Source organism: Actinomycetospora sp. CA-084318, assembly GCF_050955885.1.
In the GTDB taxonomy this organism is placed as follows: domain Bacteria; phylum Actinomycetota; class Actinomycetes; order Mycobacteriales; family Pseudonocardiaceae; genus Actinomycetospora.
The window spans coordinates 1,516,397-1,572,910 of record NZ_CP192098.1 but is presented as its reverse complement, the minus strand read 5'-3'; the positions used below and the strand labels follow the sequence as shown (position 1 = coordinate 1,572,910).

General features: G+C 74.1%; 51 protein-coding genes, 4 tRNA genes and 1 rRNA gene (2 of these 56 only partly in view). 33 read left to right on the top strand and 23 right to left on the bottom strand.

Annotated elements, in window-relative coordinates; genetic code table 11:
• Positions 1-1,336: ribosomal RNA gene (locus ACQPYX_RS07780) — 16S ribosomal RNA — on the bottom strand; it reaches 193 nt to the left of the window's first position.
• A 419-nt stretch (positions 1,337-1,755) separates the two neighbouring features.
• Positions 1,756-3,666: a cytochrome c oxidase assembly protein gene (locus ACQPYX_RS07775; RefSeq protein ID WP_433802325.1), complete on the bottom strand. Its 1,911-nt coding sequence runs from the start codon at positions 3,664-3,666 to the stop codon at positions 1,756-1,758.
• A gap of 72 nt (positions 3,667-3,738) precedes the next feature.
• Between ACQPYX_RS07775 and ACQPYX_RS07770 the strand changes: the two genes are divergently transcribed.
• Positions 3,739-3,815: transfer RNA gene (locus tag ACQPYX_RS07770), tRNA-Arg, on the top strand.
• A 109-nt stretch (positions 3,816-3,924) separates the two neighbouring features.
• Here the strand turns inward: ACQPYX_RS07770 and ACQPYX_RS07765 are convergent.
• Positions 3,925-4,332 carry a MarR family winged helix-turn-helix transcriptional regulator gene (locus ACQPYX_RS07765; protein ID WP_433802324.1) on the bottom strand — a complete coding sequence of 136 codons (408 nt, stop codon included), beginning with the start codon at positions 4,330-4,332 and terminating at the stop codon, positions 3,925-3,927.
• Between the two features lie 70 nt (positions 4,333-4,402).
• On the opposite strand from ACQPYX_RS07765, the gene ACQPYX_RS07760 reads away from it, so the two are divergent.
• Positions 4,403-5,338, top strand: a complete 936-nt coding sequence (locus tag ACQPYX_RS07760; RefSeq protein ID WP_433802323.1) for an alpha/beta hydrolase — start codon at positions 4,403-4,405, stop codon at positions 5,336-5,338.
• On the opposite strand, the gene ACQPYX_RS07755 is transcribed toward ACQPYX_RS07760, so the two are convergent.
• Entirely contained in the window at positions 5,299-6,141 is an 843-nt protein-coding gene (locus ACQPYX_RS07755) for an NAD-dependent epimerase/dehydratase family protein (protein WP_433802322.1), read from the bottom strand. The genes ACQPYX_RS07760 and ACQPYX_RS07755 overlap by 40 nt on opposite strands.
• A gap of 53 nt (positions 6,142-6,194) precedes the next feature.
• Here ACQPYX_RS07755 and ACQPYX_RS07750 point away from each other — a divergent pair, with 53 nt between their 5' ends.
• Complete coding sequence (locus ACQPYX_RS07750) at positions 6,195-6,632, top strand: nucleoside 2-deoxyribosyltransferase (protein ID WP_433802321.1); 438 nt, start codon at positions 6,195-6,197, stop codon at positions 6,630-6,632.
• Positions 6,633-6,729: 97 nt separating this feature from the next.
• Positions 6,730-8,160, top strand: a complete 1,431-nt coding sequence (locus ACQPYX_RS07745) for a WS/DGAT/MGAT family O-acyltransferase (RefSeq protein ID WP_433802320.1) — start codon at positions 6,730-6,732, stop codon at positions 8,158-8,160.
• 5 nt (positions 8,161-8,165) lie between these two features.
• Here the strand turns inward: ACQPYX_RS07745 and ACQPYX_RS07740 are convergent, their stop codons facing one another.
• Positions 8,166-9,674, bottom strand: a complete 1,509-nt coding sequence (locus ACQPYX_RS07740) for a gluconokinase (protein ID WP_433802319.1) — start codon at positions 9,672-9,674, stop codon at positions 8,166-8,168.
• 91 nt (positions 9,675-9,765) lie between these two features.
• Here ACQPYX_RS07740 and ACQPYX_RS07735 point away from each other — a divergent pair.
• From ACQPYX_RS07735 to selB, 7 genes are all read left to right on the top strand, one after another.
• Positions 9,766-9,861, top strand: a tRNA-Sec gene (locus ACQPYX_RS07735).
• 59 nt (positions 9,862-9,920) lie between these two features.
• Positions 9,921-13,157 (top strand): formate dehydrogenase, encoded by a 3,237-nt coding sequence (gene fdh, locus ACQPYX_RS07730; protein ID WP_433802318.1) that lies wholly within the window; start codon positions 9,921-9,923, stop codon positions 13,155-13,157.
• Positions 13,157-14,251: a 4Fe-4S dicluster domain-containing protein gene (locus ACQPYX_RS07725; RefSeq protein ID WP_433802317.1), complete on the top strand. Its 1,095-nt coding sequence runs from the start codon at positions 13,157-13,159 to the stop codon at positions 14,249-14,251. The genes fdh and ACQPYX_RS07725 overlap by 1 nt, the downstream gene beginning before the upstream one ends.
• Positions 14,248-15,339, top strand: coding sequence for an NrfD/PsrC family molybdoenzyme membrane anchor subunit (nrfD, locus tag ACQPYX_RS07720; RefSeq protein ID WP_433802316.1), 1,092 nt, complete (start codon positions 14,248-14,250; stop codon positions 15,337-15,339). Before ACQPYX_RS07725 ends, nrfD begins: the two co-directional genes overlap by 4 nt.
• Before the next feature lie 102 nt (positions 15,340-15,441).
• The gene (locus ACQPYX_RS07715) at positions 15,442-16,485 is read left to right on the top strand and encodes a permease (RefSeq protein ID WP_433802315.1); all 1,044 of its coding nucleotides are present in this window, start codon (positions 15,442-15,444) and stop codon (positions 16,483-16,485) included.
• Positions 16,482-17,849 (top strand): L-seryl-tRNA(Sec) selenium transferase, encoded by a 1,368-nt coding sequence (gene selA, locus ACQPYX_RS07710; protein ID WP_433802314.1) that lies wholly within the window; start codon positions 16,482-16,484, stop codon positions 17,847-17,849. Before ACQPYX_RS07715 ends, selA begins: the two co-directional genes overlap by 4 nt.
• Positions 17,846-19,660, top strand: a complete 1,815-nt coding sequence (selB, locus tag ACQPYX_RS07705; RefSeq protein ID WP_433802313.1) for a selenocysteine-specific translation elongation factor — start codon at positions 17,846-17,848, stop codon at positions 19,658-19,660. Before selA ends, selB begins: the two co-directional genes overlap by 4 nt.
• Here the strand turns inward: selB and ACQPYX_RS07700 are convergent.
• The 3 genes from ACQPYX_RS07700 to ACQPYX_RS07690 form a co-directional block, all read right to left on the bottom strand.
• Positions 19,636-20,424: an RNA polymerase sigma factor SigF gene (locus ACQPYX_RS07700; protein ID WP_433802312.1), complete on the bottom strand. Its 789-nt coding sequence runs from the start codon at positions 20,422-20,424 to the stop codon at positions 19,636-19,638. The two genes, selB and ACQPYX_RS07700, sit on opposite strands and share 25 nt — an antisense overlap.
• The gene (locus tag ACQPYX_RS07695) at positions 20,421-20,888 is read right to left on the bottom strand and encodes an ATP-binding protein (RefSeq protein WP_433803690.1); all 468 of its coding nucleotides are present in this window, start codon (positions 20,886-20,888) and stop codon (positions 20,421-20,423) included. Before ACQPYX_RS07695 ends, ACQPYX_RS07700 begins: the two co-directional genes overlap by 4 nt.
• Positions 20,889-21,074: 186 nt before the next feature.
• Positions 21,075-21,476, bottom strand: coding sequence for an STAS domain-containing protein (locus tag ACQPYX_RS07690; protein WP_230759769.1), 402 nt, complete (start codon positions 21,474-21,476; stop codon positions 21,075-21,077).
• A 285-nt stretch (positions 21,477-21,761) separates the two neighbouring features.
• Between ACQPYX_RS07690 and ACQPYX_RS07685 the strand changes: the two genes are divergently transcribed.
• On the top strand, positions 21,762-22,064 hold the full coding sequence (locus ACQPYX_RS07685) for a WhiB family transcriptional regulator (protein WP_433802311.1): 303 nt from the start codon (positions 21,762-21,764) through the stop codon (positions 22,062-22,064).
• 13 nt (positions 22,065-22,077) lie between these two features.
• Here ACQPYX_RS07685 and ACQPYX_RS07680 read toward each other — a convergent pair whose 3' ends face one another.
• A complete protein-coding gene (locus tag ACQPYX_RS07680; RefSeq protein ID WP_433803689.1) occupies positions 22,078-22,626 on the bottom strand; it encodes a proteasome activator in 549 nt (182 codons plus the stop codon).
• A 120-nt stretch (positions 22,627-22,746) separates the two neighbouring features.
• Between ACQPYX_RS07680 and ACQPYX_RS07675 the strand changes: the two genes are divergently transcribed.
• Positions 22,747-23,511 carry an ATP-binding protein gene (locus ACQPYX_RS07675; RefSeq protein WP_433802310.1) on the top strand — a complete coding sequence of 255 codons (765 nt, stop codon included), beginning with the start codon at positions 22,747-22,749 and terminating at the stop codon, positions 23,509-23,511.
• Between the two features lie 9 nt (positions 23,512-23,520).
• Here ACQPYX_RS07675 and ACQPYX_RS07670 read toward each other — a convergent pair whose 3' ends face one another.
• Positions 23,521-24,570 (bottom strand): DNA topoisomerase IB, encoded by a 1,050-nt coding sequence (locus ACQPYX_RS07670; RefSeq protein WP_433802309.1) that lies wholly within the window; start codon positions 24,568-24,570, stop codon positions 23,521-23,523.
• 75 nt (positions 24,571-24,645) lie between these two features.
• Between ACQPYX_RS07670 and ACQPYX_RS07665 the strand changes: the two genes are divergently transcribed.
• The 3 genes from ACQPYX_RS07665 (at position 24,646) to malQ (ending at position 29,043) form a co-directional block, all read left to right on the top strand.
• The gene (locus ACQPYX_RS07665; RefSeq protein WP_433802308.1) at positions 24,646-26,325 is read left to right on the top strand and encodes a RecQ family ATP-dependent DNA helicase; all 1,680 of its coding nucleotides are present in this window, start codon (positions 24,646-24,648) and stop codon (positions 26,323-26,325) included.
• 78 nt (positions 26,326-26,403) lie between these two features.
• Entirely contained in the window at positions 26,404-26,778 is a 375-nt protein-coding gene (locus ACQPYX_RS07660) for a hypothetical protein (protein WP_433802307.1), read from the top strand.
• 219 nt (positions 26,779-26,997) lie between these two features.
• A complete protein-coding gene (malQ, locus tag ACQPYX_RS07655; protein ID WP_433802306.1) occupies positions 26,998-29,043 on the top strand; it encodes a 4-alpha-glucanotransferase in 2,046 nt (681 codons plus the stop codon).
• A 79-nt stretch (positions 29,044-29,122) separates the two neighbouring features.
• Here malQ and ACQPYX_RS07650 read toward each other — a convergent pair whose 3' ends face one another.
• Complete coding sequence (locus tag ACQPYX_RS07650; protein ID WP_433802305.1) at positions 29,123-29,947, bottom strand: glycosyltransferase family 2 protein; 825 nt, start codon at positions 29,945-29,947, stop codon at positions 29,123-29,125.
• Positions 29,940-31,412: a D-glycero-beta-D-manno-heptose 1-phosphate adenylyltransferase gene (gene rfaE2 / locus ACQPYX_RS07645; RefSeq protein ID WP_433802304.1), complete on the bottom strand. Its 1,473-nt coding sequence runs from the start codon at positions 31,410-31,412 to the stop codon at positions 29,940-29,942. Before rfaE2 (ACQPYX_RS07645) ends, ACQPYX_RS07650 begins: the two co-directional genes overlap by 8 nt.
• 182 nt (positions 31,413-31,594) lie before the next feature.
• Here rfaE2 (ACQPYX_RS07645) and ACQPYX_RS07640 point away from each other — a divergent pair, with 182 nt between their 5' ends.
• A complete protein-coding gene (locus ACQPYX_RS07640; RefSeq protein ID WP_433802303.1) occupies positions 31,595-31,966 on the top strand; it encodes an STAS domain-containing protein in 372 nt (123 codons plus the stop codon).
• Here the strand turns inward: ACQPYX_RS07640 and ACQPYX_RS07635 are convergent.
• From ACQPYX_RS07635 to ACQPYX_RS07605, 7 genes are all read right to left on the bottom strand, one after another.
• Positions 31,957-32,643, bottom strand: coding sequence for an SDR family oxidoreductase (locus ACQPYX_RS07635; protein ID WP_433802302.1), 687 nt, complete (start codon positions 32,641-32,643; stop codon positions 31,957-31,959). The genes ACQPYX_RS07640 and ACQPYX_RS07635 overlap by 10 nt on opposite strands.
• The gene (gene rfaE2 / locus ACQPYX_RS07630) at positions 32,640-34,208 is read right to left on the bottom strand and encodes a D-glycero-beta-D-manno-heptose 1-phosphate adenylyltransferase (protein ID WP_433802301.1); all 1,569 of its coding nucleotides are present in this window, start codon (positions 34,206-34,208) and stop codon (positions 32,640-32,642) included. Before rfaE2 (ACQPYX_RS07630) ends, ACQPYX_RS07635 begins: the two co-directional genes overlap by 4 nt.
• Positions 34,205-34,828, bottom strand: coding sequence for a D-sedoheptulose-7-phosphate isomerase (locus ACQPYX_RS07625; RefSeq protein ID WP_433802300.1), 624 nt, complete (start codon positions 34,826-34,828; stop codon positions 34,205-34,207). Before ACQPYX_RS07625 ends, rfaE2 (ACQPYX_RS07630) begins: the two co-directional genes overlap by 4 nt.
• Positions 34,825-36,087: a glycosyltransferase gene (locus ACQPYX_RS07620; protein ID WP_433802299.1), complete on the bottom strand. Its 1,263-nt coding sequence runs from the start codon at positions 36,085-36,087 to the stop codon at positions 34,825-34,827. Before ACQPYX_RS07620 ends, ACQPYX_RS07625 begins: the two co-directional genes overlap by 4 nt.
• Before the next feature lie 179 nt (positions 36,088-36,266).
• On the bottom strand, positions 36,267-37,280 hold the full coding sequence (locus ACQPYX_RS07615) for a glycosyltransferase (RefSeq protein WP_433803688.1): 1,014 nt from the start codon (positions 37,278-37,280) through the stop codon (positions 36,267-36,269).
• A 90-nt stretch (positions 37,281-37,370) separates the two neighbouring features.
• Positions 37,371-38,420 (bottom strand): glycosyltransferase family 9 protein, encoded by a 1,050-nt coding sequence (locus tag ACQPYX_RS07610; protein ID WP_433802298.1) that lies wholly within the window; start codon positions 38,418-38,420, stop codon positions 37,371-37,373.
• A complete protein-coding gene (locus ACQPYX_RS07605; RefSeq protein ID WP_433802297.1) occupies positions 38,417-38,935 on the bottom strand; it encodes a D-glycero-alpha-D-manno-heptose-1,7-bisphosphate 7-phosphatase in 519 nt (172 codons plus the stop codon). Before ACQPYX_RS07605 ends, ACQPYX_RS07610 begins: the two co-directional genes overlap by 4 nt.
• A gap of 180 nt (positions 38,936-39,115) precedes the next feature.
• On the opposite strand from ACQPYX_RS07605, the gene ACQPYX_RS07600 reads away from it, so the two are divergent.
• The 4 genes from ACQPYX_RS07600 (at position 39,116) to ACQPYX_RS07585 (ending at position 42,316) form a co-directional block, all read left to right on the top strand.
• On the top strand, positions 39,116-39,562 hold the full coding sequence (locus ACQPYX_RS07600; protein ID WP_433802296.1) for an ATP-binding protein: 447 nt from the start codon (positions 39,116-39,118) through the stop codon (positions 39,560-39,562).
• Positions 39,559-40,404: an RNA polymerase sigma factor SigF gene (locus tag ACQPYX_RS07595; protein ID WP_433802295.1), complete on the top strand. Its 846-nt coding sequence runs from the start codon at positions 39,559-39,561 to the stop codon at positions 40,402-40,404. The genes ACQPYX_RS07600 and ACQPYX_RS07595 overlap by 4 nt, the downstream gene beginning before the upstream one ends.
• Positions 40,405-40,466: 62 nt before the next feature.
• Positions 40,467-41,453, top strand: a complete 987-nt coding sequence (locus tag ACQPYX_RS07590; RefSeq protein WP_433802294.1) for a glycosyltransferase family 9 protein — start codon at positions 40,467-40,469, stop codon at positions 41,451-41,453.
• Positions 41,450-42,316, top strand: coding sequence for a DUF1206 domain-containing protein (locus ACQPYX_RS07585; protein WP_433802293.1), 867 nt, complete (start codon positions 41,450-41,452; stop codon positions 42,314-42,316). Before ACQPYX_RS07590 ends, ACQPYX_RS07585 begins: the two co-directional genes overlap by 4 nt.
• 51 nt (positions 42,317-42,367) lie before the next feature.
• On the opposite strand, the gene ligD is transcribed toward ACQPYX_RS07585, so the two are convergent.
• Positions 42,368-43,369 (bottom strand): non-homologous end-joining DNA ligase, encoded by a 1,002-nt coding sequence (gene ligD / locus ACQPYX_RS07580; RefSeq protein ID WP_433802292.1) that lies wholly within the window; start codon positions 43,367-43,369, stop codon positions 42,368-42,370.
• Between the two features lie 192 nt (positions 43,370-43,561).
• On the opposite strand from ligD, the gene ACQPYX_RS07575 reads away from it, so the two are divergent.
• Complete coding sequence (locus ACQPYX_RS07575; protein ID WP_433802291.1) at positions 43,562-43,756, top strand: hypothetical protein; 195 nt, start codon at positions 43,562-43,564, stop codon at positions 43,754-43,756.
• A gap of 9 nt (positions 43,757-43,765) precedes the next feature.
• On the opposite strand, the gene ACQPYX_RS07570 is transcribed toward ACQPYX_RS07575, so the two are convergent.
• On the bottom strand, positions 43,766-44,947 hold the full coding sequence (locus ACQPYX_RS07570) for an acyl-CoA dehydrogenase family protein (protein WP_433802290.1): 1,182 nt from the start codon (positions 44,945-44,947) through the stop codon (positions 43,766-43,768).
• 81 nt (positions 44,948-45,028) lie between these two features.
• On the opposite strand from ACQPYX_RS07570, the gene ACQPYX_RS07565 reads away from it, so the two are divergent.
• The 4 genes from ACQPYX_RS07565 (at position 45,029) to ACQPYX_RS07550 (ending at position 50,871) form a co-directional block, all read left to right on the top strand.
• A complete protein-coding gene (locus ACQPYX_RS07565) occupies positions 45,029-45,934 on the top strand; it encodes a helix-turn-helix domain-containing protein (RefSeq protein ID WP_433802289.1) in 906 nt (301 codons plus the stop codon).
• A 137-nt stretch (positions 45,935-46,071) separates the two neighbouring features.
• Positions 46,072-48,087, top strand: coding sequence for an SDR family oxidoreductase (locus tag ACQPYX_RS07560; protein ID WP_433802288.1), 2,016 nt, complete (start codon positions 46,072-46,074; stop codon positions 48,085-48,087).
• A complete protein-coding gene (locus tag ACQPYX_RS07555; protein ID WP_433802287.1) occupies positions 48,084-49,712 on the top strand; it encodes an AMP-binding protein in 1,629 nt (542 codons plus the stop codon). Before ACQPYX_RS07560 ends, ACQPYX_RS07555 begins: the two co-directional genes overlap by 4 nt.
• A gap of 70 nt (positions 49,713-49,782) precedes the next feature.
• The gene (locus ACQPYX_RS07550; protein ID WP_433802286.1) at positions 49,783-50,871 is read left to right on the top strand and encodes an acyl-CoA dehydrogenase family protein; all 1,089 of its coding nucleotides are present in this window, start codon (positions 49,783-49,785) and stop codon (positions 50,869-50,871) included.
• A gap of 107 nt (positions 50,872-50,978) precedes the next feature.
• Here the strand turns inward: ACQPYX_RS07550 and ACQPYX_RS07545 are convergent, their stop codons facing one another.
• On the bottom strand, positions 50,979-51,596 hold the full coding sequence (locus ACQPYX_RS07545) for a TetR/AcrR family transcriptional regulator (protein ID WP_433802284.1): 618 nt from the start codon (positions 51,594-51,596) through the stop codon (positions 50,979-50,981).
• A gap of 106 nt (positions 51,597-51,702) precedes the next feature.
• Between ACQPYX_RS07545 and ACQPYX_RS07540 the strand changes: the two genes are divergently transcribed.
• The 5 genes from ACQPYX_RS07540 (at position 51,703) to ACQPYX_RS07520 (ending at position 53,399) form a co-directional block, all read left to right on the top strand.
• Complete coding sequence (locus tag ACQPYX_RS07540; protein ID WP_433802283.1) at positions 51,703-51,903, top strand: DUF5708 family protein; 201 nt, start codon at positions 51,703-51,705, stop codon at positions 51,901-51,903.
• Between the two features lie 69 nt (positions 51,904-51,972).
• A complete protein-coding gene (orn, locus tag ACQPYX_RS07535) occupies positions 51,973-52,581 on the top strand; it encodes an oligoribonuclease (protein WP_433802282.1) in 609 nt (202 codons plus the stop codon).
• A gap of 150 nt (positions 52,582-52,731) precedes the next feature.
• Complete coding sequence (locus tag ACQPYX_RS07530) at positions 52,732-53,148, top strand: cupin domain-containing protein (RefSeq protein WP_433802281.1); 417 nt, start codon at positions 52,732-52,734, stop codon at positions 53,146-53,148.
• 41 nt (positions 53,149-53,189) lie between these two features.
• A tRNA-His gene (locus ACQPYX_RS07525) sits at positions 53,190-53,262 on the top strand.
• A gap of 61 nt (positions 53,263-53,323) precedes the next feature.
• Positions 53,324-53,399: transfer RNA gene (locus ACQPYX_RS07520), tRNA-Lys, on the top strand.
• A 298-nt stretch (positions 53,400-53,697) separates the two neighbouring features.
• Here ACQPYX_RS07520 and ACQPYX_RS07515 read toward each other — a convergent pair.
• On the bottom strand, positions 53,698-54,264 hold the full coding sequence (locus ACQPYX_RS07515; RefSeq protein WP_433802280.1) for a helix-turn-helix transcriptional regulator: 567 nt from the start codon (positions 54,262-54,264) through the stop codon (positions 53,698-53,700).
• A 107-nt stretch (positions 54,265-54,371) separates the two neighbouring features.
• On the opposite strand from ACQPYX_RS07515, the gene ACQPYX_RS07510 reads away from it, so the two are divergent.
• Both ACQPYX_RS07510 and ACQPYX_RS07505 read left to right on the top strand, forming a co-directional pair.
• Positions 54,372-55,886 carry a class I adenylate-forming enzyme family protein gene (locus ACQPYX_RS07510; protein ID WP_433802279.1) on the top strand — a complete coding sequence of 505 codons (1,515 nt, stop codon included), beginning with the start codon at positions 54,372-54,374 and terminating at the stop codon, positions 55,884-55,886.
• A 1-nt stretch (position 55,887) separates the two neighbouring features.
• Positions 55,888-56,514, top strand: partial view of a xanthine dehydrogenase family protein molybdopterin-binding subunit gene (locus ACQPYX_RS07505; RefSeq protein WP_433803687.1) — the 5' end (the start) only. The gene runs 1,794 nt beyond the window's last position; only the first 627 of its 2,421 coding nucleotides appear in the window; the start codon lies at positions 55,888-55,890; its stop codon lies beyond the right edge, outside the window.

Here is a 56,514-nt window from a genome sequence, read left to right as displayed (position 1 = left end):
ATTACTAGCGACTCCGACTTCACGGGGTCGAGTTGCAGACCCCGATCCGAACTGAGACCGGCTTTACGAGATTCGCTCCACCTCACGGCTTCGCAGCCCTCTGTACCGGCCATTGTAGCATGTGTGAAGCCCTGGACATAAGGGGCATGATGACTTGACGTCATCCCCACCTTCCTCCGAGTTGACCCCGGCAGTCTCCCATGAGTCCCCGGCATAACCCGCTGGCAACATGGGACAAGGGTTGCGCTCGTTGCGGGACTTAACCCAACATCTCACGACACGAGCTGACGACAGCCATGCACCACCTGCACACCAACCACAAGGGAGGACGTATCTCTACGCCTGTCTGGTGCATGTCAAACCCAGGTAAGGTTCTTCGCGTTGCATCGAATTAATCCACATGCTCCGCCGCTTGTGCGGGCCCCCGTCAATTCCTTTGAGTTTTAGCCTTGCGGCCGTACTCCCCAGGCGGGGCGCTTAATGCGTTAGCTGCGGCACGGAACCCGTGGAATGGACCCCACACCTAGCGCCCAACGTTTACGGCATGGACTACCAGGGTATCTAATCCTGTTCGCTACCCATGCTTTCGCTCCTCAGCGTCAGTATCGGCCCAGAGACCCGCCTTCGCCACCGGTGTTCCTCCTGATATCTGCGCATTTCACCGCTACACCAGGAATTCCAGTCTCCCCTGCCGAACTCAAGTGATGCCCGTATCGACCGCACGCCCAGAGTTAAGCCCCAGGTTTTCACGGCCGACGCGACACACCGCCTACGAGCTCTTTACGCCCAATAATTCCGGACAACGCTCGCACCCTACGTATTACCGCGGCTGCTGGCACGTAGTTGGCCGGTGCTTCTTCTCGACCTACCGTCAACCCACAGAAAGTGGGCCTTCGTCGATCGCGAAAGAGGTTTACAACCCGAAGGCCGTCATCCCCCACGCGGCGTTGCTGCGTCAGGCTTCCGCCCATTGCGCAAGATTCCCCACTGCTGCCTCCCGTAGGAGTCTGGGCCGTGTCTCAGTCCCAGTGTGGCCGATCACCCTCTCAGGCCGGCTATCCGTCGTCGCCTTGGTAGGCCATCACCCCACCAACAAGCTGATAGACCGCGGGCCCATCCCCCACCGACAAAACTTTCCACCACAAGACATGCATCCTGAGGTCATATCCGGTATTAGACCCAGTTTCCCAGGCTTATCCCAGAGTGGAGGGCAGGTCACCCACGTGTTACTCACCCGTTCGCCGCTCGTGTACCCCGAAGGGCCTTACCGCTCGACTTGCATGTGTTAAGCACGCCGCCAGCGTTCGTCCTGAGCCAGGATCAAACTCTCCAACAAAAAACGTTAGAGACCAATCAAGACCTCTGACAAAACTAGCTACTCAAAGAAACCCCAAAAAATTGGGGCCAGAACACAAAACGTCAGCACACTGTTGAGTTCTCAAAGGACGACCACACGCGCTTCGTCCAGCCGATTTCGCGGCGGATTCCTTCGCGGTGATTCCCACTGTACCGGAAGCGTTTCGGGGGCGTTTCCGGGGGTGTCCCCCGGCGCGGCCCACCCGAAGGAGAGCGACCGGTGAGGCGATCCGGACCCCGGCGCGGAGCCGGCGGAAAGCCTTGTCTTCGACTGTACCGGACCCGGAGGAGAGCTCCTCATCAGTGATCCGCTCTCCCGGCCGGCCGCTTCAGCGTCCGTTCCCCGGGAGCGATGAGAACACTACGCCCTGCCGACAGGGCCCGTTCACCGGGGGTCGGTTATCGCGAAACCTGCACGTCGGAGCGGGTTCGGGCCACGGCGAGGAGGCAGAGCAGAGGAACGACCGCGACGGCGAGCACGATCCCGCCCAGCGCCTGGTCGGCCGCCCGGTCCACGAAGGGCAGCCCGAGCTGGCGCCAGTGGTCGGCGCCCACGATCCGCGATGACGTGGCCACGGTCACCGCCAACGCGGCCTGCCCGACGGCCGCCACGGCGACCATCCCCGTGCGGACCGGCACGCGGACCGTCGCGTCCGCGACGACCCGCGTGAACAGGCACCCCGTGACCAGGGCCCAGACCGTCATTGTCAGGTGCCCCACGTGCTCGGGGACCAACGTGTCGAACAGGCCGCCGACGTCGAGCAGCCATCCGGTGCCGACGAACACGAGGGTCGCGACCACGGGCGTCGTCACCCACCGCCCCGCACGCGACCGCCGCAACGCGGGGAGCCACTCCGCCGGGCCGGGCACCTCCTCGGGTCCACGACCTCGCACCGCGGCGATCAGGACCCCGGGACGGCCGAGCACCCACGCCGGGGCGACCACCACCAGCACCAGCACCTGCTGGAACATGTGGACGCTGAACTGGGCGGGGGCGTACGCCCCGATCCCGCTCGAGGTGGCGACGAGCAGGGTCGCGCACCCCACGAGCCACGACGTCGTCCGTCGCGCGGACCAGACGACCCCCCGGGCGCGGAGTCGGCGCACCCCCGCCAGGTACATGATCGCCGCGACGACCGCGGCGGTCCCGAGCAGGAGGTCCGGTCGGGCGCTCGTCACCAGGCCGGTCAGGTCGAGCGGCCGGTCCAGCGAGTAACCGAGCAGTGCCTCCACCCGGCTCGGCAGGGGCGTCGTCATCTCCGGTGGCGGTGTCCGCCCCAGCGCGACCGCGACACCGATCGTCGCGAACATGATCAGGACCTCGACTCCGCCCAGCCGGACGAGCGCGGACCGCGACCCGGCCTCGACGTCGGGCAGGGTCCGGGTGCGGTGGGCCGCCCCGAAGACGCCGAGCACGACCAGACCCGCGACCTTCGCGAGCAGCAGCAGCCCGTAGGTGGTGACGAGCAGGTCGGCCGGATTCACCCGGAGCAGGGCGTTGACCGTGCCGGAGAGCGCGAGGACCACCCAGCACCAGAAGGCCGTCGTCGAGAACCGGCCCGCGGCGGTCGGCAGGTGGACGCCACGCACGGTGGCGTGGACGAGGACCGCGAGCAGTCCCCCGACCCACAGCGCCGCGGCGACGACGTGGAGCGCGAGGCTGTTCATGGCCACGTCGTGCGCCGAGCCGGTCCCGGAGTGGCCGCCGAAGGCCGCCGGGAGCACTCCCAGAACGGCGAGCACGAAGGCGCCCACCGCCGCGTGCCAGGACAGGGCGAGGCGGGCGAGCACCGCGCAGCAGACGGCCACACCCGCCGTCAGGAACCAGATGCGCGCCGCCGGGAGCCCGGTGAGGGACTCGGTCAGCGTGCCCGTCGTCAGGACGACCGAGAGCGGGCGGGCGAAGGCGTCCGCGATCGCGAAGACCCCCGTGACCACGGCCCCGCCGGCCCACACGGCGGCGGACCAGGACGCGACGCGGACCGCGCGGTAGCCGTCCGCGGCGAGCCACCCCAGCCCGCGGGGCGGGACGAGGAAGGCCGCGAGCAGCAGGGCGCCGACGGTGACGACGGCGGCCGACTCGGTGAGGGCCCGCACCACGGGCAGGCCGTAGGTGACGACCGGGCCGGGGTCGGGCAGGCCGAGCCGGGCGTAGGTCTCGGCACCGGACAGGGCGGTGAGCGCGAGCGCGACGACGGCGGCCACCGCCGCCCCGGGCAGGGCCTGCGAGAACACGGCCGACGCGGTGGACGGACGCCGGTCACCGCCGTCGGTGGGCACCACGGCGTCGCGTGTGCTCGGTCGGGCCACGGGTCCAGGGTAGGTGGCGCCTCGGGCGCGGGCTGCGATCCGGGACACCCCGACTACGCTGGTCGCGGGTCGGCCCCCGTAGCTCAGCTGGACAGAGCAAGGCCCTTCTAATGCCAAGGTCGCAGGTTCGAGTCCTGCCGGGGGCGCCACCGTTCACCCGGGTGACCGCCCGATCCCGACGACGAGGCCGGGGCCCGGGCACCCGAGGCCGGCCCCGCGGCTCGACGCACCGGTCCGATCGTCGTCGGGAAGGGACCCTCAGGGACCGACGAGGTCGGTGAGGATGCGGCGCAGCTCCTGCCGGTCCTGCGGGCCGATGCGCTCCAGGCGCCGGTCGAACTCCCTGGCCAGCGCGGCGAGCGCGCGGTCGCGGGTCGTCCGGCCCTCGGGCGTGAGTTCCAGCCGGTGCCGCCGCAGGTCGGCCTCGTCGATCCCCCGGCGCACGAAGCCCTTGGCGACGAGGTTGCGCACGTACACCGTCATGCTCGCCTTCGGGACGACGAGCCGGGCCGCGAGCTCGGCCGGGTAGGGCACGGCCTCGACCTCGGCAAGCACGAAGAACTCCTTGGTGTCGAGCCCGAGCTCCGCCAGCTCGTCGGCGCAGCCGTCCAGCACCGTCGTCAGCAGACGGTGGTTCAGCGTCCACAGCTGCGCGGCGTCGGACATGACCCTCCAAGTGGTACCGTTTCGTACTAGTACGAAACTGTACGAACTGCGACGGTGAGGCGACCTCCCGATGATCCAGCCCCTCACGATCCCGCGCGGGCCGATCGAGCTCGCGGCCGACCTCCACCTGCCCGACTCCCGCGACGACGACCGACCTCTGCCCGCCGTCGTGCTGTCCACCCCCGGCAGCAGCGTGAAGGAGCAGATCGGCGCGAACTACGCGTCCCGGCTCGCGGCCGCCGGCTTCGCCGCGCTCGTGTTCGACCCCGCCCACCAGGGACGCAGCGGCGGCGAGCCCCGCGACCTCGAGGACCCCTACCGCCGCGGCGAGGACATCTCCTTCGCGATCGACGCGCTCGAGGTCCTGCCCGGCATCGACCCGGGGCGGATCGGCGTGCTCGGCATCTGCGCGGGCGGCGGCTACGCGGTCCACACCGCCCGCACCGACCACCGCATCCGCGCCGTGGGCACCGTCGTCCCGGGCGACATGGGGGCCTCCTTCCGCGCCTTCCAGCCCGACGGGCCGGTCGCGGGGCTCGACGCCCTGGCGCGCGCCCGCACGGCCGAGAACCGCGCGGGCGCGCCGGAGCGGGTGGCCTGGCTGCCCGACACGCTCGAGGACGCCGCCGCCGCCGGCCTCACCGACCTCGACACCACCCAGGCGATCACCTATTACCGCACCGCCCGCGGCCGGCACGAGAACTCCACGAACCTGCGGCTCGCGCGCGGGGACGCACTGCTCATCGGCTACGACCCGTTCCACCTCGTCGACCCGCTGCTGACCCAGCCGCTGCAGGTCGTGCTCGCCGGCCGCCGCGGGAACACCGGGTCCTACGAGTCCGGCAGGCGGCTCTGGGAGCTCGCGCCGAACCCCGTCGACCTCATGGTGGTCGAGGGTGCCGGTCACTACGAGATGTACGACGAGCCCGCGTACGTCGACGCCGCGGTCGCCCGGCTCGCCGCCTTCTACGCCGAGTACCTCCAGGCGTCCGTCACGATGCGCTGAGGGTCGGAGCGGCGGGGCCGCCAACCGAGCTCGCGGCCGATGCGGGACGGGTCGGCGACGAGCCGGGCGGGTTCGGCGACGGCGGGTCCGTGCTCGACCGGGACGACGCGGCCGGTCACGCGCTCGACGGTGTCCACGAGTCCGGCAACCGACGTGCCGCGCCCGGATCCGACGGCGTAGGCCCGCCACGTGCCCGGTTCGGCGGCGTCCACCGCGGCAACGACGGCGTCGGCCAGATCGGCGACGTGGAGGTAGTCGCGGACCGCCGACCCGTCGCCGTTGATGCGGAACGGGCGCCCGGAGAGCAGGGCCGGGATCACCCGCGAGGTGTCGGTGTCGCCCGGCCCGGCCACGTTGAAGGCCCGGAGGCTCACGACGCCGGGTCCTCCCGCGGCGGCGAGGTCGCGCGCGAGGAGGTCGGCGGCCAGCTTGCTCGCCGCGTACGGGCTCGCGGGGTCGAGCGGGGCGTCCTCGGCGATGGGGACGTCGGTGGCGGCGTGCACCGACGCCGTCGAGGCGAGGACGACCCGTGTCCGGTCCCCGCAGGCGGCGAGCACCGCGCGGGTGCCGTCGAGGTTCGTGCGCCAGTAGCCGGCCGGGTCCGCGCGGGACTCCCGGACGCGCACCCGGGCCGCGAGGTGGCAGACCACGTCCGCGCCGCTGACGGCCCGCGCGACGGCGGCCGGGTCGGTGACGTCGAGGGCCGCACGGTCGAGCGCGGAGACCTGGTGGGCCGTCGTCCGGAACGCCTCGGCGACGTGCCTCCCGACGAAGCCGCCCGCTCCGGTGACGACGACACGCATGCCCGCTCCCTCGACTCCCCCGACGACGTGGCTCTCCTGCCACCGTGGTGGGCATGATCGCCTACGTCGCCAGCCCCTACGGGTTCGCCGAGTCCACGCGACCGTTCTACGAGGAGCACCTGCTGCCGACGGTGCGGCGGCGCGTCGAGGTGATCGACCCGTGGACGGTCGAGCTGCCCACCGGCGGGGAGCCCCGGGACCGCTGGCTCGCGCTCGGGGACGTCCACCTGGCGTCGATCGCCGAGCGGGCCGACCTCGTCGTGGCCTGCCTCGACCAGGAGCCGCCGGACAACGGCACGGTGGTCGAGGTCGCGTGGGCGGCGGCACACGGGAAGCCGGTGATCGCCTACCGCAACGACCTGCGCCAGGGCGGCGAGGAGGGGCTGCGCTACAACCTCATGATCGGGGCGGCGGTCCGGCGCAGCGGCGGGCTCGAGGTCGGCTCGCTGGCCGAGCTGGACGCGGCCCTGGCTCGTTTCGCCGCACCGTGAGACGGGCATCACGAAGATCGCGGTGAGGGCGGCGTCATCCGCGGGTCGCGCGACGCGTCCTTCCCTGCACAGGAGCCGCGGCGGGAGGATGGACAGCATGGGTGTGATGTCGTTCCGGGACTCGATGTTCCTGCTCGCCGAGTCCCGGGAGCATCCGACCCACGTGGGGTCGCTGCTGCTCTTCGACCGCCCGGAGGACGCGGGGCCCGACTTCCTGGGCGACCTGCACCGCCGGCTGGTGTCCTCGCACGACGTCGCGAAGCCGTTCGCCCGCAAGGCGGTCCGCACCCTCGGCACGCTCGGCCAGTGGGCGTGGGAGGACGACGACGACCTGGACATCGAGTACCACGTCCGGCTCTCCGCGCTCCCGAAGCCGGGCCGCATCCGCGAGCTGCTGGAGCTCGTCTCCCGCCTGCACGGGTCGCTGCTCGACCGGCACCGGCCGCTGTGGGAGTTCCACCTCATCGAGGGCGTGGAGGGCGACCGCTTCGCGGCCTACTTCAAGTTCCACCACGCGATGATGGACGGCGTCACCGGGGTGAAACACCTCCAGAAGACGCTCTCCACCGACCCCGAGGACCTCGACACTCCCCCGTTCTGGCAGGTCGACCCGCGGTCGCGGCGCCGGAAGCCGTCCACCGAGGTCGCCACCCGGTCGCCGGGCGTGCTCGACCGCATCGGGGCGACCGTCACCGAGGGCGCCCGCACGGTCGGATCGGCGATCGCGGACACCGTGCGCACCACGAACTCCGCGCTCGGCGTCGCGCCGGCCCTGGCCAACGCGTTCTACGACGGGCTCGCCCACCGCGACACCGCGCTGCCCTTCGAGGCGCCGCACAGCATGCTCAACGTGCCGATCACCGGCGCCCGACGGTTCGCGGCCGAGTCCTGGCCGCTCAAGCGCATCCAGCGGGTGCGGGAGCGGACCGGCTCGACGGTCAACGACATCGTCCTCGCGATGTGCTCCGGTGCCCTGCGCCGCTACATGGCGGAACTCGGCGAGCTGCCCGACCGCGCCCTGGTCGCCGCCCTGCCCGTGTCCCTCGGCTCCACCGGCTTCGGCAACCAGCTCGGCGCGATCCTCGTGACCCTCGCGACCGACGAGCCCGACCCCGGCGTCCGGCTCGAGCGCATCAAGGCCTCGGGCAAGGCGGCGAAGGGCAACCTCGACCAGCGCGACCCGATGGCGGTCGCGGCGCTGTCCCTCGCCGTGGCGGCGCCGCTGCCGCTGGGCACCGTCCCCGGTCTCTCCTCGGTGATCAACCCGGGCTTCAACGTGATCATCTCGAACGTGCCCGGACCGAAGGCGCCGCTGTACTGGGAGGGCGCGAAGCTCTCCGGCATCTACCCGGTGTCGATCCCGCTCGACGGCCAGGCGCTGAACATGACCGTCGTGTCCTACGCCGACAACATGGAGTTCGGCCTCACCGGCGACCGCCGCGCGGTGCCGCGCCTGCAGAAGCTGCTGGGCTACCTCGAGGACTCGCTCGTCGAGCTGGAGGACGTCGCCGACGCGGCGGACGCCTAGCTGCTCTAAAGACCGCTCGCGCGCAGCTCGCCGACCACGTCGGCGAGCTGGTCGTGCACCCGCTCCACCACGTCCCGACGACGGGTGTGGCCGGCCGCCGAGGGCCCCGGCTCGAGGGTCTCGGCGATCGTCACGTGGTCGGCGGCGTCCGCGAGCGCGTCCGCGCCCTCCGCGAGGAGACCGACGCCCTGCAGGCCGAGCAGGGCGGCGCCGAAGGCGGAGCCCTGGTGCCCCTCGGCGAACCCGACCGGGACGCCGAGGACGTCGGCGAGCAGCTGGCGCCAGAACGCGCTGCGGGCGAACCCGCCGGTCGCCCGGACCTCCTCCACCGCCATGCCCGCGTCGCGCACCGAGTCCAGCACGAGCCGCAGCTGCAGGCAGACGCCCTCGAGCAGCGCGCGGGTCAGGTGCCCGCGGCCGTGGGCGCGCTGCAGGTTGAGGAAGGTCCCGCCGAGCCCGCCGTCCCAGCGCGGGGCGCGCTCGGCGAGCAGGTGCGGGATCGCGAGCAGCCCTGCCGCGCCGGGCGGGGTGGCCGCGGCCTCGTCGAGCAGGGTGTCGGCATCGACCCCGAAGGTGTCCGTGGCCCAGTCCAGGACCACGCCGCCGTTGGTCACCGCGCCGCCGACGGTCCACCGGTCCCGCGTGAGCTCGTAGCAGAACAGCCGGCCGCGCGGATCGACCGCGGGCCGGTCGACGGTCAGGCGCAGCGCCCCGCTCGTGCCGATCGAGCAGGCCAGGACGCCGGGCCGGACGGCGCCGAGGCCCAGGTTCGCCAGCGGTCCGTCGCCCGCGCCGGCCACGAGGGGCGTCCCCGACGGCAGGTCCCACTCCCGCGCCGCGGTCGCGGTCAGGGTCCCGACGACCGCGGTGGTGTCGACGATCGGGTCGAGGCGGTCGGCGGTGAGTCCCGCGAGGTCGAGGGCCTCGTCGTCCCACTGCCGGCGCCCGAGGTCCATCAGGCCCGTGCCCGAGGCGCAGGACGCGTCGGCGGCCCGGTGCCCGGTCGCCCGCCCGAGCACGAACTCCTTCACACCGCCCCACCGGGTGGGTGCCGCGTGCAGGCTCGGCCGGTCGCGGCGCAGCCAGGCGAGCTTCACCAGCGGGCTCATCGCGTGGATCGGTGTGCCGGTGCGGCGGTGCAGGGCGAGGGCGTCGTCCCGGCGCCGCAGCTCGGTGGCCACGCCGGACGCGCGGGCGTCGGCCCACGTCAGCAGCGGCCCGACCGGGTCACCCGCGTCGTCGACCCCGAGCAGCCCGTGCATCGCGGAGGAGAGGGCGACGACCGCCGGCCGGGTGCCGCCGGCGGCGTCGCGCACCGCATCGCACACGGCCTCCCAGATCGTCTCCGGGTCCTGCACCGCCGCCCCGGGCTCCGGTTCGGCGAGCGGGTAGCCGCGGTCGCCCTCCCCCAGCACCACGCCCGTCGTCGTGAAGAGGACGGCCTTGGTGGAGGTGGTGCCGACGTCCACGGCGAGCACCGACCCGGACGACGACGAGGCCTCCGTGACCGACATGGCGGCATCCTCGCGGACGACGACGGGCTCCGCTTGCACCCATGTCGGGGCCGGACTGCGGGGTGCCCGGACGGAACCTAGGCTCGGCCGCGGAGGCGTCAGGGTTCCTGGTGGGCCCCGCGGTCTTCAACACCGACGTGGCCGGGTATCTCGGCCAGGCGGGTTCGATTCCCGTCCGCCTCCGCCACACGTTCCCCCTGGTCCCGCGCGGCACCGGGGTCCACCACAGCACGGGAGGTCCACCTCATGGGCGTCCGTACCTGGCTCGGCGAATGGCCGATGTTCCGCCAGGCGACCGGTCCGGATCCGCTCGCTCGCGGTGCCGCGGTGCAGAGCCCGCGCTCGAAGGAGCTCGCACCGCGCACCGACGCCGCCGACGAGGTGGTCAAGTCCGTCTGCCCCTTCTGCGCCGTGGGGTGCGGGCAGAACATCTACGTGCGCGACGGCCGGATCACCCAGATCGAGGGCGACCCGGACTCGCCGGTGTCCCGGGGGCGGCTGTGCCCCAAGGGCTCGGCGTCCACGTCGCTGGTGACCTCGCCGTCCCGCGTCACCACGGTCCGGTACCGCCGCCCGTACGGCACCGAGTGGGAGGACCTGGACCTCGACACGGCGGTCGACATGATCGCCGACCGGGTGATCGACGCCCGCCGCCGCGGGTGGCAGGACACCGACGACGAGGGCCGCGTCCTGCGGCGCACCCTGGGCTTCTCGAGCCTGGGCGGCGCGACGCTGGACAACGAGGAGAACTACCTCATCAAGAAGCTGTTCATGGCGCTCGGCGCGATCCAGGTGGAGAACCAGGCGCGCATTTGACACAGCGCCACCGTCCCCGGTCTGGGGACCAGCTTCGGCCGCGGAGGGGCCTCGAACTTCCAGCAGGACCTGATCCACTCGGACTGCATCGTCATCGAGGGATCGAACATGGCGGAGGCCCACCCGGTGGGCTTCCAGTGGGTGATGGAGGCGAAGCGCCGCGGCGCCACGATCATCCACGTCGACCCGCGGTTCACCCGCACGTCCGCGGTCGCCGACCTGCACGTGCCGTTCCGCGCGGGCGCCGACATCGCCTTCCTGGGCGGGCTGATCAGCTACGTGCTGGAGAACGAGCTCGACTTCCGGGAGTACGTGCAGGCGTACACGAACGCCGCCGACCTGGTCGGTGAGGAGTTCACCGACACCGAGGACGCGTCCGGGATCTTCTCCGGCTACAACCACGAGACCGGGCGCTACGACCCGGTGTCCTGGTCGCTCGAGGGCGAGGGCTGGAGCGCGCCGGCCGCCGGTCAGCGCGACCACTGGGAGTCCCAGCTGCGCGAGCACCACGCCGCGATGTCCTCGGACACCGCGGGCGGGGCCGGCGACGCGGCGAACGCGACGGGGTCGCCGGAGCGCGACGAGAGCCTGCGCCACCCCCGCTGCGTCTACCAGGTCCTGCGGCGCCACTACGCCCGCTACACCCCCGAGGCGGTCTCGCGGGTCTGCGGCATGGGCGTCGACCAGTTCCTCGCGGTCGCGAAGGCGATCACGGCGAACTCGGGCCGCGAGCGGACCACGGCGTGGGTGTACTCGGTGGGCTGGACCCACCACAGCGTCGGCGCGCAGTACATCCGCGCGGCGGCGATCCTGCAGACCCTGCTGGGCAACATGGGGCGTCCCGGCGGCGGCATCCTCGCGCTGCGCGGGCACGCCTCGATCCAGGGGTCGACGGACATCCCGACGCTGTACGACCTGCTGCCCGGCTACATCCCGATGCCGAACGCGCACCTGCACGAGGACCTGCGCAGCTTCCTCGACGCGGACGCGGCGAAGACCGGCTTCTGGGGGAACATGGACACCTACCTGGTGTCCCTGCTCAAGGCCTGGTGGGGCGACGCGGCGACGGCGGAGAACGACTTCGCGTTCGACTACCTGCCGCGCCTGACCGGCGACCACGGCACGTACGGGATCGTGCGGGACCAGATCGACCGGAAGACCTTCGGCTACTTCCTCGTCGGGGAGAACCCGGCGATCGGGCACGCCAACGGCAAGATGCAGCGCCTCGGGCTCGCGAACCTGGAGTGGCTCGTCGTCCGGGACATGCAGATGATCGAGTCGGCCACCTTCTGGAAGGACGGGCCGGAGATCGAGACCGGTGAGCTCCGCACGGAGGAGATCGGCACCGAGGTCTTCTTCCTGCCGTGTGCGAACCACACCGAGAAGTCCGGGACGTTCACCAACACCCAGCGGCTGCTGCAGTGGCGCCGCGAGGCGGTGCACCCGCCGGCGGACGCCCGTTCCGAGCTGCACTTCTACTTCCACCTCGGGAAGCGGATCCGGGAGAAGCTCGCCGGCTCGACCGACGTGCGCGACCGCCCGCTGCTGGACCTGACGTGGGACTACCCGACGTTCGGCATCCACGACGAGCCGGACCCCGAGTCGGTGCTCGCCGAGATCAACGGCCACGACGCCGAGGGCCACCCGCTGTCGAGCTACACGCAGCTGAAGGCGGACGGCTCGACGACGGCCGGCTGCTGGATCTACACCGGGGTCTACGCCGACGGCGTCAACCAGGCCGACCGGCGCACGCCCGGCTCGGAGCAGGACTGGGTGGCCGCGGAGTGGGGCTGGGCGTGGCCGGCCAACCGCCGCACGCTCTACAACCGCGCCTCGGCCGACCCCGAGGGCCGGCCCTGGAGCGAGCGCAAGGCCTACGTCTGGTGGGACGAGGAGAACGAGCGCTGGACCGGCCACGACGTCCCCGACTTCGAGGCCACGAAGCCGCCGTCGTTCAAGCCGGAGGAGGGGGCGACCCGCCAGGACGCCCTCGCCGGCACCGACGCGTTCATCATGCAGGCCGACGGGAAGGCGTGGCTCTACGCGCCGGCCGGTATGGCCGACGGGCCGATGCCCACGCACTACGAGCCCGTCGAGTCGCCGGTGGCGAACCTGCTGCACGACCAGCAGCACAACCCGGCGCTGGAGCGGATCGACCGGGCGTGGAACCGCATCAACCCGGCGCAGAGCGAGGTCTTCCCGTACGTCTTCCTCACCTATCGGCTCACCGAGCACCACACCGCGGGCGGCATGAGCCGCACGCTGCCCTACCTCTCGGAGCTCCAGCCGGAGTTCTTCTGCGAGATCTCGCCTGCGCTCGCCGCCGAACGGGGTCTCGAGCACATGGGATGGGCGACGCTGATCTCGGCGCGGACGGCGATCGAGGCGCGCGTGATGGTCACCGAGCGCATGAAACCGCTGCGGATCGGGGACCGTGAGGTGCACCAGATCGGGCTCCCGTACCACTGGGGCTCGAACGGCATCTCGACCGGCGACCCGGCGAACGACCTGCTCGGCGTCGTGATGGACCCCAATGTCCACATCCAGGAGTCGAAGGTCGCGACCTGCGACATCCAGCCCGGACGTCGACCACGCGGCCCCGAGCTCCTCGAGTACGTCGCCGACTACCGCCGCCGCGCGGGGGTCGAGCCGGGAGGGATCGAGTAGTGACGAACGTCTTCGACGCGTTCTCCGGGACGGCGAACTCGCTGTACGGCGAGCTCCCCGACCCGGCCGCGGACGCCGGGTTCGACCCGTCGCACCCCAAACGGGTCGGGTTCTTCACCGACACGTCGGTCTGCATCGGCTGCAAGGCCTGCGAGGTGGCGTGCAAGGAGTGGAACCTCGTCCCCGACGACGGGACCGACGCCTCGGACCTCTACCGGCTCACCGGGATGTCCTACGACAACACCGGTGACCTCGGGGCCTCGACGTGGCGCCACGTCGCGTTCATCGAGGACGTCCGCCCGCACGGGTCGGCGACGAAGGCCCACGGCGGCGCGGCGACCGTCTCGAACGGCGACGTCACGACGGGGCACATCCCGAGTGGGCTGCCCGCCCTCGGCGGTGGGGCCCTGCCGAAGGCCCCCCGCGACGCGGCGACTCCCCCGCCGGGGGGCGGCACGGTCGATCTGCTGACCCTGCTCCCCGACGCCGGGGCGCACGGCCAGCAAACCCCGGACGACGAGCGCGACGTCCGGTGGCTGATGGCCTCGGACGTCTGCAAGCACTGCACGCATGCCGGGTGCCTGGACAACTGCCCCACCGGCGCGCTGTTCCGCACCGAGTTCGGCACCGTCGTGGTGCAGGACGACATCTGCAACGGCTGCGGCTACTGCGTGCCGTCGTGCCCCTACGGCGTCATCGACGTGCGCGGGTCGGACGGCGGCGCGCACAAGTGCACGCTCTGCTACGACCGGCTGGGCAGCGGGCTCGAGCCGGCGTGCGCGAAGGCGTGCCCGACGAACTCCATCCAGTTCGGCGACCTCGACGAGCTGCAGGCCGCCGCGGACGCCCGGCTCGCCGAGCTGCACGGCCGCGGGGTGGACGAGGCCCGGCTCTACGGCCGTGACGAGAACGACGGCGTCGGCGGTGACGGCGCGTTCTTCCTGCTGCTCGACGAACCGGAGGTTTACGGCCTGCCGCCGGACCCGATCGTCACCACCCGGGACCTGCCCGAGATGTGGCGCAACGCGGCGCTGACCGCGGTGGGCCTGGGCGTCGCGGCCGTGGCGGCGTTCTGGAAGGGCGGGCGGCGATGACCGAGGACCTGAACCCGACCGGGATGCCGGAGCGGTCGCGGATCGACCACGACCAGGTCAAGCCCCGGCGCGGGGGTGGCCGGGGCCGGAAGGGCGAGCAGCTCCAGGTCCCCGAGGCGGAGTTCCGCAGCTACTACGGGCGCCCGATCATCAAGGCGCCGGTGTGGAAGAACCCGGACGTCCCGCTGTACCTGTTCCTCGGCGGGCTCGCGGGCTCGTCGTCGGTGCTCGCGGCGATGGCGGTCGCCACCGACCGGCCGTCGCTGCGGAGGGCGGGCCGGTACGTGGCCGCGGGCGGGGCGATGGGCGGCACGGTCTTCCTCATCCACGACCTGCACCGCCCGAGCCGCTTCCTCCACATGCTGCGGGTGTTCAAGCCGACGTCGCCGCTGTCGGTCGGATCGTGGATCCTCTCCCCCTTCGCGGCGTTCGCGACGGCGGCGGCGGGCGCCGAGGCCCTGCGTCCGTTCCTGGGCGAGCGGGGCCCGGGCCGGTTCGTGCGCGTGGCCGGAGACGTCGCCGGGGTGGGTGCGGCGGTCGTCGGGCCCGCGCTCGCGACGTACACCGCGGTGCTCATCTCGAACACGGCCGTCCCCACGTGGCACGAGGCGCACCGCCACCTGCCCGTGCTGTTCGCCGGGAGTGCCGCGGCGGCCGGGGGCGGGTTCGGCCTCGTCGCCGCGTCGGTCCGCGACAACGAGCCCGCCGCGCGGCTGGCCGTGGCCGGTGCGGTGGTGGAGCTCGCCACCGAGCAGAAGATGACGCGCGACCTCGGCATGCTCGCCGACGTCTACGACAAGGGCCGCGCGAAGACGCTGATGACGGCGTCGAAGGCGTGCCTCGCGGTCGGCGCGGTCGGTGCCGTGGTCGGACGGAAGAAGCGGTGGTCGGCGGTCCTCTCCGGGCTCGCGCTCATGGCCGGGTCCGCCCTGACCCGGTTCGGTGTGTTCGACGCCGGGATCGCCTCGGCCAACGATCCGGCGCACATCGTCGTGCCCCAGCGCGAGCGCATCCGTCGTCGGGAGGAGGCTGTGCAGGCCGGGACCACGCCGCCGGACCGGCACTACGTGCCCGCGGCCGGGAACTGACGGCCCTCCTCTGCGAACGAACGGCACTCTCGCGCACATCGATGGAGCGAGAGTGCCGTTCGTTCGTGCAAGGACGGTCGTGGGAGCGCAGACTCGGTCGCCGTGACCACCGCGCCGACGACGCCACGCCGTCCCTGGATCCCGGTCGCCGGGGTGGTGCTGCTCGCGGTGGTGCTGCTGGTCTGGGCGAAGTGGCAGCCGTACTGGGTGAAGGTGCCGTCGGTGGCGGGCTCGGGGTCGCTCGGGTCGTCGATCCTGCCGGCGGACGGGGTGTCGCTGCGGGCCGGTCTGGCGTTCGCGGGGACCTTCCTGGCGATCTGGCCGGCGCTGGTCACGGGGCTCGTCCTCGCGGCGGCGATCCGCACCGTGCTGCCCGCGGACTGGACGGCGCGGGTGGTCGGGCGCCGCGGCAGCGTGGTCGGGAGCGCGCTCGCGGTGCCGGGGATGATGTGCAGCTGCTGCTCGGCCCCGGTGGCGGTCGGGCTGCGGCAACGGGCCGCCGACGTCCGCGCGGCCCTGGCGTTCTGGCTGGCGAGCCCCGCGCTGAACCCCGTCGTGCTGGTGTTCTGCGCGTTCGTGCTGCCGTGGCCGTGGACGCTGCTGCGGCTGGCGGCCGGGCTCGGCGTCGTCGGGATCGGAGCGCTCGCCGCGCGCCGGGCGGGCGACGCGCCGGACCCGACCGGCCTCGTCGTCGCCACCGACTCCGGCGACGACGGCCGGCCGCTGCCGATCCGGTTCCTCGGCGCGCTCGGGAGCCTGTCGCTGCGGCTGCTGCCCGAGTACCTGGTGCTCGTCGTGGCGCTCGGCGCGCTGCGGGGCGTGCTGTTCCCGGTGGGCGCGGGGCTCGCGGGGACGCACGGGGCGGTGGTGATCGCGGTCGTCGTGCTGCTCGCGGTGGCCGGGACGCTGCTGCCGATCCCGACCGGCGCGGAGATCGCCGCCGTCGCCGCGCTCCTCGCGGCCGGGGTGTCCCCGGTGATCGCGGCGGCGCTGCTGATCACGCTGCCGGCGATCAGCCTGCCGTCGCTGCTGATGGTGCGGCGGGTGTTCCCGACGCGGGTGCTGGCGACGGTGACGGTCGGGACGGTGCTGGTCGGGGTGGCGTGCGCCGTGGTCGTCGCGGTGGGTGGATCCTGGACGGCATGACCGATCCCCGGCGACGGATCCCGCGCACCGATGCCGTCCTCGCCGACCCGCGGGTGGCGCAGGCCGTCGCGGTCGTCGGGAAGGCGCGGGTGAAGGACGTCGTGCTCGCGGCGCAGCAGCGGGCGCGGGCCGGCGAGATCGGGCCGGACGCGGTGGTCGACGCGGTGGTGGCGGACCTGCCGCGCAGTGCCGCGAGCCTGCGGCCCGTGCTGAACGCGACCGGCGTCGTGCTGCACACCAACCTCGGGCGGGCCCCGCTGTCGGGCGCGGCGCGCGAGGCGCTGGTGACGGCGGCGGGCACCACGGACGTGGAGCTGGACCTCGGCACCGGCGGCCGCGGCCGGCGGGGGGCGGGCGCGATGGCGGCCCTGGCGGACGCGGTGCCCGACGCGGGCGGGGTGCACGTGGTGAACAACGGCGCCGCCGCGCTGATCCTCGCCGCGACCGCGCTCGCCGCCGGGCGGGAGATCGTCATCGCGCGGGGCGAGATGGTCGAGATCGGCGACGGGTTCCGGCTGCCGGAGCTGCTGGAGTCGACCGGGGCGCGGCTGCGGGAGGTCGGGACGACGAACCGGGTGCGGGTCGACGACTACGCGGACGCGGTCGGTCCGGACACCGGGATGATCCTCAAGGTGCACCCGTCGAACTTCGTGGTGCAGGGCTTCACGTCGAGCGTGCCCGCCGGGGACCTGACGGGGCTCGGGGTGCCGGTGGTGGCCGACATCGGGTCCGGTCTGCTCGCACCGCACCCCCTGCTGCCCGACGAGCCGGACGCGGCCACGGAGCTGCGGGCGGGGGTCCCGCTGGTGACGGCGAGCGGGGACAAGCTGCTCGGAGGTCCGCAGGCGGGGCTGCTGCTCGGCGACGCCGACCTGGTGCACCGGCTGCGGCGGCACCCGCTGGCGCGCGCCCTGCGCGTGGACAAGCTGACGCTCGCGGCGCTGGAGGCGACACTGCGCGGCCCCGTGCCGCCGGTGCGGGCGATGCTGGAGGCGGACGTCGCGGACCTGCGCGCGCGGGCCGCGGCGGTGGCGGGGGCCGCGGGCGGCGAGGTCGTCGACTGTGCCGCCCAGGTCGGCGGCGGGGGCGCGCCGGGCGTCGACCTGCCCAGCGCCGCGGTGGCCCTGCCGGTCGCGTACGCGGAGGCGCTGCGGTCCGGGGACCACCCCGTCGTCGGGCGGGTGGAGCAGGGCCGGTGCCTGCTCGACCTGCGGTCGGTGCTGCCGGACGACGACGCGCGGCTGGTGGCGGCGGTGCGGGCGGTGGCCGACTCCCTGATGGCAGGAAAGCGTCGTTGCTGCCATCCGACGACAGCAACGACGCTTTCCTGCCAGGAGGCTGAGGACGGGGATCCGTCGTCGTGAAGGTGCTGGCGACCGCCGGACACGTGGACCACGGCAAGTCGACGCTGATCCGCGCGCTGACCGGGATGGAGCCCGACCGCTGGGCCGAGGAGCGGCGGCGCGGGATGACGATCGACCTCGGGTTCGCCTGGACGGACATCGGTGGCGACACGCTCGCGTTCGTCGACGTCCCGGGGCACGAGCGGTTCGTGACGCAGATGCTGGCCGGGGTGGGCCCGGTGCCCGCGACGATGTTCGTCGTCGCCGCGGACGCCGGGTGGATGCCGCAGTCCGGCGAGCACCTCGACGCGCTGCACGCACTCGGGGTGCACGACGGCGTCCTGGTCGTCACGCGCTCGGACCTGATGGAGCCCGAACTCGCGCGTGACGAGGCGCTCGAGCACCTCGCGGAGTCGACGCTGGGGCGGCTGCCCGCCGTGTGCGTGTCGGGCACGACCGGCGCGGGGCTGGACGACCTGCGCGCCGAACTGACGGCGCTCGCCGGGCGGCTGCCCGATCCCGACCCCGGCGCCGACGTGCGGCTCTGGGTCGACCGCGCGTTCACGATCCGCGGGGCGGGCACGGTGGTCACCGGGACGCTCGGGGGCGGGCGGATCGCGGTCGGCGACGAGCTGGAGCTCGGCGACCGCACGGTGTCGGTGCGCGGGCTGCAGTCCCTCGGGGCGCCCGTCGAGACGGTGACCGGCGTGGCGCGCGTGGCGGTGAACCTGCGCGGCGTCCCGCTGGAGGACGTGCACCGCGGCGACGCGCTGCGGACGCCGAGGCGCTGGCTGGCCGCGGGGACCGTCGACGTGCGGGTGCACCCGCCGCGGGGCGCGGAGGGCGTCGGGCGGCTGCCGGCGCAGGTCATGGTGCACGTCGGGTCGGCCGCGGTCGCGGCGCGGGTGCGTCCGCTCTCCCGGGAGGACGCGCCGGACGCCGAGCCGGGCGCCCGGACGGTGCGGCTCACCCTGCGCGAGCCGCTCCCCCTGCGGCCCGGGGACCGTGCGCTGCTGCGCGACCCGGGCGCGCACGCGGTGCTCGGCGGGGTCACGGTGCTCGACGTCCGCCCGCCGGAACTGCGCCGCCGCGGCGCGGCCCGGGCGCGGGCGGGCGAGCTGGCAGCCGGCGACGGCACCCCGGACACCGCGGTGGAGCTGTCCCGACGACGCGTGCTCCGCGCGGCCGACCTCGCCGGTCTCGGCCTCGCCGACCCGCCGTCGGGCACACCGTCCGCCGCCGGCTGGTACGTGGACCCGCAGCACCTCGACGCGCTCGCTCCGCGGCTCGTCGAGCTGGTCACCGGGCACGCCGCGGCCGACCCGCTCGAGCCGGGCCTGCCGACGCGGGCGGCGCAACGGGGCCTGGACCTGCCCGACCAGCGGCTCGTCGGGCTCGTCCTCGCCCGCTGCCCGGACCTCGTCGAGGAGGGCGGCCGCATTCGGCGCCGCGGCGACGGCGGGCTCCCGGCGACGGTGCGTGACGCCGTGGCGACCGTGCTCGCGGACCTCGCCGACGCCCCGTTCGCGGCCCCGGAGGCGAACCGGCTCACCGAGCTCGGGCTGGGCGGGCGGCAGCTGGGGGCCGTGGTGAAGGCGGGCGAGCTGCTCCGCGTCGCGGACGGCATCTACCTGCGCCCGGACGCCCCCGACCGGGCCGTCGAGGTGCTCGCCACGCTCGACCAGCCGTTCACCGTGTCGGCCGCGCGGCAGGCCCTCGGCACCACCCGCCGGGTGGCCGTGCCCCTGCTCGAGCTGCTCGGCCGCACCGGCCGGACCCGCCCCGAGGGGGACGGGCACGCCGTGCGTCAGCTGCCCTCGGACAGATCCTGACGCAGCGCCGCGAGGGTGCGGGTGAGCAGGCGGGAGACGTGCATCTGGGAGACGCCGACGCGCTCGGCGATCTGCGTCTGGGTCATGCCGCCGAAGAAGCGCAGCATGACGATCGTGCGTTCGCGCTCCGGCAGCCGGCGCAGGGCGGGCTGGACGGTCTCCCGGTGCTCGACCTGGGTCAGCTCGTCGTCGTCGGTGCCGAGGACGTCGGCGAGCCGACCGGACGACGGGTCGTCGACGAGCATGTCGTCGAGCGAGCTGGAGCGGTAGGCGTTGGCCGCCTCGAGCGCCTCGAGGATCTCCTCGCGCGGCTTCGAGAGCCGCTCGGCGAGCTCTCCCGCCGTCGGGGCGCGGCCGAGCTCCTGGGAGAGCGCGGGCATCGCGGAGCCGATGGCGAGGCGCAGGTCCTTGAGCCGCCGCGGGACGCGGGTGGACCACGCCTTGTCGCGGAAGTAGCGGCGGACCTCTCCGGTGATGGTGGGCACCGCGTAGGAGAGGAAGTCCGATCCGCGTTCCGGGGAGAACCGGTCGACGGCGTGGATCAGGCCGACCGTGGCGACCTGCTCGAGGTCCTCCTGCGGCTCGCCGCGCTGCGCGAAGCGGCGGGCGATGTGCCGGGCGAGGGGCAGGTAGCCCTGGACGAGCCGGTCCCGCAGCGCCTCCCGGCGCTTGTCACCGACCGGGAGCGAGGCGTGCTCCGCGAGCAGGGGCGCGAGATGGGAATAGGAGTCGTCGCGCTTCTCCTGCTCGGCAGGGACGCTCACGTCGTCGTCCGGTCCTTGAGCAGTCGGATGCCGATCCACGACGGGTCGCGGTCGAGCACCTCGGCGACGTCGGTCAGCGTGTCCAGCACCCGCCAGCCGAACGTGTCCTGGCGCAGCGTGGTCGGGCGGTCCACCGGCACGCGCGCCACGACCGCGACCCGGCCGTCGACCACGGTGAAGCCGCACCGCAGCTGCCCGCCGTCGCTCGCGAGCGGCACCAGGGCCGAGCAGGCCTCGTCCACCGCCATGCGCAGGTCGGACACCGCGTCGAGGTCGAAGTCCGCCCGGGCCGCGAGGTCGGCCGCCACCGCGCGCACCGATGGGATCAGCGCGGGGTCGGCGTGCACCCGGACCTCGACGGGGCTCGGGACCTCCGCCAGGCTCGTCACGTCGGGCAGGCCGTCGACCTCGGTCGCCACGCCCGCGGCGGGAACCTCGGGAACGCGCTGCTGCGGATCGGGCATCTGCACGACTGCTGGTCTCCGTTTCGCGGGTCGGGGGACGCCCGTCGGGCGTCCGGGAAATCGGCGACGGGGACCACCCCGCCGCGTCACCGTAACGGCGCACACGCCGCAGGTCACCACCGGTTCTCGCCGCGCGTGTCGACGGTGTCGACGACGGCGGGACGAGGCGCGCGGCGCGACGGGCGGTCAGGCCGCGAGGGCGTCCTCGACGGTGGTGTGGATCTCGAACAGATCCGTCAGCCCGGTGGCCTGCAGCGGGCGGCTCACGGGACGGCTGTCGGCGACCAGGCGGAGGGCGACCCCGCGGTTGCGCGACTCGTCGAGGGCCTCGACCAGCAGCGCCAGCCCGCTGGAGCCCAGGAACTCGACGGCGAGCATGTCGAGCACGAGGACCGACAGCCCGGCGGCCAGCTCCTCGGTCACCTTGGCCCGCAGCGCCGGCGTGGTGAGCATGTCGATCTCGCCGGTCAGACGGATGACCGAGGTCTCCCCCGACCGTCGGACGTCGACGCCCATCGGCTCCTCGGTGGAGAACTCCTCCTCGGTGGCCACGGCCTCCCGCCCCCCGTTCCCTGCGCTGTCAGTCATGCACCGACTCCTCGACCTGCTGATGGCGGCCCGTGCCGTCCGGTCATCACGGACGGTCAGGTGGCACGCACGATACCCACCGGGTCGGACACTACTCGCGACGCACGGTCGCCGGACGGTCGCACGGTGGCGACCGGGCGCACGACACGTCGGCGACCGCGAACGCGTCCGACCGGGTGACCCGATCTGGTTTGTGATCGCCAGCCCCCGGTTATACCCGCGTCGCCCCCGTCGGGCAGGTCACCCGCGACCGCCGACTCCTGTTCGGAAGGCCTGGAGGTTCCCGTGGCTGATGTGCGTCTGCTGCCCGGCCCGATCATCGACGAGTGGGACTGGCAGTTGCACGGGTCGTGCCGCGGCATGGACTCGAGCTTCTTCTTCCACCCCGACGGCGAGCGTGGCCCGCGTCGCGAGCAGCGCGCCAGCCAGGCCAAGAAGGTCTGCATGAGCTGCCCGGTGCTCGACCCCTGCCGGCGGCACGCGCTGGCCACCAAGGAGCCCTACGGCGTGTGGGGCGGGCTCACCGAGGACGAGCGTCGCTCCGCGCTGCGTCGGCCGCGCGCCGGCGAGGTCGTCCTCGAGGGCTGATCCGCCCCGGCGGTCAGAGGTACTGACCGCCGAACTGGCCGCCCTCGGCGGGCGTCGACCCGCCGGGCAGGGCGGCCCCGGCCCGCCCGGACCGCCCCTGACGCATCTGCTCCAGCTGTCCCCGGGCCGCCATCTGCTGGGCCAGCACGGCGCTCTGGATGCCGTGGAAGAGCCCCTCCAGCCACCCGAGCAACTGCGCCTGCGCGATCCGCAGCTCCGCCTGCGACGGCACCTCGTCGGTGCCGAGCGGCAGCGAGATCCGCGCCAGCTCGTCGCGCAGCTCCGGGGCGAGTCCCTGCCCGAGTTCCTGGATCGACCGGGCGTGGATGTCCGCGAGCCGGGCCCGGCCGGCCTCGTCGAGCGGCGCCGAGCGGACCTCCTCGATGAGCTTGCCGACCATGCCGGCCACCCGCATCACCGCGCCGGGCGACTCCACCAGCTCCGCCGTGCCGGCTCCGTCGCCCGCCCCGCTGGCGGCCGCGGCGGCCAGGGCGGACGGGTTGGCGGGACGGTCCTCGGCGCCCTCGGCGCCCTCGCCGGCATCGGTGCTCACGGCATCCATCATGGCGTGCTGCCGATCCCCGCGCCCTCCGACCGTGGGCGTGGGTGATCGTGCCTGATCATCGCGGGTGGCCGCGCTTGCCCGGGGTCGAGCCGGGGTATCACGGCCGCGAGGTGAATCGTGCAGCAGCTGGCGTTCGAGACCCGCGCCGCCCCGTCGTCGGGCGACGCGGTGGTGGTGACGGTCCGGGGGGACCTGGACCGCACCGACCGTGACCAGTTCGTGCGCACCCTCGCCGACCTCCTCGTCGAGCACCACCGGGTGGTCCTGGAGTGCGCGGAGCTGCGGCCGCAGCACGCGTCCGTGGTGCACGCCTTCACGGAGGCCCTGGCCCGCACGCGGGGCTGGCCGACCGCCTGCCTCGTCCTCGTCGCGCCCGAGCCGTCCCTCGCCGCGCTCCTGGCCGGCTCCGGCGTCGCGGGCCGCATCCCGGTGTTCGACGACGTGGCGCAGGCCCTGGCGCACCTCGACGACCGGCCGCCGGTGCTGCGGGACTGGTGGCGCTTCGCGGTCGACGCGCACGCGCCCGGCCGGGCCCGGGGGAACGTGCGGGACACGTGCCGGCGCTGGGGCGTGTCGGACTCGGTGCGCGAGGCCGCCGAGATCGTCGTGACGGAGCTCGTGACGAACTCGGTCGAGCACGCCAGCAGCGCCTCCGTCGTGGAGGTGGAGGGACGCGGCACGACCCTGCGGATGACGGTGCGCGACTACGGCGTCGGCTTCCGCATCCCGGAGGCCGACACCTGGGTCGCCCCGCCGACCTCCTCGCCGCGCGGGCGCGGACTGGCGATGGTGGCGGCGGTGTCGCGGGAGTGGGGCCTGCAGCGCCACCCCGACGGCACGACGATCTGGGCGGAGCTGACGCCGGAGTCGGTCGGGGCCTGAGCCCGCACGTCAGTCGCGGTGGGTGACCAGCTCCAGCACCGCCGCCTCGACCTGCTCGCGCATCGCGAGGTCGGACGGGTCGGCCTCGCGCACCGCGTCCAGCACGGTGCGGCCGGACTCGAAGTGCTCCACGAGGACCGGGTCGACGTAGGACCTGCGGCACACGGCCGGGGTGTTCCCGAGCTGCGCGGCCACGGTCTTCATGGTGTGGGTGACGGCGGCCTTGCGCTTGCGCTCCGCGGTGGGCGGGGCCCCGTCGGCCCCGACCTGGGTCGCGAGCGCCACGGCCGCGACCACGCCGGCGTTCCAGGTGCGCAGGTCCTTCGCGGTGAACTCGTCGCCGACCAGCTCGTGCACGGCGTCGTTGACGTCGTCGGCGGTCACGTCGTGCCACACCCGCTTCCGCTGCCGGGTGGCCGACCAGGCGAGCAGGTCGTCCCCTCCCCCGCGGCGGCGCTTGAGGGAGGTGACGAGGCGGTGCGTGGCGGGGTCGGCGATCGTCAGCGTCCGCGGCACGCCCGCCTTCGCGACGTAGCGGAACTGCACCGACCCGTCCTTGCGGGCGCTGGCGTGGTCGCGGCGCAGCGTCGCCAGGCCGAAGGAGGCCTCCGAGTACCTGTCGCCCTCGGCGTACTCCTCGCCGCCGACGCGGAACACGCCGAGGTCGAGCAGCCACACCGCTCCGGCCATCACCCGGTCGCGGCCGAGCCCGTCGGCGTCCAGGCGCTCGAGGAGACGCTTCCGGACGTCGGGCAGGTGGGCCCCGAGCCGCGCGACCCGCTCGAACTTCTCGCGGGACTGCTGTTCGGTCCACTCCGCGTGGTAGCGGTACTGGCGGCGTCCCGCGGCGTCGGTGCCGACGGCCTGGATGTGCCCGTCGGCGCGCGGGGAGATCCACACGTCGCGCCAGGCGGGCGGGATGACCAGCGCCGTGATGCGGTCCAGCGTCTCCGGATCGGAGACCGCCTCGCCCGAGGTCAGGTCGAAGTAGCTGAAGCCCTTCCCCCGGCGGCGGCGACCGAGTCCGGGCCCGTGGGGGTCGACCCTCGTCAGCGTCACCGGCCCGGCTTACCCCCTGGTAGGACGCCCGCAACCGGGCGTTTCCGGCGTCGGGCCCCGGCCCATCCCCGCGCCGTGACAGCGGCCCGCACTCCTCAGACCTCCCCGCTCACCGGTCCGTGCGGCCCGGTCGACGTCGACGCCGCCGCGCTCGACGCCGCGACGACGCGCTACCTCGGCGAGGGCGCCGAGCTCACCGACGGCCAGCGCGACGCGATCCTCGCGGCCCTGGCCACCGACACCCTCGCCGTCCTGCCGCCCGCGGCCGGCAAGACCGCGATCTACACGATCGCCGGGGACCTGCTCGGCGGGCGCACGATCGTCGTGTCACCGACCCTGTCGCTGCACCGCGACCAGATCGCGCACCTCACCGAGGCGGGGGTGCCCGCGGCCGCCCTCAACTCCGAGACCGGGCGGGGCGCGCTCGCGGCCTTCGCCGCGGGCGAGCTCGCCGTCGTCGTGACCTCCCCCGAGCAGCTCGCGCGACCCGACGTCCTCGCGCAGCTCGCGGCCGGGGAGCCGACCCTGCTCGTCGTCGACGAGGCGCACTGCGTGAGCGACTGGGGCCCGGACTTCCGGCCCGACTACCTCGCGCTCGCCGCCGCCGGCCGGGCCCTCGGCTCGCCGCGGGTGCTGGCGCTGACCGCCACCGCCTCGCTGCCGGCCCGCGAGGAGATCCTCGACCTGCTCGCCGTGCCCGACGCCTGCGTGGTGGTCCGCGACGTCGACCGGCCCCGGACCCACCTCACCGTGCGCCTGGTGCACTCCGAGGAGGCGAAGTGGCAGCACGTGGTGGACACGGTGGGCGACCTGGAGGGCGCCGGCATCGTCTACGTCACCACCCGCGGCCACACCACGCTGGTCGCCGAGCGGCTGGCGGACGCGGGGGTGACGGCCCGCGCCTACCACGGCGGGATGCGGAAGAAGGAGCGTCAGGAGGTCCAGGACGCCTTCATGGCCGGCGAGGTGCCGGTGGTCGTGGCCACGAGCGCGTTCGGCATGGGCATCGACAAGCCGGACGTGCGGTGGATCGTCCACGGCGACGTGCCGACCTCGATCGACGCCTACCACCAGGAGATCGGCCGGGCGGGCCGCGACGGCGGCGCCGCGACGGCCGTGCTCTTCCACCGGCCCCAGGACCTCGCCCGCCCGAAGCTGTTCGCCTCCGGCCGCGACGCCCGTGCCGCGGCCCTGGCGACCGTGATCGAGGCGATCCGGCTGCACGACGACGGGGTGGCGCAGGCCGAGCTGGCCGACGCGGCCGGGCTGTCGAAGGCCGCGCTGTCCCGGGCGATCCCGGCCCTCGTCGTCGGCGGCAGCGTGGTGCAGGCGCCGGGACGGCGGCTGCTGCGCGGACTCAACGAGGCCCCGGCGATCGAGGTGGCCCGGGCGGCCGCCGATCTGGTCTCGCGCAGTCGCGAGCGGCAGCGGTCGAAGGTCGAGCTGGTGCGGCGCTTCGCCGAGGGCTCCGGCTGCCGTCGGCGCACCCTGCTCGAGGTCCTCGGCGACGCACGCGACGAGCCGTGCGGGAACTGCGACCACTGTGACTCCGGCGACGTCGGCGATCCCGGCGAGCGCTCCGGCGCGTCCCACGGAGAGCCGGTGCCCGGGGAGTCCGTGACCCACGACGAGTGGGGCCGCGGGATCGTGCAGACGGTCGGCGACGACACCGTGGTCGTGCTGTTCGACGACGTCGGCTACCGGACGCTGTCGATCCCGGTCCTCCGCGAGCGGGGACTGTTGACCTCCGTGTGACCGTGCAGGCGTTTGCCTGTCACACAGGGTGCCGATTCTGATAGTGCTGACATCCCTGCCCCCAAACGGAAGGTGCCCGTGCTCCTCGACCCCATCTCGACCCGGCCGTCCGCCGATCTCCCCAGCCTCCCCGCCGTCGTCCCCGATCCGACCGACACCGCCGTCCTCCCCACCCCCACCCGCGTGCTCCCCGCCGACCTCGGCGCCCTGGTGACCCGCGCGCGGCGCGACCGCGGTTCCGCGCTCGCCCTGGTCCACCTCCTGCTGGAGCGCGACTGGACCGCCACCGAGGTGGGATCGGCCCTCGACGGGCTGGTGGCGCTGACCCGCCCGCAGATCGAGGCGCTCGCCACCGTGCGCCGGCCCCGCACGTCGGCCTCCGACGTCGCCGACCGGCTCGTCGCGAACCGCCGCCCGCTCACGTCCCGCGTGCCGCATCCGCGGACTGCGTGAGCTGAGCACCCTCCCGAGTGCACGCAGTGCGTCGCTGCGTGCACTGGACGCCTGGAAAGGCGGCATCGTCGATCACCTGACGACGGTGCCGCTTTTCCTGTCACTGGGTGCAAGCAGTGACGCATTGCTTGCACCGGGAGGTGCAGATCGGCGGGTCCTCACGGCGGGCAGCGGGTAGGACTGGGAACCTCGTCCGCGAGTCCCCCCGAGAGGAGCCCGGTGCCCGGCGTCAGTGCTGATCTGGCCGACCTCGCCGCCGCGTACGGCGTCGCCACCCGCTACCGCGACGCGGACGACCGCGACGTCGACGTCGAGGCCGACGTGGTGGTCGACGTCCTCGCCGCGCTCGACGTGGACGCGTCCGGCCCGGAGGCCATCGCCGCCGCGCTGGCGAACCGGCGCCAGGGCGCCCTGCCGCCCACGCTCGTCGTCGGGAACGCGCCCGTGGAGCTGCCCGAGCCGGGGGAACTGACCCTCGAGGACGGGACCACGAGCCGGGTGTCGACGCTCGCCGACCTGCCCGTCGGCTACCACCGCGTGACCTGCGGGCACGAGGAGGCGGCGGTGCTCGTGCCGCCGTCGCGGCTGGCCGAGGTCCCGCGGACGTGGGGCTGGATGGTGCAGCTGTACTCGTTGCACTCGCCCGGCTCGTGGGGCTGCGGGGACCTCGTCGACCTGCGCGACCTGCTCACGGCCGCCGCCGGACAGGGCGCGGGCGCGGTGCTGTGCAACCCGCTGCACGCGCTGCGGCTGGAGCCGACCGTCGAGTCGTCGCCGTACTCGCCGTCGTCGCGCCGCTTCCTGCACCCCGTGTCGCTGCGGATCAGCGCCACCCCCGCGTACCGGGCGGCACCCGCGCACGTGCGCTACGCGGTCGACCGGCTCGCGCCGGACCGCGACCTGTCGCGCGACAGCGACCCGACCGACCTGATCGACTACGACGCGGTCTGGGCCGCGAAGCGCGCCGCGCTCGCCCTGCTGCGGCCGTTCGCCGTCTCGGTGGGCGCGACGCCGGGGATCGAGCACGAGGTGCCCCCGGTGCCCGGCGCGTACGTCGACCCCGCCGAGGGCGACGACCCGGACGCCGCGCTGGCCGCGGAGCACCGCGCCGTGGTCGCGGCGCTGCCGCCGGCGCTGCGCGACGTCGCCACCTGGTACGCGCTCGCCGAGCGCCACGGCCCCGAGTGGCGGAGCTGGCCGGAGGACGTCCGCTCCCCCGACGGGACCGGCATCGAGGCGGTCCGCGAGGAGCTCGCCGACCGCATCTCGTTCCACGGCTGGTGCCAGTACCTGCTCGACCACCAGCTCGCCGAGGCGCACGCGGCGACGTTCGGGATGCCGGTCGGGCTGATCGCCGATCTCGCCGTCGGCTGCGCGCCCGACGGCGCCGACGCGTGGGCGCTGCAGTCCTTCCTCGCGCCCGGCGTGCACGTGGGCGCCCCGCCGGACGACTTCAACCAGCGCGGCCAGGACTGGTCGCTGCCGCCGTGGCGCCCGGACCGGCTCGCGGAGGCCGGTTATGCGCCGCTGCGCGACATGCTCGCCGCCGTGCTGCGGCACGCCGACGGGGTGCGGATCGACCACGTCGCCGGGTTGTGGCGGCTCTGGTGGATCCCGCCGGGGCGGCCCGCCACCGAGGGCACCTACGTGCACTACGACGCGGCGGCGATGCTCGCGGTGCTCGCGATCGAGGCCTCGCGGGCCGGGGCGGTCGTCGTCGGGGAGGACCTGGGGACGGTCGAGCCGGAGGTGACCGAGGGGCTCGCCGAGCACGGGATGCTCGGCTGCGCGGTGCTGTGGTTCCAGCGCGACGACGACGGGAACCTGCTCCCGCCCTCGCAGTGGGATCCCTCGACGTTGGGGACGATCTCCACGCACGACCTCCCGACGGCGGTCGGCTTCCTGCGCGACGAGCACGTCCGCATCCGCGACGAGGCCGGCCTGCTCACCGACGTCGACTCCGCCCGCGAGCAGGCGGAGCGCGAGCGTGGGGAGCTGATCGACCTCCTCGTCGCGCAGGGCGTGCTCGGGGACGACCGCAGCGAGGCGGCGGTCGTCGCCGCGATGCACCGGCTGCTCGCGGGCGCCGGGTCGCGGATCGTGCTGGCCGCGTTCACCGACGTGCTCGACGAGGTGCGCCAGCCGAACCTCCCGGGCACCACCGACGCCTACCCGAACTGGCGCATCCCGCTCCCCCTGGCGCTCGACGACCTGCTGCGCGACCCGCGGGTGCAGGCGACGGTGGAGGCGCTGCGGGGGCGCTGACCCCTCCCTCGCCACATGGCAGGAAAGCGTCGTTGCTGTCACTGGCTGACAGCAACGACGCTTCGCTGCCACTCGGGGGTCACAGGGGCAGGAGATCCACCGCCGACGAGCCGCGGTCGGGCAACGTCGTCGCCGACTCCTGGTGGTACGCCCCGCTCGGCAGGATCCCCGCCGCGCCGGAGCGGGCCATGACCCGTTGCTGCACGAGCACGTCCTCGCCGTGCGCGTCCTCCGGTACCTCCCGCCAGAAGTCGAACCCGCCGGCGTCGAGCAGGGCGGCGCGGTCGAACAGCACGCAGCCCGCCGCCCAGGCGATGCGGTAGGCCGACCACGACGACGGGTCGGGCACGGCCGCGCCGGGCGCGTCCAGGCCCGCCGCGAACGCCAGGTGCATCCCGTTCGCGGCGTTGCCGAGCCGCCAGCGCTGCCAGGCGGCCGACTCCTTCTCGATCCGCTCCGGGCCCGGCGTCCACTCCTCGTAGGTGACGCGCTCGTGGGGGCGGTCGTCGTCGAGGTGGGAGAGCCCCTGCATCGCCGCCGCGACCATCCCGCAGCCCAGCGTGCGCAGCGCGGCGTGCAGCCGGGCGAGCACGCCGGGCTCGAGCCACACGTCGTCGTCGAGGAAGAGCACCGCGGGCGCCGAGGAGCGCGACAGCAGGAAGGAGCGCTGCTCGGCGATCCCGCGGCGCGGCAGGTGCCGCAGCAGCTCGACCTCGACGCCCCGGAACCGCAGCGCCCGCACCAGGGTCGCCGCGGACGGGGTGTCGAAGGACGCGGCACCGTCCGACTGGTCCGACACGACCACCCGGAACGTCACGCCGGACTGCGCGGCGAGCCCGGCCAGCGTCGTCGCGAACTCCACCGGCCGGTCCTTCGTGGGGATCAGGACGTCCAGCTCAGCCACGCGCCCGGATCCGTTCCACGATCAGCGAGGTCGACCGGTCCGGCAGGTAGTCCAGGATCGCCACCCGGCCGCCGTAGGCGGTGACCGTCGGGGTCTCCGGGAGCATGTCCGGCGTGTAGTCGCCGCCCTTGGCGTAGACGTCGGGGCGCAACGCCTCGAGCAGCGCGACCGGGGTGTCCTCGGCGAACCCGACCACGTGGTCGACGCAGGACAGGGCCCCGACCACGGCGGCCCGGTCGGCGAGCGGGTTCACCGGGCGTTCCGGGCCCTTGAGCCGGGCGACGCTCTCGTCGGCGTTGAGCGCGACGACGAGGACGTCGCCGAGCCGTTTGGCCTGGTTGAGGTACGCCACGTGGCCGCGGTGGACCACGTCGAAGCAGCCGTTGGTGAACACGATCCGCCGCCCCTCGGCGCGGTGCTCGGCGACGATCCGGTCGAGCTCGGCCGGGGTCGACAGCGAGCCGCCGGACTCCCCGACGCGCGCGGCGAGGTCCGCGGTCGAGCACACCGCGGTGCGGGCGCGGCCGACGACGACGTCCGCCGCCGCCTGCGCCAGCTCCACGGCGGTCGGGGTGGGCGTGCCGGCGGCGAGCGCGAGCGTGAGGGCCGCGGTGAAGGAGTCGCCGGCCCCGCAGGTCCGGCTCTCCGGCGCGGGCCGGGCCCACGTGCGGTGCGCCGGCTGGTCGGTGCCGAGCAGGACGGCGCCGTCGCGGTCGAGGGTCGCCACGACGGCGGCCGAACCCGACCGCCGTCGCAGCTCGCCGGCGGCGGCCTCGGCGGCCGCCGCCCGGTCCGGGCCGCGCAGGGGGCGGCCGAGCAGGGTGGCCACCTCCCCCGCGTTCGGGGTCACGACGTCGGGTGCGGTCGGCTCCCAGCGCGCGACCACGTGCGCGTCGACGACGAGCACGCCGAGCCGGTCGCGGCGCGCGGCGACCGCGGTCACCGCGTCGTCGTCGAGCGCCCCGGCGGCGTAGTCGCAGATCACGGTCGCGGCGGGCGGATCCGCGAGAGCACCGTCGAGCGCCGCCGCGAACCCGGGGACCGGGTCGGCGGGCGGCACGGTGTCGTACCGGGCGACCATCGCGTCGTCGGCGACGATCCGGCGCTTCGCCGCGGTGGGCCGGCCGGGGTCGACGACGACGCCCGAGGTGTCCACCCCGGCGTCGGTCAGTAGCGCGCGCACGGTGCGTCCGTCGTCGTCGTCACCGACCACCGAGACCAGCGCGACACGCGCGCCGAGGGCCGCGAGGTTGACCGCGGTGTTCGCGGCGCCGCCCGCGGCGCACCGGGTGCGGTCGATCTCGACGACGGGGACGGGGGCCTCGCGCGAGAGGCGCCGGCTGGGTCCGGTCATCCAGCAGTCGAGGACCGCGTCCCCGACGACGACGACCCGCGGTGCGGCCTCGGCCAGCCGCCGGGGCAGGTCGGCGGCCAGTGGGGCGCGATCGAGTGGCGTCAGCGACACGAGACCCTCCGCTCGGACGGGCCGGGGACCTCGACGCGTGGCCGGTACCGGGAGTCCTCGCTAGTCTTCGGCCACCGCACCCGCGGGGTCGAGCAGCCTGCCCCCGGAACCCACCGACGATCCTCGCGCGTCATCCGCCGGTTCCCGGCTGCCCGCAGGTCGTCCGTGCCACAGGAGGCCGAGTGCACGACCCGGGCACCGTCGAGGTCGCCCTGCGGGACGCGAGCGACGGGGTCGCCGTGGTCGCGATCGTCGGTGACGTGGACGCTGCCGCGACGGCCGCCGTGCGGGCCGGGGTCGACGAGGCCGCCGCCGGCGCGCGCGCCGTGGTGCTCGACCTCGAGCAGGTCGAGCTGCTCGCCTCGGCCGGCATGACGCTGCTCCTCGAGGTCACCGAGGACCTGCGCTCGCGCGGCGTCCCGCTGGTGCTCGCCGCACGGGCGCGCACGGTGCGCCGCCCGCTGCGGATCACGGGTCTGGACAAGGTGCTCTCCCTGCACGACGACGTGGCCGGCGCGCGGGCGGCGGTGGGTGACGGTCTCGATCACGGGTAGGACGACTCCCCGGACGCGGCCACCAGCAGCTCGCGGACCTCGCTGCCCGGGGGGCGGGTCAGCGCGAACAGCACCGCCTCCGCCGTCTGCGCCGGGTCGTTGAGCTGCGCGTCGGGGCCGGGCTTGTACTGCTCGGGGCGGTCGTCGAAGAAGTGGGTCCACATCCCGCCGGGCACGAGCAGCGTCACGCCGACCTTGCCCGCCCACTCCGCGGCGATCGCGCGGGTGAAGCCGACGACCCCGAACTTCGAGGCGCAGTAGGCGCTGGCGTCCGAGACGGCCTTGACCCCGAGCGTCGAGGAGACGGTGACGACGGTGCCGTGGCGCTCCTCGAGCGAGGGCAGGGCCGCGCGGACGACGGCGGCGGTGCCGAGCAGGTTCACCGCGACGACGCGTTCCCACTCCGCCCACTCGACGTCGACGATGCGCCCGCACCGGTCGATGCCGGCCGCGGTGACGACGCCGTCGAGCGCGCCGTGCTCGTCGATCGCGCGGGCGACCGCGGTCTGCGCGGCCTGCGGGTCGGCGAGGTCGACCTCGACGAAGGCGTGCCCGGCGTCGGGAGCCTTGAGGTCGAGGACGATGGGGGTGCCGCCGGCGGTCGCGACGGCCTCGGCCACGGCGGCGCCGAGTCCGGACGAGCCGCCGGTGATGAGGACGGTGCCGGGGTTCGTCATGGGGTTCCTCCTGGAGTCAGTGCTGCGAGCAGCCGGGTCGACGAGCGACCGGCATGGTAGGGGACGGCGACGACCTCGCCGCCCCAGGAACGGACCAGCGGCGCCTCGGGGAGGTCGTCCGCCGCGTAGTCGCCGCCCTTGACCCAGACGTCGGGGCGCAGGCGGGCGATCAGGGCCTGCGGGTCGTCCTCGTCGAACACCGCGACGGCGTCGACGCAGGCCAGGGCGGCGAGCAGTTCGGCGCGGTCGGCCTGCCCGACGATCGGGCGTTCGGGGCCCTTGAGCCGCCGCACCGAGTCGTCGGAGTTCAGGCAGACGACCAGCACGTCGCCGAGGGCGCGCGCCGCCGCGAGGGTGCGCGCGTGTCCGGCGTGCAGGAGGTCGAAGCAGCCGCCGGTCGCGACGACGCGCCCGCCCCGACGACGGGTGGCCTCGGCCAGGGCGACGGCCGCGTCGGCGTCACCGGGGACGAGGGGCTCGTCGTGAGGGGAGGATCCGCCCGCACCGACCTCGCGAGGGGTCCCCTCACGACGATGGGGGGTGCGGGAGTTCCCCTCACGCGGGACGGCGGGGTGCGACCACGTGCCGTCGGCGGCGCGACGGACCGCGCCCGCTCCCCCGCCGGCGACGAAGGCTCCGGCGGCACCGACCGCGGCGGACACGGCCTCGTCGGGTGCGGCCCCGCCGGCCAGGGCGAGGGCGGCCGCGGCGGCGAACCGGTCGCCGGCGCCGCACGGGTCGCCGCCGGTGACGGGCACGGCGGGCACCACCGCGTTGCCGGCCGCCGAGCGCAGCAGCGCGCCGTGCGACCCGGCGGTGACGACGACGGCCTCGACCGCCCAGGCCTCGCGCAGGTCGCCGGCAGCTCGGGACGCGACCCGCAGCCAGTCGTCGAGATGGCGCTGGTCGGTCCCGTCCGGGCTGTCCGGCACGGATGAGCGCCGTCTCGACGACGCAGCGGCGCCGGCCTCGGCCAGGTTCGGCGTCACGAGCGCGGCGCCCGGCACCGGGTCGGTGCCCTTCGGGTGCGGATCCCACACGAGCGGCAGGCGCCGGGCGGCCGCGGTGAGCAGGTCGCGCAGCGCCGGGTCGGCGGTGACCCCGCGGCCGTAGTCGGCGACGAGCACCGCGCCGGCGTCGGCGAGGGCGTTGGCGACCGGGCCGAGGTCCCACGGGCCGGTGCCGAGACCGCCCGTGTCGAGCCGGAGCAGCGGCCGGTCCCCCGCGAGCATGCGGGTCTTGCGCGGCACCTCACCCGTCGTCGGGAGCCCGACCACCTCGACCGTGCCGGCCAGCAGCTCCCGGAGCCGGGCCGACCCGTCGTCGTCGCCCAGGGGCGCCACGAGGCGCACCGGGCGCCGGGTGGAGAGCGCCGCGAGCAACGCGGCGAGGGCCGCGCCACCGGGGCGGGGCCGCTCGGCGTCCGCGTCGAGGACCGGCACCGGCGCGTCCGGGCAGAGGCGGTCGGCCGACCCGTCGACGTCCACGTCGAGCAGGGCGTCGCCGATCACGACCAGCGGCGGGAGTGCTGCATCCCGTCCCGTCGCTTCGCTCGCCCAGGTCATGCGACCGACCTCCCCAGCGCGGAGTCGACCATCTCGCAGAGCAGGTGCACGGCGACGAGGTGCGCCTCCTGCACCGACGGCGTGACGCCCGGCAGGCAGATCGCCTCGTCACTGGCCTGCGCCAGCGGGTTCGGGGCGGGCCCGGTGATCGACCAGACGGTGACACCGAGCGCCCGCGCCACCTCGGCGGCGGCGAGCAGGTTCTCGCTGCGGCCGCTGGTGGAGAGCAGGATCAGCACGTCGCCGGGCCGGCCGTGCGCACGGACCTGGCGGGCGTAGATCTCGACGAAGCCGTAGTCGTTGCCGAGCGCGGTGATCGTCGAGGTGTCGGCGTGCAGCGCGAGCGCCGAGAGCGGTTCGCGCTCGCCGCGGTAGCGCCCGACGAGCTCGGCGGTCAGGTGCTGGGCCTCGGCGGCGCTGCCCCCGTTGCCGGCGGCGAGCAGGCGCCGGCCGGCGGAGAGCCGCGCGGCGAGCTCCGCACCCCACGCCGCGAAGACGGGGGCGTGCGAGCGCACGGCGGTCAGCGTCGCGGCGAGGCCGTCGAGATGCTTCCCGACGACGAGCTCCGGGTCGGGCCGGGTGTCGGTGCGGACGGGCGGGGTGGCGGGGACGGCGCTCACGAGTGCACTCCCGTCATCTCGGCGACCACGGGGCCGACCGGGGTGCGGCTGTCGAGCACGTCGCGGTAGACGGCGACGGTCGCGGCGGCGACGCGGTCCCAGGCGTAGTGCTCCAGCACCCGGGCCCGGCCGGCGCGTCCGAGGCGCGCGCGGGCCGCGGGGTCGGCGAGCAGGGACGCGACGGCGCGGGCGGCGGCGTCGGGGTCGCCGGCGGGGACGTGCAGGCCGGTGACGCCGTCCACGACGGTGTCGGCGAGCCCGCCGACCTCGGCGGCCACCACGGGACGCCCGGCCGCCATCGCCTCGAGGGGCACGAGGCCGAACGGCTCGTAGGTGGGCAGCTGCACGACGACGTCGGCGTCGCGCATCAGCTCGGGCACGGCGGCGGGGTCGACCCGGCCGACGAAGCGGACGCGGTCGGCGACGCCCTCGGTGGCGGCGAGGGTCTGCAGCCGCACGACCTCCGGGTCGCCGGCCAGCTGCGCACCGGCGGGCCCGCCGGCGACGACGAGCTCGGCGTCGCCCGGGACGCGGGCCAGGGCCCGGATCGCGGTGTCGACGCCCTTGCGGGGCACCAGGCGGGAGACGGTGAGGACGCGCGCCGGGCCGGGCCGCCGGCGGGCGTCGTCGGGAAGGCCGAAGCGGTGGACGTCGACGCCGCAGGGGACGACGTCGACGTTCGTCGCCGGGACGCCGAGGGCCATCAGCTCGCGGACCTCGTCGGCGCAGGTGGCGACGACGCGGTCGACCTGGGCGCCGAGGTCGGACTCCAGCGCGACACGCGAGGGCGGGCTGGTGTCGGCCGCGCCCTGGTGGCGGCGCTTGACCGCACCGAGCGCGTGGAAGGTCTGCACCACCGGCACCCCGAGGGCGCGTCCCGCGTCGAGCGCGGCCAGGCCGGACATCCAGAAGTGCGCGTGCACGACATCGGGGCGGGCGAGCGCCCAGCGCTCGCGCAGGACCGCCGCGAAGGCGCCCATGTGCTCGAGCAGGTCGTCCTTGGCCAGCTCGACGGCCGGGCCGGCCGGCACGTGGTCGACCACCACGCCGGAGGCCAGGCGCACCTGGTCCGGGGTGTGGGGATCGGTGCGTCGGGTGTGCACGACGACCTCGTGGCCGACGAGTGCGAGGGCCTCGGCGAGGGCGTGCACGTGGACGTTCTGCCCGCCGGCGTCGACGCCGCCGAGCCGGCCGTGGCCGGCCCCGTCGGAGCGCACGGCGAGCGGGCTCGCGTGCTCGGAGACCATGGCGATGCGCATGGCGCTGTCCTCCCGGGTGCGCGCGCACGCCGACGCACCGCCTCGTCCGGGGCGGAACGGATGGGCGCGCAGGAGCGCACGACGATCGAGGGGATTCGACCGGCGACCGTGGGCTCAGGTCGGCGATCGCGTGACGGTCGTGCAGGTCGGGGCCGGACCGACGACGGTCCGGCCGGAGATCACAGCGGAACCGCGGCGTCGAGTTCGCTGACGGATGCGGTGGGACGGCTCGCGACGGTCTCGGCGAGGACGTCGTCCCAGTCGTGGAGGAACCGGCTCACGGCGAACCGGCTGGTCGCGATCTCGCGGGCCCGCGTGCCGTGGGCACGGGCGAGATCGGGGTCGGCGCGGTAGGCGCGCAGGGCGTCGTGCAGGACGGAGAGGTCGGTCGCCACGACACCGGCGTCGGACGGGACGGACACGGCGGCCTCGGCGGTCGCGAGACCGACGACGGGCAGCCCCAGCATCATCGCCTCGATGAGGGCGAGGCCGAGGGAGGTCCAGCGGATCGGGTGCAGGTAGACCCGGCGCAGCGCCAGTTCGGCGTGCATCCGGTGCTGCGGCAGGTCGCCGATCACCCGGACGTCCGGGTGGTCGACCGCCTCGGGCAGCCGCTCGGAGCCGATGCCGAACACGTCGAGGCCGACGGTGTCGGCGAAGCCGGGCAGCAGGTCGGTACCCGTGACGCGGTGCCGGCGGACCGGCTCGTTCACGACGACGGCCGCGCGGTCGAGTTCCCCGGTGTACCGGTGGCCCGGGTCGAGCACGCCGTGCTCGACGACGCGGACCGGGGCGCGCCCGCAGTCCCACATCAGGGCGTTGAAGTGCGTCACGTGGACGACCGGGATGTCGTCACGCTCCGCGACCGGGTGCCGGGTGGCCGGGGCGTCGCCGCGCGGCGTGTTGTGCTCGAGCCACACCGCCGGGAGATCGACGCCGGGCGTGCGTCCCGTCCAGCGCGTGACGAGCTCGATCTCCTCGGGGCGCTGCAGCACCACGACGTCGATCTCGTCCGCACGGGCGGCGAGATCGGCGGGTGAGCACTCCTGCGCCGCATCGGGCCAGGTCCAGGCGGCGGGACGGCCTCCACCCCAGGGTCCGCGCTCGGGCAGGGTCGGCAGCAGGTAGCGGTGCCGGCCCTGGACGAACGCGGTGGACCACGAGCCGTGCACGTGCCAGTGCAGGACCGTCAACGACGGTCCCGTCGGCGCAGCAGCGGGGGTGGAGGTCACCGGCGAGGAATCCCTTCGGCTTCGGCGCGGTAAACGCCTCGCCGGAAACTACTACTCCCCGTGACCGTCGGCAGGGCAACTACCGCTGACCAGCGACGACACCGCTCGCACCACGTCGTCGGCGCCCACCGAGGTCAGGCAGGGGTGGCCCGGGACGGGGCAGATCCGGGCCCGTGAGCCACGGCACGCCGCGTCCTGGTCGCCCAACAGGACGTGCGGCACGCCGTAGGGCGCCCAGCGCCGGGCCGGGACCACCGGGGCGAACAGCGACACCACGGGGGTGCCGACCGCGGCGGCGAGGTGGGCGGGCCCGGTGTTGCCGACCACGACGGCCGCGGCGTCGCGCAGCACGGCCGCCAGTTGGATGAACGTGGTCGCGCCGCCGAGGTCGAGTCCCGCGGTCCCCGCGACCTCGGCCGTGAGCGCGGTCTCGGCCGGGGAGCCGGTCACGACGACCCGCCAGCCCGTCGCGCTCAGCGCCGTCACCGCCTCCGCGCAGCGGTGCGCGGGCCACGCGCGCGCGGGCACGGACGCGCCCGGGTGCAGCACGACGTAGCGGCCGGCGACGGGCGAGGGACCCGGCTCGCGGACCCGCAGGCGCCCGTCGTCGGGAACGGGGAACCCGGCGCGCGCGGCGATGGCCAGGGCCCGCTCGGGTTCGGGGAGGTCGTCGTCGAGGTCGGTGGTGGGGTCGAGCGCGGGGTCGCCGGGGCGCAGCCGGACGTCGAGCAGGCCGCCCGGGAAGTCGACCGAGGCCGCCGTGATGCGCGGGACCCCCGCCATCCGCAGCACGAGCGCGGTCGGCAGCGGCGACTGGTGGAAGGAGGTGAAGACGACGGCCTCGTCGGCGCCCAGCGCGGCGAGCCGCCCGACGGCGTCGGCGACCGAGTCCGGCGTCACCGGCGGCGCGTCGCCGTCCACCCAGCCGCAGTGCCACACCACGACCTCGTCGACCCCGGGGAGCAGTTCCGCCGCCTGCCGCCCCTTGGGCCCGACGACGGCGACGACCGAGTCCGCGCGGGCCGCGATCGCCCGGATCGCGGGGCCGGTGAGCAGGACGTCGCCGTCGGAGTCGAGCCGGACGGCGAGGACGCGGCTCACGGGACCCGGAGCAGGTCGAGGGCGTGCAGCAGGTCGCGGGCCACGAGCGGCGCGGCCTCGACCTCCTCCCGGCGGGTCACCGGGGTCGGGACGAGCACCGACCGCGCCCCGGCGGCGGCCGCGGCCCCGACGTCCGCGCCGATGTCGCCGATCACGGCCACCTCGTCGGGCGCGACCCCGAGCCGATGGGCGGCGTCCAGGACGAGACCGGGGGCGGGCTTGCGGCACGCGCACCCGTCGTCGGGACCGTGCGGGCACCACGCCCAGACGCCGATCGGGCCGACGAGCTCGTCCAGCCGGGCGTTCACGGCGTCGACCTGGGCGGCGGTGAGGACGCCGCGCGCGATCCCGGACTGGTTGCTGACGACGCCCGTCCCCAGACCCGCCGCGCGCAGGCGGTCGAGGGCGGGTCGGGCGGTCTCCACGGGGGCGACGAGGGCGGGGTCGCCGTTGTAGGGGACGTCGTGGACGAGGGTGCCGTCGCGGTCGAAGAGGACGGCCCTGAGCTCGTGCACGGCGGGCAGGAGACCACGCCCGCCACGACCGTGCACGGCGTCGCCCGGTTTGTGCGGGGAGGCCCCGGGTACACGACCCGCGACCGGGAACGGCGCGGAGCACCGCTCGCGCCGCGGGGACACGCTCCCCGCCGGGCCCCCGCGGAGCACCGGGGACCACGTGGTGTTCGAGACGAGGAGGTGCTCGTGGCGCGGCCCGATCCCAATCCGCCCGACGGGGACGAGCCCCCCGAGGACGTCGAGGTCCGCGTCCCGGCCCACCCCCGGGCGGTGGTGACGGTGCGCACGGTTGCGGGCGATCTGGCTGCGCGCGCGGAGTTCACCCTCGATGCTGTGGCGGACCTCCGGATGGCAGTCGACGAGGCCTGTTCCAGCCTGGTCTCCCTGGCCCGGCCGGACACGAAGCTGACCTGCACGTTCATCCTCGACGAGGAGCGCATCACGGTGACCGCCTCGGTCTCGACGTTCGGCCCGGAGCGGCTGCCCACGGACTCCTTCGGCTGGCGGGTCCTCACCACGCTGGCGCACGATGTCCGCATGCTCTCGGCGACCGGTGACCGCGACGCGGACCCGTTCCGCCTGACGCTGCGCTTCTCGGTGCCGAGCCTCGGGACCGTGCTTTCGTGACGGCGAGCGACACCGGAACCGCGGCCGCCCCCGGGTCGGCCGACGGGGCGCAGCCCGAGCGGCGCGAACGCAAGGGCTCCCGCGGCGAGTACGACCACCTCATGCCCAAGCTCGCCGAGCACGCGGCGCTGGAGCCCGGGTCGCCGGCGCGGCTGCGGCTGCGCGACGAGCTGGTGCGCGGCCACCTCCCGGTGGCCCAGCACATCGCGCGCCGGTTCTCCCGTCGCGGCGAGCCCGAGGAGGACCTCGAGCAGGTCGCCACGCTCGGGCTGATCAACGCCGTCGACCGGTACGACCCGGAGCGCGGCACCGACTTCCTGTCCTATGCCGTGCCGACGATCACCGGCGAGGTGCGGCGGCACTTCCGCGACCAGGCCTGGTCGATGCGCGTGCCGCGCCGGCTCAAGGACCTGAACGTCACGCTGTCCGCGGCCATGGGGCAGATGTCGCAGTCCCTGGGCCGGGCGCCGACGGCCGCGGAGCTCGCCGAGCACCTCAGCCTGCCCAAGGAGGACGTGCTGGAGGCCCTCGAGGCGTCCAACGCGTACCGGTCGGGTTCGCTGGACGAGATGCTCGTCGACGACCCCGACTCGGGCACCGTCTCCGACCTGCTCGGCGAGGCCGACGCGGCGCTGGAGAAGGTCGAGTACCAGCAGTCGCTGGCCCCGCTGCTCGCCGCGCTCCCCCAGCGCGAGCGCACGATCATCATGCTGCGGTTCTTCAAGAACATGACGCAGTCGCAGATCGCGGCCGAGGTCGGCATCTCGCAGATGCACGTGTCCCGCCTGCTGGCCCGCACGCTGATGCAGCTGCGCGAGGGGCTCGGGGAGAACGCCCGCTGACGGTCCACGTCCTGCGGGACCTCGGGCTCGGCGACCTCCTGGTCGCCGTCCCGGCCCTGCGGATGCTGCGCCGCGCCCTGCCCGACGAGCGGTTCGTGCTGCACGGACCGGCGTGGGTGCGGGACGTGCCGGGGTTCCCGGTGCTGCCCGTGGTTCCCGACTATGCGTCGGTCGACGATGTCCCGTTGCACGCACCGAGTGGGAGCAGCGCGCCATCGTCGGTGGGCCCTCATGTCAGCGGTGGCACCCGGCTGCCACCGGACGTCAGCGGTGGCGCGGGGCTGACCCTGGTGAACCTCCACGGCCGCGGACCGCAGAGCCACGCCCGGCTGGACGCCCTCGTCGGCGACCGGCCCGCGGTGCGGATCGGACACGCCGCAGCGGGCTGGGACGGCCCGCCGTGGACCGACGACCCGACGCGGCCCGAACGCCGCCGCTGGTGCGACCTGCTCGCCACCTGCGGCCTGGTCACCCCCGACGAGGCGGCCGCCGCCGCGGACGACCTGACCCTGCCCGCGCCACCCGCACCCCTCGTCGGGAACGAAGCAGTGGTGATCCACCCCGGTGCCGCGTTCGGCGCGAAACGATGGCCCGTGGAGCGCTTCGCCGCGGTGGCGCGGGCGGTGGCTGCGGCCGGGCACCAGGTCGTCGTGACGGGCGGACCCGAGGAGCGCGCGCTGACCGGCGCGGTGCCGGGGCGGGACCTCGCGGGCCGGACCTCGATCGGCGAGCTGTGCCGGCTCGTCGCGCACGCGCGGCTGGTGATCGCCGGGGACACCGGGATCGCGCACGTCGCGACCGCCTACGGCACGCCGTCGGTGACCCTGTTCGGGCCGGTCGGGCCGGAGCAGTGGGGCCCGCCGACCGGCGACCCGCGGCACGTCACGCTGACCGACCCGGGCGTCCGCCGCGGCGACCGGTTCGCCGACGATCCCGACCCCGCGCTGCTCGCCGTCGGGGTCGACGACGTCCTTCGGGTGGTCATGCCACAGCTCACAGTCATGTCACAGGGACAGGGCCCGGATCCGGGGGTACCACTGACGTCATGAGCATCGTGCCCGCCTCCGTCGTGGGCGCCCCGCTCGACCGATCGGAGTCCGACGAGGTGCGCGACGCCCCGGCGTGGGTCGAGGCCATCGGACGGGTCGGCCTCGTGGCGTACGGCCTCGTGCACCTGGGCATCGCGGTGCTCGCCATCCGGATCGCCGCCCTCGGCCCGCGTTCGGGCCACGGCGAGGACGGGCACGCCGACCCGCGCGGCGCGGTGGCCCTGGTCGCCGCCGGCGGCGGGTTCTTCGGGAGGTGGCTGCTCGGCGCGGCCGCCGTCGCGCTGGTGGCGTTCGCGTTCTGGCAGCTGCGGGCGGCCGCCGTCGGCTTCTGCTGGGCCAGCCCCGAGGAGCGGTGGCGCAAGCGGCTCGGAGCGGCCGCCAAGGCGCTCGGCGTGCTCTCCGTGGCCTACCTCGCCGCCGAGTTCGCGGTCCGGCTCCAGGGCCGCCGCAACGCGTTCCAGGACACGATCCGCGAGGTGTTCACGTACTCGGCGGGCCGGTGGGCGGTCGGGATCGCCGGGCTGATCGCGATCGGCATGTTCTTCTCGATGACCTACACCGGGGTGCGCGCCACGTTCATGGGCGACTTCGTCCCCGAGAAGCTCCACGGCCACCGCTGGCGGCTCACCCTGATCACCGGCTCGGTGGGGAACCTGACGCGCGCCGTCGTGTTCTGCGTCGTCGGCATCCTGACGCTCGGTGCGGCGATCAACAACGCGCCCGACGCGATCGGCGGGGTCGACGTCGCGCTGCGGACCATGGCGAGCCACACCGTCGGCGCGGCGATGTTCGTGATCACCGGCCTCGGGTTCGCGGCCTACTTCGTCTACTGCTGCATGGACGCGTACGCCCGGCACCCGTAGGTGCGCTGCGCGCATGTGAGCACTTTCCGTGGCTCGAGCCACGGAAAGTGCTCACATGCTCTCCCGCACCACCTCGGCCGCCGCCTTGTCCTCGCGCAGCCCCTGGTAGCGCGGGTGACGCAGCCGGCCGTCCGAGGTCCACTCGCCGAACCCCACCTGGCACACCAGCACCGGGCGCACCCAGTGCCGGCCGCGCTCGCGCGGCGCGTCGGAGAACGGGTCGACGTCGGACGCGAGCGGGTCGAGCCGCGACCGCAGCAGCTGCAGCGCCGCGTCGTCGAACCCGGTCCCGACCTTCCCGGCGTACCGCAGCACCCCGTCCTCGTGGTAGCCGACGAGCAGGGCGCCGAGGACGCTCCGCGAGCCCGCCGGGTCGGTCCACCCGCCGATCACGAACTCCTGGTCGCGGACGCACTTGAGCTTGCGCCAGTCGTGGCTGCGACCGGTCGCGTACGGCGCGTCGAGGCGCTTCGCGATCAACCCCTCCCACCCGTCGGCGCACGCCGCGTCGCGTAGCTGCAGGGGGTCGCCGTCCAGCTCCTCCGAGATCACGACGACCGGTGGCTCCGGCCGCACGACCGTCTCCAGCAGCGCCCGCCGGGTGATCAGCGGCAGGCGCGTGACGTCGAGGTCGTCGAGCACGAGCAGGTCGAACAGGTGGCACTCGATCGCCACCCCGGTCGCCCGCGCGCGCCGCGGGTCGGACAGGTGCATGCGGGCCTGCAACGAGCCGAACCGCCCGTCCGCCGCGATGATCTCCCCGTCCAGCACGAACCGGTCCGGTCCCGCCGCGTCGAGCGCGTCCACGACCTCCGGGTAGCTCGCGTCCGCCGGCTTCTGGTTGCGACTCCAGAGCCGCGGCCGCTCTCCCCGCTCACGGGTCGCGATCACGCGCACACCGTCGAGCTTCCGCTCGAACGACCAGCCCGCCCGCGGTAGCGGCGGATCGGTCGGCTTCGACAGCGACGCGAGCATCGGCGCCCGGAACCCGGCGTCCGGCGCGCGCTTCAGCGCCCGGACCTGCTCCGGCGGGAGGTTGGCGAGGTCGACCACGCGGTGTGCCTACCCCGTCCGGTGGTCCCCCGGCCAGCCCCGTCGGGTGATCCCGGACGACGGGACGGTGCGGGCTGCCGGGAGTGGGTGGCCCCTCCGACGCGTCCCGTGCCACGGATCGGCCACCGACGAGCGCGCCGCCCTGACGCCCGCGGCTGTTTGCGGATCGCCCCGATTGCCGACTCCCGCCTTATGACCGACCCCGCACAGCGCGCCGCGAACCTCGAGCAGCAGTACGTGGACGAGTACGAGGACACCGAGCAGGCGCTCACCGGGCTCGACCCCGCCAAGGACGAGGCGGACCAGACCACGGACCGGATCGAGGCGGTCGCGAAGGACTCCGACGCCGAGCAGCACGTCGAGACGATGGCCGACGACGAGCGCTGAGCCACCGGGCTACTCGACGAGCTCCAGGAACACCCACCGCGCGTCGGGGGCCAGCCCGGCGAGCCGCTTCCCCGCGCCCTGCACCACCGCGGGCGAGGACGTCACGTGCTGCGTCCCGCCGTGCAGGTCGCGGAACACGCGGTTGAGCGGCCCGGAGCGCAGCGCCGCCGTGCCGGCCCACCGGTAGACGGTCTGCCCGACCTCGAGCGCGGCCTCCGTCGTCGAGGCCAGCGCCAGCCGGGTCAGCGTCTCCTGGTCGGTGGTGAGCGCCGACCCCGTGGCCAGCGTGGCCTCGTTGTCCGCCCAGACCTCCATCGTCCACGCCCGCGCCGCACGCAGCGTCGCCTCGGCCCGCGCGTACGCGGCGTGGAACTCGCTGGTGTCCACGCCCGCCCGGTAGGTCCCCGACTTCGCCACCGCGAGCGCCGACATCTCGTCGAGCAGCCGCCGCCCCACCCCGAGCGCCCAGCCCGCGTGGCAGATGCCGGCCATGTTCGCCAGGCCGCACCGGTAGACGGCACCGCCGACGAGCGGCTCGGTGGTCGTCGCGACGTACGTGCGCTCGGCCGGGACGAAGACGTCGTCGAGCGTGTAGTCGATGCTGCCGGTGCCGCGCAGGCCCATGACGTCCCAGTTCTCCACCAGTGTCGCCTGCTCGCGCGGCAGCGTGAACACGAGCGCCTCGCCGGTCTCCTCGACGATCGCCGCCGTGTGCACGTGCGTGCAGTGCAGCAGGCCGGAGGCGAACTGCCAGGCGCCCGACACCCGGTAGCCGCCGGGCGCCTGCCGCGCGCGTCCCGGCCGCGTGCCCTGCCCGGCGGCGAGCATCCGGTGCGACCCGTCGAGCATGTCGGCCACCGTGTCCGCGCCCAGGTAGGCGACGGTGGTGCCCGCGATCATCTGCAGGGCCATCACCACCCAGCCGGTCGAGGCGTCGGCGCGCGACAGGGTCTCCACCGACCGGATCACCTGGCGCGGCGTGAACTCCGGGCCGCCCAGCTCGGCGGGCATCCCGATGTCGAAGGCGCGGGCGTCCTCGAGCGCCTCCACCACGCGCGGGGTGAGCCGGCCGGCGGCCTCCACGGCGTCGGCCTCCGCGCGCAGGAGCGGGTCGAGGGCCTCCAGGCGGGCGACGATCCCGTCGAACTCGTCGCCGACGTGCAGGCCGGGGCGGGTCAGCTGCTCGGTCATGCCCCGACGCTAGGTGTGGCCCGGGTCTCACCGCTCTCGCTACAGTGCACGGACCTCTCCGACGGGCGCAGGGGTGAGCCGATGGAGTCCGACGCCACCGCGTGGTCCGACGTCGTCTCCGACGCGCTGGTCGCCGCGGACTTCGCCTTCTCCCGCCCGGAGCGCTTCCGCGGCCGCGTCACGCGCCGTCGGCTGGGCCCGACCTCCCTGATCGCGATGGTCGCCCACCCGCACGTCGCGGTCCGCGACGCCGAGCACATCGCCCCCGACGCGCCGCCGGAGACGCTGCTCTCGGTGCAGCTCGAGGGCCGCGCCGAGTTCCGCCAGGACGGCCGGACCGCCACCGTCGAACCCGGCGACCTGGTCTTCTACGACTCCGCGCGCCCGGTCGAGATCGTCGCCCGCGAGGGCTACCGCAGCCTCTGCTTCCGCTTCCCGACGACGGGTCGCCGGCGCTCCGACGAGCTGACAGCCACTCGGCTGCGCGGCACCGAGGGACTGGCACCGGCCGTGGCGGGCCTGCTCACCGGGCTGCAGTCCGCCCGGGCCGCACCCGCCGGTCTGGCGGCGACCGCGCAACAGGCCGTCGAGCTCGCCCGCACCCTGTTCGACGACGAGCTCGCCCGCCGCGGCCTGCTCGTCGCCGACGACCCCCACGACGCGCTGCGGACCGCGTTCGACGAGCACGTCGAGGCCCACCTCGCCGACCCCGACCTCACCCCCAGGGCGGCCGCGGCGGCGCTGTTCGTCTCGCCCCGCCACCTGCACGCCGTGCTCGCCGAGGACGGCCGCACCCCGGCCGGGACCATCCGCACCCGTCGTCTGGAACGGTGCCTGGCCGACCTCGCGGACCCGGGCGAGGCGAGCACCCCGGTGTCCGCGATCGCCCGGCGCTGGGGGTTCACCAACGCGACCCGCTTCGGCCAGCTCGTCCGGGACCGGACGGGGCACACCCCGACGGCGTACCGGCGGGCGATGCTCGCCTGAGCGACGGGTGGCGGGCCAACGGATCGTGCACGAGGTTGCTCCGCCTCCTCCGACGATCGGCCCGACGGTCGCCGACGAGCGACGATCGGTTCACTCCCCGTAGCGCGCCCGGGTGCTTCGTGCCACGATCCTCCGCCATGCGCTACCTCGTTACCGGCGGTACCGGGTTCCTCGGGCGCGCTGTGCTCGCCCGGCTGCTGGAGCGGGAGGACTGCGAGGCGGTCTACGCGCTGGTGCGGTCCGGGTCGGTGCAGAAGCTGAAGCGCCGCACCCGCGACCTCGACGGTGCGGACAAGCTCGTCCCCGTCACCGGTGACCTCACCAGGGACCGGCTCGGGCTCGACGACGCCGCGGTGGACGACCTCTCGGGACAGGTCGACGAGGTGCTCCACCTCGGTGCGATCTACGACGTCACCGCCGACGAGCAGGCCAACCGGTCGGCGAACGTCGACGGCACCCGGAACGTCGTGCAGCTCGCCGCCGAGGTCGGCGCGCGGTGCTTCCACCACGTCTCGAGCGTCGCGGTCGCCGGGGAGCACGAGGGCGTGTTCACCGAGGACGACTTCGACCTCGGGCAGCGGTTCGGCAACCCGTACCACGAGACGAAGTTCGCGGCCGAGAAGATCGTCCGCGAGGAGTCGACCATCCCGTGGCGGGTGTACCGGCCCGCGATCGTGGTCGGCGACTCGCGGACCGGCGAGATGGACAAGATCGACGGCCCGTACTACCTGATGGGCGCCATCAGCGCACTCGGCCGGCTCCCGGGCTTCCTGCGCGTCCCCGCGCCCGAGCTCGGCACGACGAACATCGTGCCGGTCGACTACGTCGCCGAGGCGATGGTCCGGCTCGTCCACACCCCCGACCTCGACGGCCGGGCGTTCCACCTCGTGCACCCGCGCCCCCAGCCGCTGAGCGAGATCTACAACGCGCTCGCCGGGGCCCTGGGCGCACCCAAGCTCCTCCCCGTGCTCCCGAGCGCCGTCGGGAAGGCCCTGACCCGGGCGGCCGGCGCCGCCGCCGACACCGGGGCCGGCGGGTCGGCGCGCGACATCGCGCTGGCCGAGTTCGACATCCCGCCGGAGGTGCTGCCGCACCTGACGTTCCCGTGCGTCTACACCGCCGAGGAGACCGTGCGGGCGCTCGACGGCTTCGCACCGCCGGAGTTCGACGACTACGCCCCCGCGCTCGTGCGGTACTGGCGCGAGCACCTCGACCCGAACCGCGCGCGCCGCCCGCGGCCCGGGCCTCCCCTGCTCGGCCGCCGCGTCGTCATCACCGGTGCGTCCAGCGGCATCGGGCGCGAGACCGCGATCCGGGTGGCGCGCAACGGCGGCGTGCCGCTGCTCGTGGCCCGTCGGCAGGAGGAGCTCGACGAGGTCCGCCTGGAGATCGAGCGCGAGGGCGGCCAGGCGCACACCTACACCTGCGACATCACCGACGCCGAGTCGGTGGACGCCACGGTGAAGTCGATGCTGGCCGACCACGCGGGGCCCGACACCGGCATCGACATGCTGGTCAACAACGCCGGCCGGTCGATCCGCCGCTCGGTGAAGCTCGAGCTCGACCGGTTCCACGACTTCGAGCGCACGATGGCGATCAACTACTTCGGGGCGATCCGCCTGACGATGGCGCTGCTGCCGCACATGATCGAGCGGCGGTTCGGCCACGTCGTCGACATCTCCTCGATCGGCGTGCAGACCGGCCCGCCGCGGTTCTCGGCGTACGTCGCGTCGAAGGCGGCGCTGGACGCGTGGGCGCGGATCGTCGCGACCGAGGTGATCGGCGACGGCGTCACGTTCACCACGGTGCACATGCCGCTCGTGCGCACCGACATGATCGCGCCGACGAAGATCTACGACGCGTTCCCGACGCTCTCCCCCGGCGAGGCGGCCGACATGGTCGTCCACGCCCTGATCGACCGCCCCAAGCACGTCGGCACGGCCCTGGGCACGCTCGGCGCCGTCTCGGCGTCGCTGACCCCGCGGATCGTGGACGTCGTCATGCACGTCGCCTATCGCGTGTTCCCCGAGTCGCGGGCGGCACGTGAGGGTAGTGATGCGGTGACCCCCGGCGAGGACCGTGCCCTGCAGGCCGGACCACTCTCGCGCGGGGCGCAGGCCTTTGCCCGACTTCTTCCTGGAGTGCACTGGTGAGGACGCCGTTCGGAACCCCGACCGAGCTCGCGACGGGTGTCCGTCTGCTGATCGGAGCCGGGGTCGTCGCCCCGGTCGCGCCCCACCGGGTGGTGAAGTTCCCGGTCGCGCTCTACCGCTACGGCTTCACCCCGACGACCGCCTACACGATCGGCGCGTGGCGGCACCCGAAGCAGGTCGCGATCATCGACGACCGCGGCACCCTCACCTACGGCGAGATGCACGAGCGGACCGACCGGCTGGCGCGGGCGCTGGCCGACCGCGGCGTCGGTCCGGGCAGCAAGATCGCCGTGCTCTGCCGCAACCACCGCGGCCCGATCGAGACGATCATCGCGGCGTCCAAGATCGGCGCCGACGTCGTCCTGATGAACACCGGCCTGTCGACCGGGCAGATGAAGGCCGTCGCCGAGGAGCAGGAGCTGACGAGCATCGTCGTCGACTCCGACCTCGCCGACCGGCTCGACGAGGTCCCGGAGTCGGTGAAGCGGATCGGCGGCTGGCAGGACGCCGGGTCGGGCTGCTGGGGCGACGACACCCTCGAGGGCCTGATCGCGGTCGACGGCTCCAAGGAGCTCCCGACGAAGCCGCCGACGGGCAAGACGATCGTGCTGACCTCGGGCACCACCGGCACGCCGAAGGGCGCGGAGCGACCCTCCCCCAACGGCATCGGGCCGGTCAACGCGATCCTGTCGCGCATCCCGCTGACCGCCCGCGAGCCGGCGCTGGTCTCGGCGCCGCTGTTCCACACCTGGGGCTTCGCGGCGTTCCAGATCGGCTCGCTCATGGGCTCGACGCTGGTGCTGCGCCGCAAGTTCGACCCGGAGGACGCGCTGCGCCAGCTCGCGATCCACCGCTGCACGTCGATGTTCGCGGTGCCGGTGATGCTGCAGCGCATCCTCGAGCTCGGCGACGACGTGATCGCCCGCTACGACACCTCGGCGCTCAAGACGGTCACGGCGACCGGCTCCGCGATGCCGCCGCACAAGGTCACCGAGTTCCTCGACACCTTCGGCGAGAAGCTCTACATGCTCTACGGCTCCACCGAGGTCTCGTGGGCCTCGATCGCGAAGCCCGAGGAGCTGCGCCAGGAGCCCGGGACGGCGGGCCGCCCGCCGGCCGGCACCGAGGTGAAGATCCTCGGCGACGACGACCAGGAGCTCCCCGCGGGCGAGACCGGCCGCATCTTCGTCGGGAACGACATGCTCTTCACCGGCTACACCGGCGGCCGCGGCGAGACCGAGGTGGTCGACGGGATGCTCGGCACCGGCGACCTCGGCCACTACGACGACGACGGTCTGCTGTTCATCTCCGGCCGCGCCGACGACATGATCGTCTCCGGCGGGGAGAACATCCACGCCGGTGAGGTCGAGGGCCTGCTCGGTTCCATGACCGGCGTCAAGGAGGCCGCGGTCGTCGGCGTCGACGACGAGGAGTACGGCCAGCGCCTGGCCGCCTACCTCGTGCTCGAGGACGGCGCGACGCTCACCGCCGACGAGGTCCGCGACCACGTCAAGAACAACCTCGCCCGCTTCGCGTCCCCGCGCGACGTGGAGTTCCTCGACGAACTGCCCCGCAACCAGACCGGCAAGGTCGTCAAGAAGGAGCTGGGTCAGTCCTCGTCGTGACCTCGGCGTGACAATTCAGTTTGGTACAACGGTTCTCGACTCCCCTCCCCCCACAGGAGAACCTGCGGACATGACCGTCCATCCGCCGGACCTGGCGATCGGGTCCGATCCCCTCGCGCTCGCGCGGGGGGCCGCCGAGATGCTGCTGGAGAACGCCGCGGACAGCGACGACCCGGCGATCGGCGTCCAGCGCTGCCTGCTGCGCTGGCTCGCCGCGCAGGGGCTCTACGGCGTGGCCGCCCCGTCCGAGTACGGCGGGATGGGCCGCGACGACCGCGCGCTCGCCGAGGTCGAGGAGATCCTCGCGGGGGCGGACGCCGCGACGTGGTTCGTGCTCACCCAGCACCGCACGCCGCAGAAGCTGACCCTCGACTCGTCGTACCCGGCCGCGGAGCAGTACCGCCAGGCGCTCTGCCGCGGCGACGAGCTCGGCGGGATCGCGGTGGCCCATCTGCGGCGTCCGGGTCCGCCGGCGATCCGGGCCGTGCCCGACGGTCGGTCCGGGTGGCGGTTCAGCGGGCGGACCGAGTGGTGCACCGGGTGGGGCCTGGTCGACCTCGTGCTGATCGCCGCCGTGACCGACGCCGACGAGGCGGTGTTCGCGCTGCTGCCCGCCCACGAGCGGCCGGGTCTGGTGGCCTCGGAGCCGTACGCGCTGGCCGTGATGGGCGGGACGCACACGGTGGGGCTGCGGCTGGACGACATGGCGGTGGACGCCGACGAGGTGGCCGCGGTCGTGCCGCTGGACGAGTGGCGGCGCCGCGACGCGGGCACCGTGGTCGACACGAAGCCCGCGACCCTGGGCCTGCTGCGCCGGGTGATCGACGAGACGCTGCGGACCGGGCACGAGCGCGACCGGCCGGCCGCCGTGGAGGAGGCGCAGGCCCTGGCGTCGACGGCGTGGCCGCTGCGCGAACGGGCGTACGAGCTGCGGTTCTCGCCCGACCGCGACCGGTTCGTCGACGAGCGCCTGGAGCTGCGCGGCCGGATCGCGGAGCTGACCGTCCGCGCGGCGGCCGGGCTCGTGGCGGCGCGGGGCGGGTCGGCGATGTACTCGTCGTCGCACGAGCAGCGGTGGTCGCGCGAGGCGATGTTCCACCTCGTGCAGGCGCAGACCGACGACGTGCGCTCGGCGCAGTTGGCGGCGTTCTCCCACTAGTCGTCAGTGCAAGCAAAGCGTCACTGCTTGCACCCAGTGACAGGAAAGCCCACTTCGTCGATCACGCCCGCGCGCCGGGATCGGTCGAGCCGTCGAGCGGCTGGTCTCTACGCCGGCGCAGCGTCGTGACCGCCGCCGGTCGCGACGAGTGACGCGACGTGGTGCCGCAGGACCTGCCGCACCCGCTCCGGCGGCATGCGCTCGGGCTCGGTCACGGCCGCGATCGTCAGCCCGTCGAGCAGCGCGTGTAGTCGTGCGGCCTCCAGCTCGACGGTCGCCTCGTCAACGGGTCGGACGAGCGTCCCGACCAGCTTGCTGCACTCGCCCGCGAGGGCGGCGGCGTCGCGCGCATGGACCGCCCGGATCCGGTCGTCCACCACCACCCGGGCCAGGAAGGCGACCCACAGTTCTGCCGCCACCCGGGCGTCGGGTTCCAGCGGCGCCAGGAACTCCACGGCGGCGAGCACGGCGGCCTGCGCGTCGAGGTCCGCGTCCGCCTCGATCGCATCGAGACGACGAGCGCTCTCGGTCGAGATCGCCTCCATGGCGAAGACCAGCATCTCGGCCTGGGTGGAGAAGTAGTGCTGGACCGTCCCGGCCGACCACCCCGCCTCTCGGGCCGTCGCCCGCACCGACGCACCGTCGACTCCAGCCCGACGCACCACCCGCCACACCGCGCGGGCGAGCTCGGCGCGGCGTTCCGCATGGTCGACCGACTTCGGCACGTCCCGCACCCTCCCTCACGGCGACGACCGCATCGAGGCGTGGCCATCACTCCCTCCGTTATCGTACAGTCGTATTACAACAGAGCCGTCTCGTCGAAAGGGCGTCATGTCCTCGGAACTCCGGTCCCTGACCACCGGTCTCGTGGTGTTCGCGGTCGGCCTCGTCGTTCATCTCGTCCTGGGCGACGTCGAGCTCCCGTTCGTCTCGCTCCGCATCGTCGGCTTCGTGCTGATGGTCGTCGGAGGGCTCGAGGTCATCGCCACGCTCGGCCACAGCGCCTGGCGGGCCATTCGCGCAAAGGTCTGACGCCGGAGAGGCCACAGCGTCGATCACGCCCGCGCGCCGGGATCGGTCGAGGTCAGTAGGGTCGGCGGGGTGAACGGACGGCTGGTGTGGATCGATTGCGAGATGACCGGGCTCGACCTCGGCAAGGACAAGCTGATCGAGATCGCGGCGCTCGTGACCGACCAGGAGCTCGTCCCCCTCGGTGAGGGCGTCGACGTGGTCATCCACGCCTCCGACGAGGACCTCGACAACATGCCCGAGGTCGTCGTCGAGATGCACGCGAAGTCGGGGCTGACCGAGGAGGTCCGGGCGTCGTCGGTGACGCTCGAGGAGGCCGAGAAGCTCGTCCTCGACTACATCCGCGAGCACGTCCCCGACGCCCGCTCCGCTCCACTGTGCGGCAACTCCATCGCCACCGACCGCGGCTTCATCGCGCGCGACATGCCGGAGCTGGACTCCTACCTGCACTACCGCATGATCGACGTCAGCTCGATCAAGGAGCTGTGCCGGCGCTGGTACCCGCGCATCTACTACGCACAGCCGGAGAAGGGCCTCGCCCACCGGGCGCTGGCCGACGCGCGCGAGTCGATCCGCGAGCTGGAGTACTACCGCCGCACGGCGTTCGTGCCGCTTCCGGGGCCCACGACCGACGAGGCCCGCGCGGCCGCCGCCGACGTGGTGGACGCCGAGGGTTCCTGACTCGTCAGGGTCGTCGCATGGCAGCGCTGGCACACGACCGACGATCGACGTCAGCCGCGCGCCACGTCGGGTTTCCGGCCTCCGTGCCTCGGTCGACCCGGAGAGGTCCGCCTCGAGCCCCGGGGACGCCCTCCGCCCTCGGGAGGCCCGATGCCGCTCCTCACCGCCGCCGTCGACCAGCCGTGGGAGACCTGGGACGACCCCGTCCGCGGTCGGCTGCGCTGGTGCCTGCTCGACGACGGGTCCGACCCGGCGCCGCACAACCTCACCACCGGCGTGATCGATCTCGAGCCCGGCGACTGGCTCGGGCGGCACCGTCACGCCGCGACGGAGCTGTACTTCGTGGTGTCGGGGACGGCGGTCGTGTGGCTCGCCGGGGAGGAGACGACGGCGCAGGCCGGCACGCACGTGCGCCTACCCGGTGGGATCGAGCACGGTCTCCGCGCCGACGACGGGCCTGCCCGGGTGCTGTTCTCCTTCCCGACGACCGCGTTCGCCGACGTCGTGTACCGGTTCCTCGAGGTGGCGACGGAGCGACCCGGTGAGAACCTGGTCGACGGCGGCTAGTAGTCTCTGTCAGGTCGCCGGGACGCCGGTGGCAGCCAATGGTGGGTGTAGCTCAGTTGGCAGAGCACTGGGTTGTGATCCCAGGTGTCGCGGGTTCAAGTCCCGTCACTCACCCGGACGGCAGTGGCACCCCACTGTCGGACCGGAAGATCAGCAGTGTTAGTCTTCTGGTCACGCGCCGTTAGCTCAATGGGCAGAGCAAGTGACTCTTAATCACTGGGTTCGGGGTTCGAGTCCCTGACGGCGCACCATACGTGCAGGTCAGCGGTATGCGTCATCATTGTTGACGTGATCGCTGACCGCTTGAAGGACCGAAAACTCTTCGCGACGGTTGCCGTCGAAGATCGGCTTCTGCCGAGTGAGTGACTCCTAACGGGGCGTCGCTCGCCGGTGGGACTCCGCCGAAGCAACAGGTTCGGTCGACCCGAGGAGTGCCGGGTCGGCAAGGGCTCGGTCAAGACGGTGCTCCCTGCTCGCCGTCGGCCGCCATCGGTCCAGCGATGCTGATCGAGTCCCGCCCCTGTGCACATGAACGGGATCGGCGTGCGGTCAGCGAATATCGCGCTCGTCGCGCTCGCGGCGCAGGTCGTCGATGGTGCCGGCGGCGAGCGCGGTCCAGAAGCGCAGGGCGGCGTGTTCCATCTCGAGCCCGAGCTCGAGGGTGATCATGCGAGGCCGCGCCCAGTCCTCGTCGCCGTGACGGGACACCATCTCCTCGTAGACGGCGATCCGTTCCTCGTGCTGACGGATCTGTTCCTGCGCGAGCTTCGGGACGTCGTCGTCGGGCGCGCCGGCCTCGTTGAAGAAGAGCTTGAGCTCGGCGACGTCGCGCATCTCGAAGTGCTCGGCTGTGGGGGCGGCCAGCCACTCCTGCAGGGCGGCCCGACCTTCGGGAGTGAGTGAGTAGGTCTTGCGTCGGCGGCCGCTGTCCTCCAGGTCGACGGCGAGCAGCCCGGACGCGGCGAGGCGCTCCGGCTCCGAATACAGCTGCGCGTGCGGGAAGTTCCAGAAGTATCCGACCGACCGGCTCGTCGCCCGCTTGAGGTCGTACGGGGTGGACGGCCCGCGCAACGCCACCATCCCCAGGACCAGGTACGACGTGGTCGACAGACGCATCCGGCCCTCCTCCCCGCGAGATCGACAACCCGACTCTAGCGGCGACCACCCTTGCCTTCACACCGTACGAAACGTACGGTGCGTTTCATACCAAGGGAAGGCCGCTGATGGACCTCGCATCGATGCTTCGCTGGGCCGCCGAACGCCACCCGCACCGCCGGGCGGTGTCCGGGCAGGGCCGCCGGCTGACCTACCGCGAGTGGGACGAGCGCACGGACCGCCTCGCGGCGGCGTTGAGCGGCTGGGGCGTGCGGGCCGGGGATCGCCTGGCGCTGGTGATGCACGGCGGCGAGCCGCTCGCGAGCCTGCACCTGGCCGCGCAGAAGCTCGGCGCGGTCTCGGTGCCGCTGTCGACGCGGTTCGGCGTCGACGAGCTCGCCTACTGCCTCGGGGACGCGGGCGCGGTCATGGTCCTCACCGATCCGGCGCACGCCTCGCGGGTGGAGGCCGCCGCGGGCGCGGTCCCGATCCATGACGTCGCCGAGGTCGACGCGGCCGCGGAGGTCGCCGACACCACGGCCGTACCGCCGGCGCCGGACGAGTTCGCCGTGAGCGTGATGCTCTACACCTCCGGGACCACCGGGAAGCCGAAAGGCGTGCCCCGGACCCATCGCGCCGAGCACGCCGCCGCCGTCGCGCACGTGATGCAGACCGGTCAGCGGGCGGGCGTCGCCACGCTCGGGGTGATGCCGCTGTTCCACACGATGGGCCTGCGCACGCTGCTGGCCTCGATCGTGCTCGGCGGGACGTGGGTCGCCCAGCCCTCCTTCGACGCCGACGAGTCGATGGCGCTGATCCGCGACGAGGGGATCGGATCGCTGTACCTGGTGCCGACGATCTACTGGTCACTCCTGCGCACCGGGCGCCTCGGCGAGGCCCACCGGCTCGACAACCTCGCCTACGCCGGGGCGGCCATGACCCCGTCGCTGGCCGAGGCGCTGGCCGAGGCGGTGCAGCCGCGCTCGTTCGTCAACCACTTCGGATCGACCGAGATCTATACGTTCACCATCGGCGCGGACGTCGCCGCCAAGCCCGGCTGCGTCGGACGGGCCGGATTGTTCTCCCGCGTCCGCCTGATCGCCCCGATGCAGGGTGCACCGGTCGACGAGGAGGTCGCGCCCGGCGAGCAGGGCCAGGTCATCGTGTCGATGGCCTCGGCGGAGGCGTTCGGCGGCTACTGGAACCGCCCCGACGCGAACGCGAAGGCGATCCGCGACGGCTGGTACCACACCGGGGACCTCGCGATCGCCGACGAGGACGGGGACCTCTGGGTGTCCGGCCGCACCGACGACATGATCAACTCGGGCGGGGAGAACATCTACCCGGACGAGATCGAAGCGGCGCTCATCCGTTGCGCGGCGATCGACGACGTCTGCGTGGTCGGGCTGCCCGACGACCGATGGGGCCGCGCGGTGAGCGCCTTCGTCGTGCCCGCCGCCGGGATCGAGCCGGAGCTGGCCGCCGCCGCGACGCTCGCCCACGCCCGCGAGCACCTGCCGTCGCTCAAGCGGCCCAAGCAGGCGATCGCCGTCGACGCGATCCCGCGCTCCGGGGTCGGCAAGACCCTGCGCCGGACGCTCGTCGCCGGCGAGTACACCCCCCGAGGAGAGGCCCGTGCCTGACATGACCGCAGAGGCCGCACCGCCGCGGTGGACGCCGTCGCGTGACGAGGACGCCGCCCTGGTCGCGGGCCGCGGCCGGTTCCTCGACGACCTCGACCCGCTGCCAGGGACGCTGGTCGCCGCCGTCGTGCGCTCCACCCGGCCGCACGCCCGGCTCACATCGGTGGACCTGTCGCGGGCCCGCCGCCACCCCGGGGTCGCCGCGGTGATCGGCCCCGACGAGGTTCGGGCTGCGCTGCGTCCGTTCCCGCTGTCGACGGGGGCGGCGATGCCCTACCTGCCGACCGGCGTCGACAAGGTCCGCTTCGTCGGCGAACCGATCGCCGTCGTCGTCGCGACCGACCGCTACGTCGCCGAGGACGCCGCCGAGCTCGTCGACGTGGCCTACGAGGACCTGTCCGCCGTCAGCGACGCCCGCTCCGGGCTGGCCGACGACGCGCCGAGGTTGCACGAGGACGCCGAGTCCAACGTCGCGACGGACCGCACCTTCTCCTTCAACGCACCGGACGACCACTTCGCGGCCGCCGCGCACGTGGTGACCCGCCGCTACGAGTTCCCGCGCTACTCCTCGGTGCCCATGGAGTGCTACTCGGTCATCGCGCACTGGACCGAGCAGGACGGCGGGCCG

Excerpts from the sequence above, each read along its gene's own strand:
- ACQPYX_RS07765 (WP_433802324.1), bottom strand. The coding sequence starts at position 4,332 with ATGTCCGACGCCGCGCAGCTGTGGACGCTGAACCACCGTCTGCTGACG.
- ACQPYX_RS07760 (WP_433802323.1), top strand. The coding sequence starts at position 4,403 with ATGATCCAGCCCCTCACGATCCCGCGCGGGCCGATCGAGCTCGCGGCC.
- ACQPYX_RS07755 (WP_433802322.1), bottom strand. The coding sequence starts at position 6,141 with ATGCGTGTCGTCGTCACCGGAGCGGGCGGCTTCGTCGGGAGGCACGTC.
- ACQPYX_RS07750 (WP_433802321.1), top strand. The coding sequence starts at position 6,195 with ATGATCGCCTACGTCGCCAGCCCCTACGGGTTCGCCGAGTCCACGCGA.
- ACQPYX_RS07745 (WP_433802320.1), top strand. The coding sequence starts at position 6,730 with ATGGGTGTGATGTCGTTCCGGGACTCGATGTTCCTGCTCGCCGAGTCC.
- ACQPYX_RS07740 (WP_433802319.1), bottom strand. The coding sequence starts at position 9,674 with ATGTCGGTCACGGAGGCCTCGTCGTCGTCCGGGTCGGTGCTCGCCGTG.
- nrfD (WP_433802316.1), top strand. The coding sequence starts at position 14,248 with ATGACCGAGGACCTGAACCCGACCGGGATGCCGGAGCGGTCGCGGATC.
- selA (WP_433802314.1), top strand. The coding sequence starts at position 16,482 with ATGACCGATCCCCGGCGACGGATCCCGCGCACCGATGCCGTCCTCGCC.
- ACQPYX_RS07695 (WP_433803690.1), bottom strand. The coding sequence starts at position 20,888 with ATGCCCGATCCGCAGCAGCGCGTTCCCGAGGTTCCCGCCGCGGGCGTG.
- ACQPYX_RS07690 (WP_230759769.1), bottom strand. The coding sequence starts at position 21,476 with ATGACTGACAGCGCAGGGAACGGGGGGCGGGAGGCCGTGGCCACCGAG.
- ACQPYX_RS07680 (WP_433803689.1), bottom strand. The coding sequence starts at position 22,626 with ATGGATGCCGTGAGCACCGATGCCGGCGAGGGCGCCGAGGGCGCCGAG.
- ACQPYX_RS07635 (WP_433802302.1), bottom strand. The coding sequence starts at position 32,643 with ATGACGAACCCCGGCACCGTCCTCATCACCGGCGGCTCGTCCGGACTC.
- rfaE2 (WP_433802301.1), bottom strand. The coding sequence starts at position 34,208 with ATGACCTGGGCGAGCGAAGCGACGGGACGGGATGCAGCACTCCCGCCG.
- ACQPYX_RS07620 (WP_433802299.1), bottom strand. The coding sequence starts at position 36,087 with ATGCGCATCGCCATGGTCTCCGAGCACGCGAGCCCGCTCGCCGTGCGC.
- ACQPYX_RS07590 (WP_433802294.1), top strand. The coding sequence starts at position 40,467 with ATGCTGCGCCGCGCCCTGCCCGACGAGCGGTTCGTGCTGCACGGACCG.
- ACQPYX_RS07585 (WP_433802293.1), top strand. The coding sequence starts at position 41,450 with ATGAGCATCGTGCCCGCCTCCGTCGTGGGCGCCCCGCTCGACCGATCG.
- ACQPYX_RS07575 (WP_433802291.1), top strand. The coding sequence starts at position 43,562 with ATGACCGACCCCGCACAGCGCGCCGCGAACCTCGAGCAGCAGTACGTG.
- ACQPYX_RS07570 (WP_433802290.1), bottom strand. The coding sequence starts at position 44,947 with ATGACCGAGCAGCTGACCCGCCCCGGCCTGCACGTCGGCGACGAGTTC.
- ACQPYX_RS07565 (WP_433802289.1), top strand. The coding sequence starts at position 45,029 with ATGGAGTCCGACGCCACCGCGTGGTCCGACGTCGTCTCCGACGCGCTG.
- ACQPYX_RS07560 (WP_433802288.1), top strand. The coding sequence starts at position 46,072 with ATGCGCTACCTCGTTACCGGCGGTACCGGGTTCCTCGGGCGCGCTGTG.
- ACQPYX_RS07550 (WP_433802286.1), top strand. The coding sequence starts at position 49,783 with ATGACCGTCCATCCGCCGGACCTGGCGATCGGGTCCGATCCCCTCGCG.
- ACQPYX_RS07540 (WP_433802283.1), top strand. The coding sequence starts at position 51,703 with ATGTCCTCGGAACTCCGGTCCCTGACCACCGGTCTCGTGGTGTTCGCG.
- ACQPYX_RS07530 (WP_433802281.1), top strand. The coding sequence starts at position 52,732 with ATGCCGCTCCTCACCGCCGCCGTCGACCAGCCGTGGGAGACCTGGGAC.
- ACQPYX_RS07515 (WP_433802280.1), bottom strand. The coding sequence starts at position 54,264 with ATGCGTCTGTCGACCACGTCGTACCTGGTCCTGGGGATGGTGGCGTTG.
- ACQPYX_RS07510 (WP_433802279.1), top strand. The coding sequence starts at position 54,372 with ATGGACCTCGCATCGATGCTTCGCTGGGCCGCCGAACGCCACCCGCAC.